Source organism: Flavivirga aquimarina (genome assembly GCF_030540835.1).
GTDB classification, from domain to species: domain Bacteria; phylum Bacteroidota; class Bacteroidia; order Flavobacteriales; family Flavobacteriaceae; genus Flavivirga; species Flavivirga aquimarina.
Map to the genome: position 1 here is coordinate 115,343 of NZ_JAUOEK010000184.1, position 57,671 is coordinate 173,013.

The 57,671-nt window shown below is 32.2% G+C and carries 56 protein-coding genes (2 of these 56 running past the window's edge); 24 read left to right on the top strand and 32 right to left on the bottom strand.

Annotated features, from left to right (window positions below):
• The 8 genes from Q4Q35_RS20565 to Q4Q35_RS20600 all read right to left on the bottom strand — a co-directional run.
• Positions 1–1,068 carry the 5' end (the start) of a TonB-dependent receptor gene (locus tag Q4Q35_RS20565; protein WP_303279937.1) on the bottom strand. Its footprint begins 1,188 nt before the window's first position, so 1,068 of the gene's 2,256 nt are visible here — the first part of the coding sequence; its start codon is at positions 1,066–1,068; the stop codon falls past the left edge of the window.
• Positions 1,069–1,337: 269 nt separating this feature from the next.
• A complete protein-coding gene (gene arfB, locus Q4Q35_RS20570) occupies positions 1,338–1,745 on the bottom strand; it encodes an alternative ribosome rescue aminoacyl-tRNA hydrolase ArfB (protein WP_303279938.1) in 408 nt (135 codons plus the stop codon).
• Positions 1,738–3,300: a DUF4301 family protein gene (locus Q4Q35_RS20575; protein WP_303279939.1), complete on the bottom strand. Its 1,563-nt coding sequence runs from the start codon at positions 3,298–3,300 to the stop codon at positions 1,738–1,740. The genes arfB and Q4Q35_RS20575 overlap by 8 nt, the downstream gene beginning before the upstream one ends.
• 3 nt (positions 3,301–3,303) lie before the next feature.
• Positions 3,304–3,867, bottom strand: a complete 564-nt coding sequence (locus Q4Q35_RS20580; protein WP_303279940.1) for an AAA family ATPase — start codon at positions 3,865–3,867, stop codon at positions 3,304–3,306.
• On the bottom strand, positions 3,828–4,460 hold the full coding sequence (gene pnuC / locus Q4Q35_RS20585) for a nicotinamide riboside transporter PnuC (protein ID WP_303279941.1): 633 nt from the start codon (positions 4,458–4,460) through the stop codon (positions 3,828–3,830). The genes Q4Q35_RS20580 and pnuC overlap by 40 nt, the downstream gene beginning before the upstream one ends.
• A complete protein-coding gene (locus tag Q4Q35_RS20590) occupies positions 4,444–4,704 on the bottom strand; it encodes a thiamine-binding protein (protein ID WP_303279942.1) in 261 nt (86 codons plus the stop codon). Before Q4Q35_RS20590 ends, pnuC begins: the two co-directional genes overlap by 17 nt.
• 69 nt (positions 4,705–4,773) lie before the next feature.
• Positions 4,774–5,535 (bottom strand): geranylgeranylglyceryl/heptaprenylglyceryl phosphate synthase, encoded by a 762-nt coding sequence (locus tag Q4Q35_RS20595; protein WP_303279943.1) that lies wholly within the window; start codon positions 5,533–5,535, stop codon positions 4,774–4,776.
• Complete coding sequence (locus tag Q4Q35_RS20600) at positions 5,536–6,162, bottom strand: 4'-phosphopantetheinyl transferase family protein (protein WP_303279944.1); 627 nt, start codon at positions 6,160–6,162, stop codon at positions 5,536–5,538.
• A gap of 131 nt (positions 6,163–6,293) precedes the next feature.
• Here Q4Q35_RS20600 and ahcY point away from each other — a divergent pair, with 131 nt between their 5' ends.
• A complete protein-coding gene (ahcY, locus tag Q4Q35_RS20605) occupies positions 6,294–7,610 on the top strand; it encodes an adenosylhomocysteinase (RefSeq protein ID WP_303279945.1) in 1,317 nt (438 codons plus the stop codon).
• A 186-nt stretch (positions 7,611–7,796) separates the two neighbouring features.
• On the top strand, positions 7,797–9,083 hold the full coding sequence (dcm, locus tag Q4Q35_RS20615) for a DNA (cytosine-5-)-methyltransferase (RefSeq protein ID WP_437439761.1): 1,287 nt from the start codon (positions 7,797–7,799) through the stop codon (positions 9,081–9,083).
• Here the strand turns inward: dcm and Q4Q35_RS20620 are convergent.
• Positions 9,014–9,742: a PmeII family type II restriction endonuclease gene (locus tag Q4Q35_RS20620; RefSeq protein ID WP_303279946.1), complete on the bottom strand. Its 729-nt coding sequence runs from the start codon at positions 9,740–9,742 to the stop codon at positions 9,014–9,016. The genes dcm and Q4Q35_RS20620 overlap by 70 nt on opposite strands.
• 19 nt (positions 9,743–9,761) lie before the next feature.
• Between Q4Q35_RS20620 and Q4Q35_RS20625 the strand changes: the two genes are divergently transcribed.
• The gene (locus Q4Q35_RS20625; RefSeq protein ID WP_303279947.1) at positions 9,762–10,235 is read left to right on the top strand and encodes a very short patch repair endonuclease; all 474 of its coding nucleotides are present in this window, start codon (positions 9,762–9,764) and stop codon (positions 10,233–10,235) included.
• Here the strand turns inward: Q4Q35_RS20625 and Q4Q35_RS20630 are convergent.
• Both Q4Q35_RS20630 and Q4Q35_RS20635 read right to left on the bottom strand, forming a co-directional pair.
• On the bottom strand, positions 10,232–11,029 hold the full coding sequence (locus tag Q4Q35_RS20630; protein ID WP_303279948.1) for a hypothetical protein: 798 nt from the start codon (positions 11,027–11,029) through the stop codon (positions 10,232–10,234). The two genes, Q4Q35_RS20625 and Q4Q35_RS20630, sit on opposite strands and share 4 nt — an antisense overlap.
• 10 nt (positions 11,030–11,039) lie before the next feature.
• The gene (locus tag Q4Q35_RS20635) at positions 11,040–11,807 is read right to left on the bottom strand and encodes a hypothetical protein (protein ID WP_303279949.1); all 768 of its coding nucleotides are present in this window, start codon (positions 11,805–11,807) and stop codon (positions 11,040–11,042) included.
• 66 nt (positions 11,808–11,873) lie between these two features.
• On the opposite strand from Q4Q35_RS20635, the gene Q4Q35_RS20640 reads away from it, so the two are divergent.
• Positions 11,874–12,347 (top strand): DUF1569 domain-containing protein, encoded by a 474-nt coding sequence (locus tag Q4Q35_RS20640; protein ID WP_303279950.1) that lies wholly within the window; start codon positions 11,874–11,876, stop codon positions 12,345–12,347.
• A 152-nt stretch (positions 12,348–12,499) separates the two neighbouring features.
• Here the strand turns inward: Q4Q35_RS20640 and Q4Q35_RS20645 are convergent, their stop codons facing one another.
• From Q4Q35_RS20645 to Q4Q35_RS20665, 5 genes are all read right to left on the bottom strand, one after another.
• Positions 12,500–13,516: a phytase gene (locus Q4Q35_RS20645; protein ID WP_303279951.1), complete on the bottom strand. Its 1,017-nt coding sequence runs from the start codon at positions 13,514–13,516 to the stop codon at positions 12,500–12,502.
• Between the two features lie 2 nt (positions 13,517–13,518).
• On the bottom strand, positions 13,519–16,344 hold the full coding sequence (locus tag Q4Q35_RS20650; protein ID WP_303279952.1) for a TonB-dependent receptor: 2,826 nt from the start codon (positions 16,342–16,344) through the stop codon (positions 13,519–13,521).
• A gap of 217 nt (positions 16,345–16,561) precedes the next feature.
• Entirely contained in the window at positions 16,562–16,822 is a 261-nt protein-coding gene (rpmA, locus tag Q4Q35_RS20655; protein ID WP_303279953.1) for a 50S ribosomal protein L27, read from the bottom strand.
• A 26-nt stretch (positions 16,823–16,848) separates the two neighbouring features.
• Positions 16,849–17,442: a 50S ribosomal protein L21 gene (gene rplU / locus Q4Q35_RS20660; protein ID WP_303279954.1), complete on the bottom strand. Its 594-nt coding sequence runs from the start codon at positions 17,440–17,442 to the stop codon at positions 16,849–16,851.
• Between the two features lie 338 nt (positions 17,443–17,780).
• Complete coding sequence (locus Q4Q35_RS20665; protein ID WP_303279955.1) at positions 17,781–18,233, bottom strand: DUF4199 domain-containing protein; 453 nt, start codon at positions 18,231–18,233, stop codon at positions 17,781–17,783.
• Between the two features lie 287 nt (positions 18,234–18,520).
• On the opposite strand from Q4Q35_RS20665, the gene Q4Q35_RS20670 reads away from it, so the two are divergent.
• Complete coding sequence (locus tag Q4Q35_RS20670) at positions 18,521–18,919, top strand: heavy-metal-associated domain-containing protein (protein WP_303279956.1); 399 nt, start codon at positions 18,521–18,523, stop codon at positions 18,917–18,919.
• Positions 18,920–19,766: 847 nt separating this feature from the next.
• Here Q4Q35_RS20670 and gldD read toward each other — a convergent pair.
• From gldD to mutY, 4 genes are all read right to left on the bottom strand, one after another.
• On the bottom strand, positions 19,767–20,375 hold the full coding sequence (gldD, locus tag Q4Q35_RS20675; RefSeq protein ID WP_303279957.1) for a gliding motility lipoprotein GldD: 609 nt from the start codon (positions 20,373–20,375) through the stop codon (positions 19,767–19,769).
• A gap of 43 nt (positions 20,376–20,418) precedes the next feature.
• Positions 20,419–21,723 (bottom strand): gliding motility-associated protein GldE, encoded by a 1,305-nt coding sequence (locus tag Q4Q35_RS20680; RefSeq protein WP_303279958.1) that lies wholly within the window; start codon positions 21,721–21,723, stop codon positions 20,419–20,421.
• A gap of 25 nt (positions 21,724–21,748) precedes the next feature.
• Entirely contained in the window at positions 21,749–22,198 is a 450-nt protein-coding gene (locus Q4Q35_RS20685; RefSeq protein WP_303279959.1) for a single-stranded DNA-binding protein, read from the bottom strand.
• A 171-nt stretch (positions 22,199–22,369) separates the two neighbouring features.
• The gene (gene mutY / locus Q4Q35_RS20690; RefSeq protein ID WP_303279960.1) at positions 22,370–23,410 is read right to left on the bottom strand and encodes an A/G-specific adenine glycosylase; all 1,041 of its coding nucleotides are present in this window, start codon (positions 23,408–23,410) and stop codon (positions 22,370–22,372) included.
• A 132-nt stretch (positions 23,411–23,542) separates the two neighbouring features.
• Between mutY and Q4Q35_RS20695 the strand changes: the two genes are divergently transcribed.
• A complete protein-coding gene (locus Q4Q35_RS20695) occupies positions 23,543–23,833 on the top strand; it encodes an HU family DNA-binding protein (protein WP_019386001.1) in 291 nt (96 codons plus the stop codon).
• Between the two features lie 415 nt (positions 23,834–24,248).
• Positions 24,249–25,793, top strand: coding sequence for an Rne/Rng family ribonuclease (locus Q4Q35_RS20700; RefSeq protein ID WP_303279962.1), 1,545 nt, complete (start codon positions 24,249–24,251; stop codon positions 25,791–25,793).
• Between the two features lie 64 nt (positions 25,794–25,857).
• On the opposite strand, the gene Q4Q35_RS20705 is transcribed toward Q4Q35_RS20700, so the two are convergent.
• The 4 genes from Q4Q35_RS20705 to Q4Q35_RS20720 all read right to left on the bottom strand — a co-directional run bounded on the left by Q4Q35_RS20705 (position 25,858) and on the right by Q4Q35_RS20720 (position 30,609).
• Complete coding sequence (locus Q4Q35_RS20705; protein WP_303279963.1) at positions 25,858–27,324, bottom strand: M57 family metalloprotease; 1,467 nt, start codon at positions 27,322–27,324, stop codon at positions 25,858–25,860.
• Between the two features lie 255 nt (positions 27,325–27,579).
• On the bottom strand, positions 27,580–28,611 hold the full coding sequence (locus Q4Q35_RS20710; RefSeq protein ID WP_303279964.1) for an NADP(H)-dependent aldo-keto reductase: 1,032 nt from the start codon (positions 28,609–28,611) through the stop codon (positions 27,580–27,582).
• Positions 28,612–28,823: 212 nt separating this feature from the next.
• Positions 28,824–29,783 (bottom strand): OmpA/MotB family protein, encoded by a 960-nt coding sequence (locus tag Q4Q35_RS20715; protein WP_303279965.1) that lies wholly within the window; start codon positions 29,781–29,783, stop codon positions 28,824–28,826.
• 43 nt (positions 29,784–29,826) lie between these two features.
• Entirely contained in the window at positions 29,827–30,609 is a 783-nt protein-coding gene (locus tag Q4Q35_RS20720) for an exodeoxyribonuclease III (protein WP_303279966.1), read from the bottom strand.
• Positions 30,610–30,960: 351 nt separating this feature from the next.
• On the opposite strand from Q4Q35_RS20720, the gene Q4Q35_RS20725 reads away from it, so the two are divergent.
• Positions 30,961–34,383 (top strand): DUF8818 domain-containing protein, encoded by a 3,423-nt coding sequence (locus tag Q4Q35_RS20725; RefSeq protein ID WP_303279967.1) that lies wholly within the window; start codon positions 30,961–30,963, stop codon positions 34,381–34,383.
• Positions 34,384–34,587: 204 nt separating this feature from the next.
• Here Q4Q35_RS20725 and Q4Q35_RS20730 read toward each other — a convergent pair whose 3' ends face one another.
• From Q4Q35_RS20730 to Q4Q35_RS20755, 6 genes are all read right to left on the bottom strand, one after another.
• Entirely contained in the window at positions 34,588–35,505 is a 918-nt protein-coding gene (locus Q4Q35_RS20730; protein ID WP_303279968.1) for a M28 family peptidase, read from the bottom strand.
• Positions 35,506–35,591: 86 nt separating this feature from the next.
• Positions 35,592–36,335 (bottom strand): succinate dehydrogenase/fumarate reductase iron-sulfur subunit, encoded by a 744-nt coding sequence (locus Q4Q35_RS20735; protein ID WP_303279969.1) that lies wholly within the window; start codon positions 36,333–36,335, stop codon positions 35,592–35,594.
• 74 nt (positions 36,336–36,409) lie between these two features.
• Complete coding sequence (locus Q4Q35_RS20740) at positions 36,410–36,787, bottom strand: four helix bundle protein (RefSeq protein ID WP_303279970.1); 378 nt, start codon at positions 36,785–36,787, stop codon at positions 36,410–36,412.
• A gap of 22 nt (positions 36,788–36,809) precedes the next feature.
• Positions 36,810–38,822, bottom strand: a complete 2,013-nt coding sequence (locus Q4Q35_RS20745) for a fumarate reductase/succinate dehydrogenase flavoprotein subunit (RefSeq protein ID WP_303279971.1) — start codon at positions 38,820–38,822, stop codon at positions 36,810–36,812.
• Between the two features lie 15 nt (positions 38,823–38,837).
• Positions 38,838–39,509 (bottom strand): succinate dehydrogenase cytochrome b subunit, encoded by a 672-nt coding sequence (locus Q4Q35_RS20750; RefSeq protein ID WP_303279972.1) that lies wholly within the window; start codon positions 39,507–39,509, stop codon positions 38,838–38,840.
• A 161-nt stretch (positions 39,510–39,670) separates the two neighbouring features.
• Positions 39,671–41,518, bottom strand: coding sequence for a T9SS type A sorting domain-containing protein (locus tag Q4Q35_RS20755; protein WP_303279973.1), 1,848 nt, complete (start codon positions 41,516–41,518; stop codon positions 39,671–39,673).
• Between the two features lie 198 nt (positions 41,519–41,716).
• Between Q4Q35_RS20755 and Q4Q35_RS20760 the strand changes: the two genes are divergently transcribed.
• Entirely contained in the window at positions 41,717–43,009 is a 1,293-nt protein-coding gene (locus tag Q4Q35_RS20760) for an aminopeptidase P family protein (RefSeq protein ID WP_303279974.1), read from the top strand.
• A 62-nt stretch (positions 43,010–43,071) separates the two neighbouring features.
• On the opposite strand, the gene Q4Q35_RS20765 is transcribed toward Q4Q35_RS20760, so the two are convergent.
• Complete coding sequence (locus Q4Q35_RS20765; RefSeq protein WP_303279975.1) at positions 43,072–44,394, bottom strand: aspartate kinase; 1,323 nt, start codon at positions 44,392–44,394, stop codon at positions 43,072–43,074.
• Between the two features lie 131 nt (positions 44,395–44,525).
• Here Q4Q35_RS20765 and Q4Q35_RS20770 point away from each other — a divergent pair, with 131 nt between their 5' ends.
• The 4 genes from Q4Q35_RS20770 to Q4Q35_RS20785 all read left to right on the top strand — a co-directional run bounded on the left by Q4Q35_RS20770 (position 44,526) and on the right by Q4Q35_RS20785 (position 46,645).
• Positions 44,526–45,182: a hypothetical protein gene (locus Q4Q35_RS20770; RefSeq protein ID WP_303279976.1), complete on the top strand. Its 657-nt coding sequence runs from the start codon at positions 44,526–44,528 to the stop codon at positions 45,180–45,182.
• Positions 45,183–45,195: 13 nt separating this feature from the next.
• Positions 45,196–45,975, top strand: a complete 780-nt coding sequence (locus tag Q4Q35_RS20775) for an alpha/beta fold hydrolase (RefSeq protein WP_303279977.1) — start codon at positions 45,196–45,198, stop codon at positions 45,973–45,975.
• Between the two features lie 58 nt (positions 45,976–46,033).
• Positions 46,034–46,303, top strand: coding sequence for a DUF1660 family phage protein (locus Q4Q35_RS20780; protein ID WP_303279978.1), 270 nt, complete (start codon positions 46,034–46,036; stop codon positions 46,301–46,303).
• 72 nt (positions 46,304–46,375) lie between these two features.
• Entirely contained in the window at positions 46,376–46,645 is a 270-nt protein-coding gene (locus tag Q4Q35_RS20785; RefSeq protein ID WP_303279979.1) for a DUF1660 family phage protein, read from the top strand.
• Here the strand turns inward: Q4Q35_RS20785 and thiL are convergent.
• Positions 46,635–47,681 carry a thiamine-phosphate kinase gene (gene thiL / locus Q4Q35_RS20790; RefSeq protein ID WP_303279980.1) on the bottom strand — a complete coding sequence of 349 codons (1,047 nt, stop codon included), beginning with the start codon at positions 47,679–47,681 and terminating at the stop codon, positions 46,635–46,637. The two genes, Q4Q35_RS20785 and thiL, sit on opposite strands and share 11 nt — an antisense overlap.
• Positions 47,682–47,937: 256 nt before the next feature.
• Between thiL and Q4Q35_RS20795 the strand changes: the two genes are divergently transcribed.
• From Q4Q35_RS20795 to sufD, 11 genes are all read left to right on the top strand, one after another.
• Positions 47,938–49,176, top strand: coding sequence for a choice-of-anchor B family protein (locus Q4Q35_RS20795; RefSeq protein WP_303279981.1), 1,239 nt, complete (start codon positions 47,938–47,940; stop codon positions 49,174–49,176).
• Positions 49,177–49,190: 14 nt separating this feature from the next.
• Positions 49,191–50,546, top strand: coding sequence for a hypothetical protein (locus Q4Q35_RS20800; protein ID WP_303279982.1), 1,356 nt, complete (start codon positions 49,191–49,193; stop codon positions 50,544–50,546).
• A 2-nt stretch (positions 50,547–50,548) separates the two neighbouring features.
• Positions 50,549–51,319: an MbnP family protein gene (locus tag Q4Q35_RS20805; RefSeq protein WP_303279983.1), complete on the top strand. Its 771-nt coding sequence runs from the start codon at positions 50,549–50,551 to the stop codon at positions 51,317–51,319.
• 27 nt (positions 51,320–51,346) lie between these two features.
• On the top strand, positions 51,347–52,393 hold the full coding sequence (locus Q4Q35_RS20810) for a cytochrome-c peroxidase (RefSeq protein WP_437439765.1): 1,047 nt from the start codon (positions 51,347–51,349) through the stop codon (positions 52,391–52,393).
• Between the two features lie 99 nt (positions 52,394–52,492).
• The gene (locus Q4Q35_RS20815; protein ID WP_303279985.1) at positions 52,493–52,696 is read left to right on the top strand and encodes a hypothetical protein; all 204 of its coding nucleotides are present in this window, start codon (positions 52,493–52,495) and stop codon (positions 52,694–52,696) included.
• Positions 52,697–52,974: 278 nt separating this feature from the next.
• Positions 52,975–53,304, top strand: coding sequence for a HesB/IscA family protein (locus Q4Q35_RS20820; protein WP_303279986.1), 330 nt, complete (start codon positions 52,975–52,977; stop codon positions 53,302–53,304).
• A 32-nt stretch (positions 53,305–53,336) separates the two neighbouring features.
• Positions 53,337–53,732, top strand: a complete 396-nt coding sequence (locus tag Q4Q35_RS20825) for a four helix bundle protein (protein ID WP_303279987.1) — start codon at positions 53,337–53,339, stop codon at positions 53,730–53,732.
• Between the two features lie 34 nt (positions 53,733–53,766).
• Positions 53,767–55,215: a Fe-S cluster assembly protein SufB gene (sufB, locus tag Q4Q35_RS20830; RefSeq protein WP_303279988.1), complete on the top strand. Its 1,449-nt coding sequence runs from the start codon at positions 53,767–53,769 to the stop codon at positions 55,213–55,215.
• A gap of 71 nt (positions 55,216–55,286) precedes the next feature.
• Entirely contained in the window at positions 55,287–55,709 is a 423-nt protein-coding gene (locus Q4Q35_RS20835; protein ID WP_303279989.1) for a hypothetical protein, read from the top strand.
• Positions 55,710–55,785: 76 nt separating this feature from the next.
• Positions 55,786–56,538, top strand: coding sequence for a Fe-S cluster assembly ATPase SufC (gene sufC, locus Q4Q35_RS20840; protein ID WP_303279990.1), 753 nt, complete (start codon positions 55,786–55,788; stop codon positions 56,536–56,538).
• Positions 56,539–56,616: 78 nt separating this feature from the next.
• Positions 56,617–57,671 carry the 5' portion of a Fe-S cluster assembly protein SufD gene (gene sufD / locus Q4Q35_RS20845; RefSeq protein WP_303279991.1) on the top strand. It continues 259 nt past the right edge of the window, so the window shows 1,055 of its 1,314 coding nt (coding positions 1–1,055); the start codon lies at positions 56,617–56,619; its stop codon lies beyond the right edge, outside the window.

Consider the following 57,671-nt stretch of genomic DNA (forward strand, 5'->3'; position numbering starts at 1 on the left):
AACATCCCCTTGGTCTGATGCGTTTATATTATCAGGGAAATAATCCCCCAATTCTTCATCGTCTTTATATTGTTCAAAATATCCTTTTCCTCTGGTAAAATTACCTGAAATATTAGCAGAAAAATAACGGTTAAACTGATGAGATAAATGCAACTGGTAATGTGTTTGCTGATAGTTATCTACTTCATTATCGTAAGTATAAAAATTATATGTTCTTCCGGAATTTAACAGGTTCTGGGCTTCAGCATCAGAGGGGAAGTTTCTATCGATAAACGCCTGTATTCCGGCTCTATCATTATCTACAACAGCTTCTGGTGTACCGTACCAAGATTGATAGGTTACTTCTTTTCCGCCAAAAACAATAGCCTTTAATGATGTTTTTTCGTTTAAAAATCCTGCTTCTAAATAATACGAATTTAAATCTGCTCTTGCTCTGTCTATATAACCATCACTTTGAATATTAGACAACCTTCCTTCTGCATAAAAATTATTTTTAAGTCCAGACCCAATATTAATATTATGCTTTCTCGTTCCAAAACTTCCAATAGCATTTGTAGTTGTAGCATATCCTTTAGCTGAAGGGTTTAAGGTTTTTAAATTCAGGCTTGCTCCAAAAGCACCCGAACCGTTTGTTGATGTTCCTACCCCTCGTTGTAATTGTATGTCTTCTACCGAGGATACAAAATCCGGCATATTAACCCAGAATGTCCCTTGACTTTCTGCATCGTTATAAGGTATACCATTAATGGTTACATTGACTCTAGTTGCATCGCTACCACGTACTCTAATGCCTGTATAGCCAACTCCTGCACCGGCATCACTCGTTGTAACTACTGATGGTAATTGGTCTAATAAAATGGGTAAGTCCTGACCTAAATTAATAGATTCTAAAGCTTCTTTCGTTACATTGGTAAAAGCAACTGGTGTTTTGTCTTTAGCTCTTGTAGCCGAAAGAAGTACTTCATCTAGTTTTTCTGTTTTAGTAGAGTCCTGTTGTTTTTGGTTTTCTTGTGCATTGGCACTGACGAATAACACAAATAGTGCTAAAAAAAGAAATAAATTTTTCATTACGATTATATAATAATCGAATAAAAAGAGGTTATTATTCTTTGTTGTTAATTATTGGTTTTTTGAACGTTTCACATGAAAAATGCTTTCACATTTTTATACTCACTAAAAATATCTTCTGGACATTTTTTGAACGCTCGCTTCCCTAAACAGCATTACCTGTTCCAGGTTCATTGGGTATGATCTCAGCCAAAAAATGGGCACCCCTTTTGAGAACGTGACAAAGATATGTTAGATTTTAGAATTACGATTAACGATTGATGATTTTTTTAATCTAAATCGGGCTTTTTTCTATTTGCTTTTTTATCAGAAAGAATACGTTTATTTTTTAATCGTTTTCTAATAACGGATTTAGGAATTTTAGTAGGGACACGTTTTTTTTGCTCAACTAACCCTAAACGGATTAATTTTATAAAACGCTTAATAACAAGTTCTTTGTTTTTATGTTGACTGCGACTTTCGTCACATTGTAAAATTAAAACACCTTCTTTGGTTAATCTATGTTGCAGTTTATTTTGTAAACGTTCTTTTTCTTCTTCACTTAATGCAAGCGATTCTGCTAAATTAAAAGTTAGCTCAATTTTTGAAGATACTTTATTAACATGTTGTCCGCCATTACCCGAGCTTCTAATTGCTTTAAAGTTTAATTCTTGTAATAGGGTTGCTTCATTAAACATTATTGTATGTGACTTGGTGTGCTGGTTTTAGCAAATCGTTAACTGTTTTTACAGGGTTAAATGTTTCTAAAGGAACTTCAACAAAAATAGAATTCCAATATGCCATACTACCATTCCATAATCCAGGAAGTTCCAGTGCTTTTATATCTATGCCATTTTGTGTTTTCATGGTTATAAAAGCTGCTTCTGGATCTACAAATTCTTTAAGGTTAAATTTTTCTCCTTTATAGTTTTTAACACCACAGACTAAATCTGTTGGATTAAAATGAGTTGCATTTTTTACAATATCTTGTTGCTCTTGATCTTCAATATTAATTTGAGCAAATTCAACTATTTGTAGCGATATATCTCCACTATCGTCTTTTACCCAAAATGGACCTCCTCCAGGTTCTCCTTCATTTTTAACCATACCACATACTCTAATCGGACGGTTTAGTTTTTTCCTTAAATATGTTCTTTTTTCTTCTAACGTAAAGTCTTCAAAATCCTCACTAATAGCTACATTTATCTTACCAGACAAAAACAACGTAATTTCAAGCAGCTCTTCTTCTAAAACGACTTCATCTTCCAGTTTATGTAAAAATGAATAAACCTGCTCTTGAGCTTTCACTAGAATACCTGCAAGCAATTTTTTATACTCGGAAACTTCAACGTTTTTATTAGAAACTACAATATTATCGACATTCTTGATAAAAATAATATCGTTATTTAAATCGTTTAAGTTTTCTAATAATGCACCATGTCCTGCCGGCCTAAATAAAATAGAATCATCTTCATTTCTAAAAATTTCACCATCTGTGGTTAGCGCAACTGTTTCTGTTGCTTCTTTTTGATATGAAAACGATACATTAAATGACGCGTTTGTTTCTTCTTCTAACGTGCCTTTAATCTTATCCAATTCGTCGGTAAAATAATTATGATGCTTTTCTGAAACCGTAAAATGAAGATTCGCTTTCTTATTTGATGATGCATACAAGGTCGACTCAAATAAATGTTCTTGAAAAGCGGTTATCACAGTATCTTCATATTTATGAAAAGGGAGTAAGCCTTTTGGTAAAAAACTATAATTAAGGCCATTTTCATCTAAAATAGTTTTTACAATTTCTAGATATTTTTCACTTTCAGATAAATCATCAAAATTTGAATGTTCCTGCTTAGCTTTGGATATGACTTGATGATAAAATGGAAAATTTCCCAAATTAGAAACAAATGTTTTAATCAATGTATCATTGTTTCTTTCTGCATAATTTTCGATACTTTCTTTTGAAGGGTTAAAGTTTTTTAAAAACTGAAATAAAAACTTAAACATTCTTGTTGCTGCTCCTGAAGCCGGTACAAACTTTAGGGTAGATAAATGATCTTGTTTTGATTCATATAATTCGATAAAATCTTTTTTTTCGCTTTTACTATAACATTCAATACCTCTCCCTATAGTTGCCGCAGCTACTAGATTAGAATAGGACATCCCGTTTTTTATACGTGCTACCTGAGATCCAACTTGATCTACAGTAATGCCTTTATTTTGTATTTGTTGAATATCTTTTTCTTTATACATCAATTATCTTTTTAATAATTTATCTATATGCCTTACCGCTGTTTTTAGGCGTTCTTTTTTGTTCCCTTTCAACAACACATAAGGTTTTTTACTTTTTATTAATTCATTTTGAAAAGCTTCAAACATGGCTTCTCTGTGCTCTGGTTTATCTCGTAAGTCATCAGCCTCCCAAGGCGTGTCAATATACGTTAAAAAATACATATTGTAAGTATTTTCTAACGCGTATTTTTCAAGAATGGGGTCACAACTCCCTAAATAGTAGGCTTCTGAATATACTTTCGTTTCTAATAAATCGGTATCACAGATTAAAACCGAGTCTGTTTTTTTAGCCAACTCATTTTCAAGTTTTATCTGTCCTTCTGCAATGGGTAATAAATCCTCCGGTTCGCAGGTTTTACGTTCGTTATTCCATTTGTTTTGAAGATATTCTCGCGCATATTCGGGCACCCAAACAGAATTGTAATGTCTTGACAACTGCTTTGAGAGTGTTGTTTTCCCAGTAGATTCCGGGCCAAACAAAACGACTTTTATACAGTTTGCTGGTTGCTGTTTATACTTTTCTTCCATGCTAAATAACCAAATATAGCTATAAATGTAAATCCTAAATATTGAAAGCTGGTAAATGTAAACCCTTTATAAAAATATAGCGGTATAGATATTAGATCTCCTATAATCCAAAAAATCCAATTTTCTAACTTTCTTCTTGCCATTAACCACATGCCTACAAAAAATATGGCTGTTGTAAGCGTGTCAATATAAGCAACCCAACTTGTCCACTTATCAAAAGTCTTATATACCAAAAACACAAACAATAAGGTTCCCAAAAATATGAGTATACTAATTTTTTTTTCTTCGATTGTTGTTCTGGAAATTGGAGTTACATGGGTTTCATCTATTTTTCTTGTCCAAATATACCAACCATAAACGCTCATTATAAAATAATATCCGTTTATCATCATATCTCCTAAAAGTTCCCACTTGAATAATAAATACACAAATATTATGGTGCTTATCATTCCTGTTGGAAAAACCAAGACTTTATTTTGTTTTGAATACCAAACAGAAAGAAATCCGAAAATAATTGCTATTACTTCTAATAAGACATCAATCGTTTCATATTCTGAATACTGTCCGAAAAAAAACTCAAAAATGGGGTTCATAATCGTATCTGTCCGATTTTACAATTTTCATATGTAACAAGCCTCTTTCAATAAGCTCAAAAGCTTCTTTTATTTCTACAGTTAGTAGTTTCATCACCTCATCATAATTACCATAAACCTGAGTACTTAATGGGTTTTCCAGAACCTTGAGATTAGATGCTCTTAATTTTTTAATAAAATGAATAATGGCAGGTTCGAAATCGTCCTGCAATGGTGTCATGGTTAATTCTACTGATATTTTCATTCCCTCTTATTCTCCCCGAGGGGAGAAATATTATGTTAAACTTAATCTATAATTTGTTATATCCTCATTTTATTTTTCCCCTTTGGGGAAATGTCCAACGGACAATGGGGATCGTAAATCGTCGAAAAACGATTCGTCTTCTTCAAAAGCTGTGCCTATAACTACCAAATCGACTCCGGCATTATATGCGCTTTCTATTTGTTTTTTATTTTTAATACCTCCTCCAACTATTAATGGAATATTTAGTGCTTCTTTAACTTTCGAAATAATCTCTTTTGAGACTGCAAGCTTTGCACCGCTTCCTGCTTCTAAATAAATCAATTTCATTCCAAGCAACTCCCCTGCTTTTGCAGTATCAACTATATATTGAATATTAGCTCTTGATAGCGGTTCTGTACCTGTTACTCTTTCAACGGCAGTTTCTTTACCGCTTTCAATTAAAATATAACCTGTTGAAATGACATCAAGATTCGTTTCTTCTAATTTCGAAATGGATGCTATATGTTTACCTATTAAATATTCGGGATTTCTTCCCGAAATTAAAGAGAGAAATAAAATGGCGTCTGCCTTTCCTGTTATTTGTGTGACATCCCCAGGAAATAGCACAACTGGGCATTTTGTATATTTCTTTATTTCTTCAACTAAAGTTTCTGTAGTATTTTCATCAACAGTACTCCCTCCAACAAAAATATGTGTTGTTACAGATGCATTTACTTTTTCAATAAAACTCGGTACTTTTTCAAACACCATTTTATCCGGGTCTATTAAAACAGCAAGCCCTTTTTCCTTTTTAGAAATTGATGCTAATATATCTTTATAAATAGTCTTCATTTAAGCAATGGCATAAGCACAGGTAAAACCTTCAAAGGTTAAAAAGTCAATGTTATAGCGGTACTTCTTTGTTTTATAATCAATCCAAGCCACAGTTTCATTATCAATATTAGAAAACGGAATTACCAAACAATGTTGTTGAAAACTTAATCCGGGAGTAGCAAATAACTTATACAATGATTCTTTTATGCACCAAATGGCAGTTAGTTTCTTTATATAGCCTTCATCATTTTCTTTTAAGTAACTCTTCTCATAATCAATAAACTTATGAGCTATAATAGTAATTTTATCTCTTTGTTTTTCAACATCTATTCCAACTATCAAGTCACTAACAATAACTGCTGAAAAATGAAACGAATGTGTAATGGAAATTTGCTTTCCGTCTTGTAAATGAGGTTTACCGTTTTCATCGTAAAATAAATCTGAATCTTGATATCCAAATTCAGCTAATAAACATCGAACACTTAAAAACCCACGTTGATGCATATTACTTTTCATTCTTAAAACACGTTCTAAACTTTCGGGTGTTAAGTCTATGGACTGTATTAAGTCATCATAAGATTCTTCAATCTTCCAGATTTTAACCGTAGTTTGCGAATTTGGGTTTATAGTTTTATAAAGAGGCATTTACTTTTCTAAAAGTTATTAGTTATCTTTGCAATTCCTAATTAGGGTTGTGTTTTTTGATAAGCGAATTTAACTATTTAAGTGCTAATCACAATCTTGTTTGGATTTAAAAATAAAAAGAAACTATTGATATGAGTACAAAAACAATTCCTTATGTGGCTAGCAAAGTAAAAGATATTTCACTTGCTGACTGGGGGCGAAAAGAAATAGAATTAGCCGAAGCAGAAATGCCTGGTTTAATGAGTCTTCGTGAAGAATATAAAGATTCTCAACCTCTGAAAGGTGCCAGAATTGCCGGATGTTTACATATGACAATTCAAACGGCGGTTTTAATTGAAACTTTACAGGCTTTAGGGGCAGAAGTTACTTGGAGTTCTTGTAACATATTCTCAACTCAAGATCAAGCTGCTGCTGCCATTGCTGCTGCCGGAACTGCTGTTTACGCATGGAAAGACATGACAGAAGAAGAGTTTGATTGGTGTATAGAACAAACACTTTTCTTTGGTGAAGATAGACAACCTCTTAATATGATACTTGACGATGGTGGTGATTTAACTAATATGGTTTTAGATAAATATCCAGAATTAGCTACTGGAATTAACGGTTTATCTGAAGAAACCACAACTGGTGTTCACAGACTTTATGAGCGTGTTAAAAATGGTACGTTACCAATGCCTGCTATTAATGTGAACGACTCGGTTACAAAATCGAAATTCGATAACAAATATGGTTGTAAAGAAAGTGCTGTAGATGCGATTCGTCGTGCTACTGATATTATGTTAGCTGGAAAACGTGTTACTGTTTGTGGTTATGGTGATGTTGGTAAAGGTACTGCGGCCTCTTTTAAAGGTGCTGGTAGTATTGTAACGATTACAGAAATAGATCCTATATGTGCTTTACAGGCAGCTATGGACGGTTTTGAAGTTAAAAAACTAGAAACTGTTATTGGTAATACTGATATTGTAATTACAACAACAGGAAATAAAGATATTGTTCAAGGACGCCATTTTGAAGCTTTAAAAGACAAAGCCATTGTTTGTAACATTGGACATTTTGATAATGAAATTGATATGGCCTGGTTAAACGATAATCACGGACATACAAAAAATACGATTAAACCTCAGGTAGATAAATATACCGTAAACGGAAAAGATATTATTATTCTTGCCGAGGGTCGTTTGGTAAACTTAGGTTGTGCTACAGGGCATCCAAGTTTTGTAATGAGTAACTCATTTACTAACCAAACCTTAGCACAAATAGAGCTTTGGAATAATGCTGATGCTTACAAAAATGAGGTATATATGCTACCAAAAGCCTTAGATGAAAAAGTAGCTAAATTACACTTAGCCAAAATTGGTGTGGAACTTACTGAACTTCGTGAGGAACAAGCAAGTTATATTGGTGTAACGGTTGAAGGTCCTTTTAAACCTGAGCATTACAGGTATTAATATCATTCCCACAACATGTACTGAACTTGTTTCAGCAAGGTGGAAATCTTATTAATTGAATTGAAACTAATAGAAAAATCCCAGACAATGTTTGGGATTTTTCTATTGTGAACAACTTAATTTAAGATTTATTTTTTTGTTTTAAATATTGTTTTATTTTTATAACCATATATAAGGTTGTATAATATGGTTATAAAAGATTATTTTTTAGTGTCCGAGGCTGCTGAAATATTAGGGAAAAACTCAGAAACCCTTAGAAGATGGGATAATGAAGGCAAGTTAAAGGCTGTTAGGAAACCTATTAGTAATTATCGTGTATATAAAAAGGAACAACTTGAAGTTTTTCCTGAGTTTAAATCATATTTTAATAAACTTGATAAAGGAAATTTTGTTGAACCATTAAAAGAATACCAAGTACTGGAGCTTTTTGCTGGTGCAGGTGGATTAGCAATTGGATTAGAACAAGCAGGTATTAAATGCAAAGCTCTTAATGAAATTGATAAATGGGCCTGTAAAACATTGCGCAATAATCGCCCTAACTGGAATGTGATTGAAGATGATATCAAAAATATTGATTTTACAGGCTTTAAAAATAAAATTGATATCGTAACTGGAGGATTCCCTTGTCAAGCATTTAGCTATGCAGGTAAAAAATTAGGCTTACAAGATGCCCGAGGAACACTATTCTATGAATTTGCTAGAACAGTCCAAGAAACCCAACCAAAAATATGCATTGGAGAAAATGTACGTGGCCTTTTAAGTCATGATAATGGCAAAACCTTAGAAGGTATGATTTCTATATTGGATGAGATTGGCTATAATGTTGTGTCTCCTGTTAAGGTATTAAAAGCCATACACTATAATGTTCCCCAGAAACGTGAACGACTTATTTTAGTTGCTGTTAGAAAAGATATTGATATAGAATATAGCTATCCTTTAGCATTCTCTGAAATATACACACTTAAAGATGCGCTCAAAAAAGGTTCATTATTCAATGGGAATGTACCAAAATCAGAGGGAGCTAAATATCCAGAGCACAAAAAAAGAGTATTGGATTTAGTGCCTCCAAAAGGGTATTGGAGAGATTTGCCCATAGATATTCAAAAAGAATATATGCAGAAAAGTTTTTATTTAGGCGGAGGAAAAACCGGTATGGCAAGACGCATTGGTTGGGACGAACCATGTTTAACCTTAACATGTAGCCCAGCACAAAAACAGACTGAAAGATGTCATCCAGATGAAACCAGACCCTTTACCGTAAGAGAATACGCAAGAATTCAGACTTTCCCAGACAATTGGCATTTTGAAGGCTCTGTCTCTCAACAATACAAACAAATAGGCAATGCAGTTCCTGTTAATTTAGCAAAAGAAATTGGCTATTCGATCGTGAAATTTTTAAATAATTATGAAGAAAAAGTGTTAGGTGGAAAAACTTCTTCTATTTCCTTAGAGAGTAATGCTATGATTTCTTGAAGTTTTTGAGTTCCATCAATTTCAAGGGCTACCTCACCTATAACATTGCTTATTTCAAAATAAAAATTCTCTTTTCCTGTTAATCGACTCCAAAATTCTTTACCTATTACCACAGGAAAATGATTATCTATTTTTTTGTAATGTGAACTTAATTCACTTTTTTCTCCATAAAGCACTCCAACCATCATATCATCAACTCTCAAATCAAGATTATTCGTTCGTGCTAAATTTTGAACAGCTTGAAAATGATCTATGATAGTCTTCACATCGTCTTTATTAATCGTATTAGGGCCAGATTTTAACTGGCAATATTTTTTCCTTCCATCATGAGCATCAATAAATTCGATATCGATACCCTGTACTACTGAACCCATCATGCCTTCAAATAACTCAGAAATCATTTTTTGAGCTTTATTACCAAATGTAGTTGTTATTGAAGTGCTTAACAGTCTAGGATAAATCAAGGCCTTTGCAAAACTTTCCGGAGTAGAAGTTCCTTCTAAAAAATTGGCTAAATAAGCCAATAGAAATGGATTTATTTTATAAGACTTTAATGAACTAGCTCTTTTTGTTGCTCCTTCTAGGTGAGAATTCACTATTTCATTTCTAAAAAAATCCTTTGCATTATTTAGAATTTTAATTCTTTGTAAATCATCCATATTTTACTAATTTCAATTTATGTCTTACAATCACGAAGATAATAAAATAAAAGTCCCTAGGTTCAATGAAGAATCTGGGTTTTATACCACAAAAAAACGCTCTAAAATGATGAGCAAAATTCGCGGCAAAAACACCAAGCCGGAAATACACTTCCGAAGAGCGCTTTGGAAAAAGGGTGTGCGGTATAGGGTGGATAGTAAACAACTACCTGGGCGACCGGATGTTAGTATAAAAAAATACAGGCTTGCTATTTTTATTGATGGCGAATATTGGCATGGTTATAATTGGGATGAGCGAAAGGAAAAACTAAAAACTAATCGTGATTTTTGGATTCCAAAAATTGAAAGGAATATACAACGTGATAGAGAAGTCAACCAACATTTAAGAGATATGGGTTATACTATATTTCGGTTTTGGGCCTATGAAATAAAAAACAATCTAAAAACCTGTATTAATGATGTTATGATGTATTTAGATCTTAATAAAAACTAATTACTTGGCACGGTTAACTTTTCATTAAAAATCCAACGTTTAACCAGCTTTTTATTAGTTGTTATTTCTGCAAACACATAAAAATTAGAACTGAAACAAGGTGATGTTTCCGCTAGCTCTATAACAACTTTGTCATCACAATAGCTTGAATGTAAAAAATAAAGCGCTTCATCTTTAATTAGTACATAGCCGACATGATTATCTAATCCAACAAAATAAATACCATTTTTATAAACTGAGTTCAATTTTGCTTTCAACGTACTAAAAGACAAATTAGAATATATTTTGAGTTCTGCTTTAGTTTGCAACATTTTTGCCTCAACCAACCCTGCCTGCTGTGCCATTTTATATCGGTTTAGGTTAAACCCAAGATGTTTTAAAGTTGTTGACACAAAATAACCGCAAGCAATCTCACCTTGGTTTGGCATATTGGTATGCCCATTAAAATCCCATGGTGTTCCATACCAATGCGGAACAATATCATTAATTAACTTAGAATACAAATAGCTTGAAGCACTATCTGTAGCTTTTATTACATTACGTTCGTACAAACTCTTAAAATAAGCTCTGTCATTAATGATGCTGTTTTTAATTCTGGAATAATTCCCTGAAGGTTTAAGGTTAATACCGAGTTTAGTACTATCAATAAAATTATTCTTGGTTTTAAATACCGTTTCAGTTTTAATAATATTTTCAGTGAAAAATTCTGTGTTCCCAGATTTTTTACAACCAAATATTAGAAGGAATAAGACAAACCCTTTTATTAAAATCTGATTGTTTACTGATTTTGACATATTGATAAAATTAATACCCTGTAACCAATAAATTCCTAGCACCTCTAATCCCACATTTTTGATAATAATGATATGCTTGTGATGCTCGTTCTCTAATTTGCATATCACTTTCATTTAAAACCCAACCATCTATGGCCCACTTTAAAGAATACGCTTCTGGAGACATCAATCCGGTAGACCAAACTAAAGGATTTGCTTTTGTTTGCTTTAAATATGGCTTAAAATAATCTTTGCTTATACAGGCTAGTATAATAGCATCTCGTTTATTTTCATTTAAAGGCTTGAGGTTTCCTTTCACATCAAACTCCATTAATCCGTCATGTCCAATGTAAGCCAACAAATTAGAGCCTCCTCCAAATTTCAATTCTTGAGTTTCACTTATAACCATAACCTCTTTTCTGCCAGCAGTAGCTTCTAAAAAATCTATCGTTGTATTTTTTATGTACTTACCATCGTAAGCATCTGCAAGTAAATATGTGTTAGTTGTTTTATGTTTAAAAAGTAATCGCTCTAAAACAAAACCATCAATGTTAGTTTTTGTTGATATAAGAGTCCAATCTTTACTCCTTTTAAAGTAACTTTTAACGCCATACATAGCACCCCAATATAAATTGCTTTTAGCATCTTGGCCATTACCTAATGTTTTAGGCACAGGAACTATTCCTTGGTTTAAATTGTCGCACAAGGCTACATAAACATGGATTGTTTTTAATTCAGAATTGTTCTGAGCAACACTAAGACCTGACCAAATAAAAAGAAGTAAAACGATTTTTCTCATTTTAACAAAACGAAAAAAATTAAAAAACCTTGCAAGGTTAATTGGGATTTATTATTATTTTTAATAATGCTTGATAAAAAAATAGCTATTTTAAATAACCTTTTATTTCAAATAAAACAGTGTATTCCTCATAAAGACAAAAGCAATCCTATAGTTTCTAAAGCTAATGTGGGTTGGCAATTAGACCATACTCTAAAAATAATAAATAGGGTTTGCGAATCTTTAGAACAATCTAACCCGAAGTATTATAAAAAGGATTTTAATGCTATAAGAAGTATTTTATTTTTATTCTGTTATATTCCAAGAGACCGAGTTAAAGCTCCAAAAGTTGTGATACCTCCAGATTTAATTTCAACAATCGATTTGCAGGCTCAACTCAATGATGCTAAGAAACACTTAAACAATATTGAGCTTCTCGACAAAAATGCACATTTTAAACATTTTATATTTGGTATGTTGCCTAAGATTAAAACACTTCGTTTCTTAGAAATACATACCAAACATCACTTAAAAATAGTCAATGATATTTTGAGTAAATAAAGAGACTTGGGTAAATATATTAGATGCCTGTTCGAGCACAGTCGAGAACTTTTAATATTCTAACTTTATAAGACATCTTGGCTGTGCTCGATATGACATTTTTAATTTTTAACTATTTAGAGTAGTAGCTCTTCTTATTTTTTAGAATTATTTTATTCTAACAGTTTAAGTTTTTTTAAATCATGAAAAAAGAAATTCTTCTCATCGTTCATAGAAACAAATAATCCATTAGGAAATTTATCACCTAATGCCATAGTTGTCACATCACAACCATCTGTTTCTATAGTTCCTAAATTAATTTCCTTTATAAATGCATTCGTCTTTAAATCGAAAACATTAAATGTATGTGCTTGTTGATTAGACACTATTAAAAATCCTTTGTCTTGATATTTAGCAATGGCTATACCTTCAATATCTTCTTTAAAATATTCCTTACCAAAACAATAAATTTCTTTATCGCCTTTTAAAGGTTCTGCATGATATTTACGAATGCAATGCATCTCATCGGAATAGTACACAATACCTGTCTCGTCATCAACGGCAATAGCTTCTATTTCTTTTTTGCCACTAAACTCTCCAAACTTCCTAACTAATTTAGAATGTACTCCTAAACTATCTGAAGTTAAATGGTATTGGTACAAATACTTATCCAGAGGCCCCGTTTTTCTGCCTACTATAGCATATAACTTATGTGTTTCTGGCGATTTGTAAAGCGCAATCCCCATTGGTAAATTCGCTTCAGGCTCTTTAACATCTGTAAAAACTGGAAACCCACCATTATCTAATGGTTTCATATCTGGAACAGAAAACAGGCGTATTTGTTGACGTTCTCTTTCTGTAAATGCAATAACATCAACTTTAGTAGAATCATTAAGTTGAAAACCATATTCTAAGTCGATATTATTGGGGCGTTTTAAATTCCTTATGGTTTTGTCTTCAATAATTTTGCCTTCTAAATCAAAAGCGTAAATAGCACCTTCTGTATCTTTATCGGTACCAAAAACTATACTCTTAGAAGTATCTTTTTGATTAATCCATATAGCAGGATCGTCTGTATCGTGCAAGGTAGTTTCCGTAACAACATCGGCTACAATTTTAGGTAACTTTGTAGTGCATGCCATGAAAGCAACAAAACAAATAAAAATAATATTTACTTTAAACTTTTCCATTTTTATCTTGTTTTAAATAAGTCATACTTTAAACCAAATGTAACACGTCTTCCATAATACTCTACTTGCATGGTTCTATTTTTAACACCCTGAAAATAACGCAATGGCTGGTCTGTTATATTATTTAAATCGAAATAGATACTAAATCCTTTATTAAAAGCATAAGACGCATTAAAATCCAGCAAAAATTGCTCATCGTAATATCTGTCTTCAAACGCACTGCCTCCAATTTCATCTATATAGGCATCGGAATAGTTTGCCGATAAACGCAAGCTTAATTTTTTATCGGAGTACCCTAAAGAACCATTAAACATGTTAGGTGTAGTACCCGGTAAATCTAAATCTGATCTTTCTTCGCCATCCTCATTTCTAATACCATCTGCATTGGATGTTAAATAAGTATAATTGAGCATTAAACTAAAGTTTTTAGCAAAACCTGGTAAAAAATCTAACTGGCGTTGAAAAGATATTTCTGCTCCTGTGATACTAGCACTATCACCATTTTGTGGTTGAAAAGCATCAAAACCAGTTCCTGGGTCTTCAAATTGAAAAGTATAAATAAAGTCTTTAATATTTTTATGGAATACGCCTCCTGAAATAATACCTATACTTTTAAAATAATGCTCTGCCATTATATCAAAGTTCATAGCAGTAGTCGCATTTAATTCTGGGTTTCCTAAAAATATTTCTTTATCATCTGCTACAACATCTATACTTGGTACAATATCTTCATAATTCGGTCTTGCCAAGGTATTAGTCCAGGCCAAACGCAATACTGTACTTGTTCCAATATTATATTTAAAGTGAACACCGGGTAATACATTAACATAATTCTTTTCTTCTGTAATGGTACCTATAATATCTTCTTCATCTTCAATTTCGTTTCCTGTAGCTTCTGTTTTAGTGCTTTCAACTCTTACTCCGAACAAAACACTTAATTTATCTGTTAATTTTTGATTAGCCATGGCATAAGCTGCATAAACAGTTTCCTTTACTTCATAATTAGCCCTAAGGTACTCACTTGGTTCATCTGAAATATCAAATAATGACTCATTTAATAGATCTAATTGGCCTAAATACTCTGGTGAGACATAAGACCCTGCTGTATATTGACTCCCCGCTAAATAGTCTTCATCCGTTTGATCTACAAGTGGTAATTGCGTTAAATCATCAAAATCACTAGTTAATGGGTCTAGCTCAAAAAAGTTATTATCTCTTATCTTGTCTTTAGTTTTTAGTCGACCTCCAAATTTTATAAATCCATCACCTGTATTAAAAAAGTCTACTGGTAGTTTAAAATTAGCAAAGGCGTTAAAATCTTTTTCTTCTGTATATTGATTTTCTTCTGTAATTTCTCCTAATTCAAAATTACTTAACCCGGCATCACCTAAATCTTCAGGAGTAAACAATGGAAATTCGGTATCTGAATTATCATTATTTATAATATATTCTGATTCGTATTCAATATAACGCTCATTTAATCGCTCTTCGGATGCTTTTGCAAATGATGCTAACCAATCGAACTTCACTTTCCCAAAAAGATGGTCGCCTCCTAAACTATAATTCTGCATGCGCTGGTCTTCTAAACGCGTATTCTTATTTCTATTGCTGTCAATCCCTCCTTTAGATTGTCGCTTAGCTTCAACTGGAAATCTGGTAGGAACGCCATTTGTAATTGTAAAATCTCCAACCTCAATATCTTCCGCATCCAAAATTCCGTGTTCTAATCTAAAACGGTTTTCACGGTCATCTCTCCAATTATACATCGTTTTTAAGAAAATGGTATTATTAGCGTTAAAAGCATAATCTAAATTAGCCGAAAAACTTCTGCGTATACGCTGTACTAAATAAGTACGTTGCTCAAAAACATTGGTATAAGGTTTTACCTCAACTTCCTCCACATCGGCACCATTAAAAAACTCAAATTCATCAGTCCATTCGGCCTCAACATTATCCGATCCAAAGTCGTTATCATTTATTGATGAAGACAACATCCATCCAAACTTGCCATTTTTTGTTCTATTACCAATTAAAAAAGAACCGTTAATAATTCTTTTAGCGGTAATGGTGTTAACTCCAGAACCTAATGTGGCTGCCACTCTAAATCCATTTGGGGATGTTCTTGTTACTAAATTTACAGAACCTCCTAAGGCATCGGCATCCATGTCTGGCGTCACCGCTTTATTTACTTCGATTAACTGAATCATATCCGATGGAATTAAATCCATTTGTATGTTTCTGTTATCTCCTTCGGCAGACGGAATACGACTACCATTTAGCGTTACCGAGTTTAACTGTGGCGCTAAACCTCTAATAATTATATTACGCGCCTCACCTTGGTCAACTTGCATTGTAATGCCAGGAATACGCTTTACAGCATCACCTATATTAGCATCAGGAAATTTACCAATTTGGTCTGTTGAAACAACATTTGTAATATTCTGTTTATTTTTTTGAGAGTTAAGAGCTTTTGCCTGTCCGCTATTGTATCCTGTTATTAGGACTCCATCCAACTCCTGAGTTATTGGTGATAATATAATGTCAATTTTAACTGTTGTGCCTCCTTCAACTGTTACTTCTTTTTCTACATCGGCATATCCTAAATATGTCACTTTTATTATTTGATTTCCTGAGGGAACATCAACCATTAAAAAGCTACCATCAAAATCTGATATAATTCCTTTATTTAGTGATTCAATTAATACATTTCCAAAAGGAATGGATAAACCATTTTCATCAATAATTTTCCCTTGTATGTTTCCACTTTGAGAGAATCCTATAAAGGAAATTGTTAGTGTAATAAATAATAATACGTAATTTTTTCTCATGACTTTTTGTTAGTTATATATTAAACTAAATAACAAAATTGATGAGCGAAGTGTTTTAAGTGTTTTTTACATAATTGTTATCTATACATTGAAAAGAGTTATTACTTTACAATAATCTAACAATAAAAATAACTTTTAGAAATATATAATTAAAGGCCAATAAAAAACCCTTTCTGTTTCCAGAAAGGGTTTAAATATTTTAAAGAAAAATTACTTCTTAAGCCTCAAAAGGCTCAATTGAAACATACGATTTGTTATCTTTTTTCTTTGTAAACTTTACAATACCATCAACGCTAGCATGTAATGTATGATCTTTTGAAGAATAAACATTCTCACCTGGGTGATGTGTGTTACCTCTTTGTCTAACGATAATATTACCAGCTATTGCAGCTTGACCACCAAATATCTTTACACCTAAGCGTTTCGATTCTGACTCTCTACCGTTTTTCGAACTTCCGACTCCTTTTTTATGTGCCATTTTATTTCGATTTTAGTTTTTTAAAATTAACTTAAAGCAGCAATTAAATCGGCTTTCTTCATAGAAGAAATTCCTTCAACGCCTTTGGCTTTTGCCATCTCTTTTAATTCAGCAACAGTAAGCTTGCTTAAATCTTGAGTAGCTTCAGCTTTTTTAGCAGCTGGTTTTGCTTTTGGTTCAGCAGCTTTCGCTTTTGGTGCGGCTGCTTTAGCTTTTGGCGCAGCAGTGTCTGCTTTTTTAGATTCTGCTTTTGCTGGGGCAGCTTTCTTAGCTCCCTCCTTTTCTACTTTGGTCGCTTTTTTAGCTCCCGAAGCAACAATACTTTCAATTACAATTTCTGTTAAAGATTGACGGTGACCATTTTTAACACGGTACCCTTTACGTCTTTTCTTCTTAAAAACTATAACTTTATCACCTTTAAGGTGCTTTAAAACTTTTGCTCCTACTTGAGCTCCGTTTATAGCCGGGGCGCCTACAGTTACTTTGTCTCCATCTGCTACTAGAAGTACGTTATCGAAAGAAACTTTCTTACCTTCTTCTGTTTGCAAACGGTTAACAAAAACTTTTTGGTCTTTTTCAACTTTAAATTGATGCCCTGCTATCTCTACAATTGCGTACATAGCGAATTTTTATTAATTATTTTGTTCAAAATGAGTGCAAATATACTGCTAATAAATTAATCTACAAACGTTTTTTTGATTTTGGATGATCATTTCTTCTCTATTTTTTCATTGAGAAAAACTTCTTAATAATTTAGTTTATAGTATAAAAATTAAAATTTCTTTAAAAACTGGGAGGGGATTCTTCCTATTGGTCGTTTACACATAAAAATAAATGCTATTATTATGAAAAATCTCAAAGAAATATTACTTAAAGTAGAAATAAAAAAAGTTAAGGAATTTATTAAAGAATTACCAGCAGCAGCTGCTTTTGTGTTAAATCATTAATGTTATAAATGTTATTGGTTTTGAGGAATATTTCCTGTCTTTTTAAAAAATTGCATAACAGTAAGTACAGAAACCACAGTGGTTGCTAACCCCATAACGGCAACCACAAAGGTTACCATACCAATATCTACATTAAAACTACCGTTAATTGTTTGAAGTAATTCTGGTAAAAAGGCAGGGTTAATTTCTGTAGCATAAAACAAGAAAAAAACAGTAAATATTAATGTCGCAATAAAACCTGTAATAGTCCCTGTTTTAAATCCTTCGCTATAAGTAAAAGTCTCTGGTTTTTCAAGCTTTCTTAAACGTACAACTTCGCAAATCCCAAAAGCAATAATAACAGCGTTAAAAAAACTAAATACTGGATTAATATGTTTATAGAATAATGCTAAAATTAAAAAATATGCAATTAACATAATGCCAGTAACTAGTCCAAACCGAATAGGAAGCGATATTTTTTTCATCTTTTAGCAAATTTACATTTATTTAAATTTCGTAAAAAATTTCGTATTAAAATAATTTTACATCTGTTTTAACTATAAATTGATTTTTTTTGTAAGAAAAATAACTGATTTTGAATTGGTTTTTATAAGATAATAATAGTCATTACTAAATTCTGGGATTCTGAATGTTTTATCGAAAAAAATCTGTAAACAATAAAACAACAATTTATGAAGTCACAAAATTCTACTTTTTAGTACAATAAACAGCTTAATTTAGTAGTTTTGTAAACAACATTATACTTATAAACATGAACACATTAAAAAATATTATAGCAATTGTAATGGTAGTATTAATCACTATTAGTTGCAAAAATGAAACAAAACCAGAAATTAAAACTATAGAGGTAGTAAAAGAGACTTCTAAAGAATTAGACCCAAATGCCACTTATGCTAAAGCAGAATTTAATATTGATGGTATGACATGCGCTATTGGATGTGCTAAATCTATTGAAAAGAAAATAGCTAATATGGAGGGTGTAAAGTCTGCTACTGTAGATTTTGACAAAAAGTTAGCTATGGTTGAATATAATGAAGCTAAAGTTACTCCTACTTCTTTAGAAGAAACAGTAGTCAAAGTTGCAGATATTTACAAAGTTAGTAATATGAAAACGGTTGATGCGTTTTCAGAAAAAAGTGCTGTACAATAAATTATCGTATTAAAATTTACTTTTTCTCGATTTTTCTATTAAATACCAACACATAAAATAATGTGTTAGGTTAAAAAATATTACCGCAAAAAACTCTAGCAAATCGTTTTTTTCAACAAATAAATGATATCCTTGTAAATAAGAGCTAATTACAATAGAAATCGTTGAGAATAATAAAAATCGATTGGTTTTTGTCTTTTTACTTATATATAATAAAGTAGCACTAAACACAAATAGCGCCACAGAAAAAATATACAGTATAGTTTCTTGAAAAAGAAGCATTTTTTTCATCCCCTCGGAATATAGTATGGTTGGTACAACCGCAAATATTACTATTAGAAGAGAAAACTTTAGAATTCTTTTTACACTAACTGCTTGATAATGCTTAAATAAAATTAAAAAGTAAATAAAAAATGCTATCGTATGATAAACCAGCCCCAAGGAGTTGTACGCTTCGTACGGATTATTAAAATGACAAATCCCTAAAAAGTTAAATACTACTGAAAGTAAAAATAGCTTGTTCCTTTTCTTTGTATTTAATATATGTATAATAAAAATTAAAGACAGGGGGATAAACAACGTTACTTGTCTATTTAAATACTTAGGAAAAATAGCCCCAAGGGCGTCTAAAAAAAGAATGCCTGTAAAAAAAATAGACCCTAGCCCATTATGCCTAATTAGCTCTTGTATCTCTCTCTTTATTACCGTTTTAAACCTTTTCAATATATAAAGCTTATTTATTGTAAAATTCAAAAAAATCAAGAATTTACGACAATCTATATGGGAAATATAGTGCTTTTTTATATATGGATAAATACTAAGGTTGGGATTTTAGACGAAATACATTCTATTTCCAAATAATCGTTTCCATTATATGTTTAATATCTTTTTGCAAATAATTCGCAGCTGGCAAAATAGAATCGTAATTGGGCTTTGCATAAAAATATAAGGACCCTGTTAAAAAGTGATTTATACTATCGGTGACATAAAATTGTGCTGGTGATGCCACATTTCCTTTAACTTCAGAAAACATTCCATATACTTTTTGTGTTTCATTTTTATAAATACTTGCAGGAGGGATCTCATCAGCTTTAGCCATATGCTTTTCTGTAAATTTTTCTGCATCTCTTAAAAAATCAACTAAATTTTTTCTGTCACCATTAATAGCCTTATATGTTAAAAAAACTGTTCCTTTTAAAGTTGGGTACTCTATGTTTACACCATAACTTTCTGTTGTTGCATCAATCTTTTTAGAAGTAACTTTAGTTGCTAATATATTTGATTCAAATGAAAAAGGAACCTCTATCTTAGCTTCAAGATACTTTGCCCTAGGGTAATCCAACCTTAAATAGGCTTTCGGTTTTGGCACATAATCTTCACCACAAGATGCTAATACTAAAACTCCAATTACTAAGATCGTTCTTAATAAAGACTTGAAAGTTGATTTTACATTCATATAGTATTGGTTTGCTATAGTAGTTATTATAGTGTGATAAAAATTAGGCTATTGTAAATTTTACAAGTTTTATTCTCTTCTTGTCTAAAGCTTCTATTGTAAAAACGTAATTTTTAAAATTTATTTTACTATTTAATTTTGGAAAACTTCCAGATATTTCCAGTACAAAACCTGCAATGGTTTCGGCTTCTCCTTTTTTATCTTCAAAAACAGTTTCATCTTCAACTTTAATAATTTTATAAAAATCTTTTAAAGCTGTTTTACCTTCAAACACAAAGTTATTATCGTCTAGTTTAGAGTATATCAAATCTTCATCATCAAACTCATCACTTATATCACCCACAATCTCCTCAATAATATCTTCTAAAGAAATCAAACCGGAAGTACCTCCATATTCATCTACTACTACAGCCAAATGTACTTTTTTCTCCTGAAATTCTGCCATTAAATCATCTAGCTTCTTATTTTCGGGCACAAAAAAAGGTTCTCGTATCAAACCTGTCCAATCAAACTGTTTTCTATCTATATAAGGCAATAAATCCTTTACATAAAGAATCCCTTTAATGGTATCTATATTATCCTCATAAACAGGAATTCTGGAATAACCATTAGAAATTATTTCGGGCATAATCTCGTTATACTTTTGTTCTATATTTAGAGCAAAAATATCTATTCGGGGACGCATAACTTGTTTTGTATCTGTATTTCCAAATGATACGATACCTTGCAATATTTTATGCTCTTCTTTGGTAGTATCTTCTTCACTGGTTAATTCTAAAGCTTGAGAAAGCTGATCGACACTTAAATTAGATTTTTGCTTTCCCAATTTATTATGAATAGCCAATGTTACACGTCGCATTGGCAAACTTATCGGTGACAAAAAAACATCTAAAACACGTAGCGGATATGCCATAAAAGAAGCAAACTTCAAGTTATTTCTACTAGCATATATTTTAGGTAAAATTTCACCAAATAATAAGATTAAGAATGTAATTACTAGAAGCTCAACAATAAATTTGATTAATGAACTAGTGATTTCTCCAAATATAAAATCGCCTAAAAAGGCAAACAAAATAACAATGGCTATATTTATAAAATTATTGGCAACTAATATGGTAGCTAATAGCTTTTTAGGATGTTCTAATAATTTTGATATAATTTCAATGCGTTTAGATTTGTTTTCTAAACCATCATCAATATCTTTTCTGCTTAGAGAAAATAGAGCTACTTCTGCCCCAGAGATAAGTGCAGAACAAACTAAAAGCAAAAATAGTAATACAAAACCTGTAACAACCGAAAAATCAATTGCAATTAATAAAGGTTTAAAACTCGAAGGATCAGGATCCAAATACTTCTTTTTAGTTTAACTTAAATTAAAATGGAAGATCATCGTTTTCTTCCTCAATAGGTTCGCTATTTGACGGCTGATCAGGAACAGCTTTTTTGACTTCAGTTTTATTCATCGCAGCATTATTTTCACTCTCTTTTTTTGTTGAAAGAAACGTAAAATCATTACACTGAATTTCGGTAGAGTATCTTTCATTACCACTATCATCTTGCCATTTTCTCGTTTTCAACCTACCTTCTATATAAACTTTATCTCCCTTACTCAAATACTTTTCACATATTTCAGCTCCTTTATTTCTAACAACAATATTATGCCATTCTGTATTAGTAACACGTTCATTAGTCTGTTTATTCGTATACGTTTCATTTGTTGCTAAAGGAAACCTACCAATACAGCCACCTCCTTCAAAATAATGCATTTTTATTTCATCTCCTAAATGGCCAATTAGCATAACTTTATTTAATGTCCCAGACATAACTGTTGTTTGTTTTAGAACGCAAAATTACAATATTGCGTTGCATTTTTTTAAAATTAATAAAAAAATATGATTGTTCGATCTAAACTAATTAAAAATAAAGAACTACTAGAAATTATTATTCTAAACTCTACAGCATATCTCATTTTTAGATTCACGTTTCAATAATTTTTAAAAATTAAAAGTTTCAATAAAATTTCCTATTAGAATTGGTACTGCATAATTATGTATGTCTTGGGTAGAAATCCCATTAACTAAAAGCTTATTTACATTTACAACCCAAAACTTAGTATATAAATGTTGATGGGATAGTTTGTGTACAACGACATCTTTATTATAAAGAGATAATTGAAACGACATACCTTTTATTAAATCATGTTCTTTTACAAGTTTTTTTAAAGTATTTACATCAACATTCGTATTGGTTTCAATTAAAGGGAACTGATATAAGTTTTGCCAAATACCTTTGCCTTCTCGTTTTTCTAAAATAGTTTTTCCATCACCAGAAATAAATACCAAAAAGTTAAAATACTTTTTTTTCGCTTTTGCTGACTTAATTTTAACTGGTAATTCGTTGATTTTATTTTTATTGAAAGCGATACAACTTTTATTAAAAGGACACGTATTACAATCAGGTTTTTGAGGCGTGCAGTGTGTTGCGCCAAATTCCATGATAGCTTGATTAAACTCTGCTGGTTTTTTTTTATCAATTAATTCCTGAGCCAGTGCTTTAAACTCTTTTGCTCCTTTTGATGAGTTAATGGGAGTATTAATTCCAAAATATCTTGACAACACTCTATATACATTTCCATCAACAACTGCAGCAACTTCATTAAAGCAAATAGACGCTATAGCACTTGCCGTATAATCACCCACTCCTTTTAGTTTTAACAAGTCTTTATAGTTATTAGGAAACTCTCCTTTTAATTCCTTTACTATATGTTTAGCAGTAGCATGTAAATTTCTGGCTCTTGAATAATATCCTAATCCTTGCCATAATTTAAGCACATCACTTTCATCTGCCTTAGAAAGGTCAAAAACTGTGGGAAACTTTTCTGTAAATGACTCATAATAAGGAAGACCTTGTTTAACTTGTGTTTGTTGTAAAATAATTTCTGACAACCATATATAATAAGGAGCCTTGGTTTGTCTCCAAGGAAGATCTCTCTTATTATTTGAATACCAATGAATTAAATATTTTGAAAATCCCATTATCGAATATATACTACTCGCAAAAATAAACGTTTATAATCTTAAATTTTAATGAATTAGGTTTGAAATATTGAATATTAAATTCCTATATTTGCATCCCTCTAAATTTATATAACCTAAAAAAAATAAAAAATGACGAAGGCTGATTTAGTAGCAAAAATTTCTGAAAAATTAGGAATTGAAAAAGGTGATGTTCAAGCAACTGTTGAAACATTTATGGAAGAAGTAAAAACTTCTTTAGAAAGTGGTGATAATGTTTACTTAAGAGGTTTTGGAAGCTTCATTATAAAAACAAGAGCTGAAAAAACTGGTAGAAATATTTCTAAAAATACAACTATAAAAATACCAGCTCATAATATTCCTGCATTTAAGCCTGCAAAGGTTTTTGTTGAAGGTGTTAAAACAAATGTAGACGTTAAATAAAGCATTAAAATAAATTATTAATATAAAAAAAAGCACTATTTATGCCAAGTGGTAAAAAACGTAAAAGACATAAGGTTGCAACGCATAAACGTAAGAAACGTAGACGCGCTAACCGTCATAAAAAGAAAAAATAAACTAAAAGAAGTAGTTAGATAAACTACTTCTTTTAGTTTTAAAATAACAAGTTCTTTGAAATGAGTTCATTAAAATTTCAGACACTTTTTAGTGTTTAATGAACTCCACGGATAATCCCGATAGTTATCGGGACCTGTGAAATTTCCTTGATTATGAATTTGATTTTACATCAAAAGAGTAATTGAGGTTTTATCTCTGACAATAGAGAATCAATAGCTATTGCCAGAAAAAATAATGTATAATCCATCTGTACTTAATTGTATGGATAAAAATTAACAAAATGGATAAAGAATTGATTATTCGATCTAGTTCCGAGAATGTTGATTTTGCCTTATTAAAAGATGGAAAACTTATTGAATTACAGAAAGATGAAGACAGTAATGACTTTTCTGTTGGTGATGTGTTTATAGCCAAAATAAGAAAAGCCGTTCCGGGTCTAAATGCTGCATTTGTTAATGTAGGTTACGAAAAAGATGCATTTTTGCATTATCACGATTTAGGACCAAAATTGCCCTCGCTTTTAAAATTCACAAAACGTGTAAGCACAGGTAAACTAAAAGATTTTTATTTAAAAGATTTCCCATTTGAAAAAGATATTGAGAAAGACGGCAAAATTGTCGACGCCTTAAAATCTAATCAATCGCTATTAGTACAAATAGTTAAAGAACCAATATCTACAAAAGGTCCAAGAATAAGCTCCGAGCTTTCTATTGCCGGTAGATATATTGTTTTAGTTCCTTTTTCAAGTCGTATTTCTATTTCTCAAAAAATAGAAGACAAAGAAGAAAAGGATCGATTAAAACGATTAGTTAAGAGTATTACTCCACTAGGTTTTGGTATTATTGTACGTACCGTAGCACAAGGCAAAAAAGTAGCTGAACTAGATAAAGATTTACAAAATTTGCTTAGTCGTTGGACGGCAATGTGTAAAAAGCTACATAAAGCACATCATCCAAGTAAAGTATTAGGAGAAATGAATAAATCCTCGTCAATTTTACGAGATATATTTAATGACACTTTTACGAGTATTCATGTTGATGATGAAGAGCTTTATTATCAAATTAAAGATTATGTGCAAGAAATTGCACCAAAAAAAGAATCAATAGTTAAATTGTATCAGTCTAAAGTTCCAATTTTCGAAAAATTTGGAATCGAAAGACAAATAAAAACTTCCTTTGGCAAAACCGTTTCTATGGCAAAAGGTGCTTATTTGGTAATTGAACATACCGAAGCATTGCATGTTATAGATGTAAACAGTGGTAACAGATCTAACAAAGCCAATAACCAAGAGGATACAGCTTTAGAAGTTAATTTAATAGCTGCTACAGAAATGGCTCGTCAATTACGTTTACGTGATATGGGTGGCATTATCGTAGTAGATTTTATTGACATGACTAATGTTGAAAACAGGCAAAAGCTATTTAATCACCTTCGAGACGAAATGAAGGACGATAGAGCTAAACATAAGATATTGCCTCCTAGTAAATTTGGATTGATACAAATAACAAGACAACGTGTTCGCCCAGAAATGAACATTAAAACCCGTGAGGAAAACCCTAACGGCGTAAATGGTTCTGAGGTTGAAGCACCAATAGGTTTGGTGCAAAAAATCACACACGATCTTGAAAGACTATACAAAAAAGACTATACAAAGTTGACTTTAAACACACATCCTTTTATAGCAGCCTTTTTAACAAAAGGTTTTCCATCTGTACGTTCAAAATGGTTTTTTGAACACAAAAAATGGGTCAAAGTTTTACCAAGAGATGCTTACACATATCTAGAATATCATTTTTTTGATAAAAATGGTAATCAAATTAAATAATTAAAAAACCCCTTGCTATTTTTAGTAAGGGGTTTTTGTTTTCATGTATTTGTACGTTTGTTGATTACGGAAGTACACAACCTACTCCTATTCCACATTCACAATCTGTTGGTCTGTATAATGTTATTACAGGTACTCGACCTTGAGAACCACAACTATTTACAGGTCTTACGGTAACAGATAACGTTTGCCCTTCAAGTATACCTAACTCTTGTGCAGTTAGTTTTGCTGAACCGTTAATAGCTGTTTTTATTATAGGAGTACCCCCAGAAACACTAAACTGAAACTCTGATACTTGATCTAATGCATTACTAGTATTAAACTCCCAATATGTATTACCATCTTCGCAACCAGCAGGTAAACTAAATACATCATACGGTACTCCAGAATTTGTCATTAATTGAGGAAAAGAAGGTTTTCCTATATAAAAATCCTTTTGTATTGTTGTAGTAGTAGTTGTAGCTTTTACATAAGCAGAACCACTAACAAGACTATTTATAGGGCTCACGGTTATACTTGTTCCTGTTAATGAAATAGTTTGTAGATTAGAAGATATTTGCCATGTAGCTGAGCTATCCCCATTTATTAAAGTATATGTTTGTGAAGTAGTACCACAAGTTAAAGATGCGCCTGATATTTTAGGTAGGGGTAAAGGGTATAAAAACTCCAATGCTATAATATCATTATTATTAAATTCCCCCAGTACTAAATTATCGAAACAACTTATCATAACAGAAGTTGGGTCGAAACCAGTTGGAGTTCCAGGTATGTGGTTAGCTCCATTAGCATTAGGAATACCGACTGGATTTATGTCCTCAGGATCGATAGTACCACAACTTTCTCTACTAAACCAATCTGTATGTCTTAACCCTAAAGTATGCCCTATTTCATGAGTCCAAATATGTCTTAAAAGATTAGCATTTAAACCGTTTGTTCCAGTAAATATTCTTGCGATTTGCCCAGGATTACCATTAAACGGAAAATCGCCTCTTCCTCCTGCTCCCCCAGTAATTTGGATTGCATTTATATCTAAAGAATTATCTTCTGCTCCAAAAGTCAGCACAAAGTCTAACCCAATATTTAAGTCATTATAATTCTGTATGGCTTCACTAAGAGCTGTTTGTTGTTCGTTAGTAAGAGCTTCACCTCCTTGATTAACACCTCTAACTGTTATGGTTTGATTATTGTCAACAGTATTGTTTGAATGGTATTGTTTTGATTTAGAACTCTCCTGGTTGCTAGTTTTCTTTGAAGATATCATTTTATCAACTTGATCAGAACTAATCATTATATCTTCTTCAATTATGTAATACTTTTCGTTTGTGCCATCGCTATTTTTTTGACTAATTAACCTAAGTTCAAAAGGGTTAAAATTGAGTTCTCTGATTTTAAGAATATCCTCTTCAGTAATCTCGTATTCTACAAAATCGTTAGTCAATTCCTCATTAGCAAACGGAGTGTCTTTCTCACAATTAGTGAGAATTAATGAAATTCCAAAAAGTAGAATTGCAAGTTTTAAATAATTTTTCATTTTTTTAATAATTTAAAGATTAATAAAATTTCATTTATTATAAAAAATGAGAGAAAGCTTCTTATTCACTAAATTTAGTTTTTATGTTTTAGTTTCTTACTTAATAATTATTAAAAATCTTCCGTTTTATCGAAAAACTAAAATTGTTGTTATGGAAAAACCGTAATGCGTAATTATAAAAACAAAACCCGAAGTATCTACTTCGGGTTTTGTTTTTATATAAGGCACTTAAATAAACTCTTCAGCAAGACAAAACTAAGGAGCAGGATTAGGAATGGTATTATGCACCTCATTAATTTGCTCTAAAACAGCATCACTAAGAGTTACATGAATGCTTTCTATATTTTCTTTAAGTTGTTCTAGATTAGTAGCACCAATAATAGTACTTGTAATAAAGGGTTGTTGTGTTACGAATGCTAAAGACATTTGTGCTAAACTTAAACCATTGTCTTCAGCTATTTTTAAATACTGTTTTGCTGCTTCATTAGCTTGTTCTCCACTATATCTTGCAAATCTTGGAAATAATTTAAGTCGCGCATTTTCAGATGCTTTACCCTTTATATATTTACCAGAAAGTACTCCAAAAGCCATTGGCGAATAGGCTAATAAACCAACATTTTCTCTTAGTGATACTTCTGCCATGTCTGTTTCAAAAGTTCTAGTAAGTAAAGAATAGGCATTTTGAATGGTTGATATTCTAGGTAAATTATGATTTTTAGACTCTTCTAAATAGCGCATAGTTCCCCAAGAGTTTTCATTGGAAATTCCTATATCTCTAATTTTCCCTGCTTTAATTTGAGTATCCAGACTGTGCAATATTTCATTAAAATTATCTTCCCAATTAGAATCATACTTATAATTTCTAACACCAAATCTATTGGTATCACGCTCTGGCCAATGTAATTGATATAAGTCTATATAATCGGTTTGCAATCTTTTTAGCTCTAAATCTATGGCTTCTTTTATCGCATCTGGGCTAAACCCTGTGGTTCTTATATGCGCTGTATAATCTCCTCCGCCAGCAATTTTAGAAGCGATAACTACTTTATCTCTATTTCCCGTTTTTTGCAACCAAGTACCAATTATTTTACTAGTACGTCCACTCATTTCTGCTGTAGCTGGTACCGGGTACAACTCTGCAGTATCTATAAAATTAATGCCCTGATCTAAAGCATAATCTAGTTGTTCGTGTCCTTCAGCTTCTGTATTCTGGTTACCCCAAGTCATAGAACCTAAACAGAGTTTACTAACTTTTGTAGTGGTATTTGGTAGTGTTGTGTATTTCATAAATATTCTTAGTCATTCCCGCGTGGTCACTTTAGTCGAAGTAAAGGCAGGAATCTCTTTAATTTAAACTTCTGATTTTGCAACAGGCTTATCCCTTCTCAATAATAGCACAAAGATAAAAAACCTTTCAAGCTTAATAAAACTTGAAAGGTTTTTAAAATTATAACCTCATTAAGTTGTCAATTCCTGCTTTCACAGGAATAACAGAGAAATTAATTATCGTTTAGCAATTTAGAAAGCTCATCTAATTTTGGTGTTAAAATCACCTCAATACGTCTATTTTTTGCTTTCCCTTCTGTAGTAGAATTGGTAGCAATAGGTGCAAATTCACCACGACCGGCTGCCGTTAAATTTTCAGGGTTAATATTTGCATTTTCTCTTAAAATATTTACAATAGCGGTGGCACGTTTGGTCGATAAATCCCAGTTACCACTTAATTGAGAGTTTCCTTTATAAGGCACATTATCTGTATGTCCTTCTATTAAAACTGCAATATCTGGATTATCACCAAGTACATTTCCTAATTGCTGTACTGCTCTTCGTCCTTCTGTACCAACAGACCAACTACCAGAACTAAATAATAGTTTATTCTCCATCGATACGTAAACCTTACCATCACGCTGTTCTACTGTTAATCCTTTACCTTCAAAATCTGTTAAAGCTTTTGAAATGGCATTTTTTAATTGTGTCATTGCAGCATCCTTTGAAGCAATAACATTCTCCAATTCTGCAACTCTGTTAGACCTGTCTTCCAATTCTTTTTTAAGCTTGGCTAAACGTGCGCTTTCTGCTGCTAATGCCTGTTCTTTTGCTTCTAATTGTGCCAATAATTCTCTATTCTTTTTAGAGTTTCTTGCTATCGCTGAAGAGCTGTTTTTTTCTAATGCATCATAAGAATTTTTTAAATTATCGTAATTAGATTTTGCTGCATTAAAATCTGCCTGTAATCTATCTCGTTGCTGAATAGCTTCTTCATATGCTTTCTGAATTTGTTTCAATTCATTTTCTGCGGCATTTTTAGCACTTGAAAGTGTATCGTTCTCACTAGAAAGTTTTCTATTTTCTTCCTTTAAATCAGCATATTTATCTTCTAATTCTTTATAGATCTTTGGAGACACACAAGACACTAAAAATGTTAATGTTAATATGGCTAATAAAGTTTTCTTAATCATTTTGTTCGGGTTTATCTGTTATTACTTATTTATAAAATGTCTTTTAATTATCTATTTCTACTAAAATTGGGCAGTGATCACTATGTACTGCCTCCGACAATATAACGGCTCTTTTTATTTTTTCTTGTAGTGGTTTTGCTACCATTGCGTAATCTAATCGCCAACCTTTGTTATTGGCACGTGCATTAGCACGATAACTCCACCAACTAAATTGTTGATTTTCTGTATTTAAATACCTAAACGAATCTATAAAGCCACTATCTATAAAACTTCCAATCCATTCACGCTCTACGGGTAAAAATCCAGAAACACCTTTCATTTTAGGATTATGAATGTCTATCTCTTCATGACAAATATTATAATCGCCACAAATAACTAAATTTGGTATATCTTTTTTAAGAGTATTTATATAATCCTGGAACATATCCATATACTCTAATTTATGGTTTAAACGAGCATCGTTTGTTCCAGATGGTAAATACAAACTCATAACGGATACGCCATTCCCGCCTGCGGAACGGGCAGGAAAATCGGCTCGCAGGTTTCTCCCTTCAAAATCCATCGACTCAATACCTGTGCCATATTCTATATGGTTGGGTTCTGTTTTACTTAAAATAGCAACACCACTGTATCCTTTCTTTTGAGCACTAAACCAATAATTGTACTTATAGCCTGCTTCAGCAAAAACATTTAAATCCAACTGTTCTTTTTGTGCCTTTATTTCTTGTAAACAAACCACATCTGGATTGGCACTTTTTAACCAATCGATAAAACCTTTATTTATCGCTGCTCGAATGCCGTTTACGTTATATGATATAATTTTCATCTGTGTGTATATACGTTATTGTTTTAACTATTGGATCTGTCTGTAAGTAGACAGATATATAATCCGCATATTTAAAAACCCCAAAGTCTTTAATTATGTTCATTACATCTAGCTAAAATAAATAATACGTTACTTTTACACTATCAAATAAAAATAAATTTTATTTAGATTTCCTATTTCACTTTCATACTTTGACTATTTTCAGGACAAGTATGCTTGGCATAAAATTCAGGAAAGACAAATATATAAGGGTATTTTAAGTATAGTTGAAGAAATTATATTCGTTTTCTCGACAGGTTTAACAAACTCTATTAACAAAATATTTTAAACTATTTGTAGTTTAAGTATCTAATGAAGTGTATTGCATCAATTCTTATATTTCTAATTGGTTTTTGTGGATTTACTCAAGAACCAACTTCTAACTATAAAACTATAAAAGTTGCTGTAAAAAACACTATCCGTATTGATAGTGTTAGTATAAATCCCAACTCGTTTTCAATTAAACGAAAAGACAATACGGTTATTGATTCTACTTTTTATTCTGTTGACTTTTCTAAAGCGATTCTTACTTTTAAAAAACCTGTTGAAACTGATTCAATTATTATTAATTATTTGAGGTTTCCCAATTTCTTAACCAAAACCTATCAGCAATTAGACGAAACTATTATTGTTGAAAACAATGATAACCTTAACAAGCTATATAAATTATCGCAACCAAACGATTCCAAAAATTTTATTCCGTTTGATGGTTTAACAACTTCGGGGAGCATCTCAAGAGGTGTTACTATTGGGAATAATCAAAATTCGGTTTTAAATAGTGAATTAGACCTTCAAATAACGGGAAAGCTTAATGATAAGGTATCACTTAGGGCATCTATACAAGATGCTAATATTCCATTACAGGAAAGTGGTTATTCGCAACGTTTAGATGAATTTGATCAGGTTTTTATTGAATTGTTTAGCGACCGTTGGAATATTCGGGCGGGTGATATTGATTTACAAAATACCGATTCTTATTTTGCAAGTTTTTCTAAGCGTGTTCAAGGTTTATCTGTTAATGCAACATTAGGAAGTGATACATCTCAAACCAATTTATTTGCTTCGGGTGCTATTGTACGTGGGCAGTTTACAAGAAGTCAGTTTACAGCTCAAGAAGGCAATCAGGGGCCATATAAATTACAAGGGCAGAATGGCGAATTATTTGTACTTATTGTATCTGGCAGCGAAACAGTTTACGTAAATGGTATTGCCGTGAAACGAGGCGAGGATCAAGATTATATTATAGATTATAACGCAGGTGAAATTATATTCAATGCGACCTATCCGATAACTTCTGAAATGAGGATTACTGTCGATTATCAATTTAGTGAACGTAATTATTCGCGTTTTATAGCTTATGGTGGTGGACGGTATGAAAGCGATAAATTAAAAATTGGTGTTTCGGTATATTCTGAAAACGATTCAAAAAATCAACCGCTTCAACAAAACTTATCAGAAGCACAGATTCAAATACTGTCTAACGCCGGCGATGACATTAGTTTAATGGTAGCGCCATCAGAAATTCAGGAAGCTTTAAATGATAATAGAATTTTATATAGAAAAGAGCTCATTGGCGGTATTGAAGCTTTTGTGTTTTCAAATAATCCAGATGACGAGCTATACCGTGTTACCTTTACACAGGTTGGAGCCAATCAAGGCGATTACATTTTAAGCAATACGACAGCTATTAATAATATTTATGAATTTGTAGGTATTTCTCAAGGCGATTACGCCCCTATAGTTCAATTGGTGTCTCCTACCAAACTTCAGGTTGCTGTTATAAATGGGAATTATAAACCATCAGAGAAAACCAACATTACTTTTGAAGCCTCTGGTAGTAAAAATGATTTAAACTTGTTTTCGAATTTAGATGATGATGATAATGATGGTTTTGCAGGAAAGTTAAATATTGAACAAAAACTCATCAAACATGATAGCCTTTGGAGTTTAAGTGCTTTTGCTAATACAGATTACATCCAAGAGAATTTTAAAACGATAGAACGCTTATACAATGCCGAATTTAATCGTGATTGGAATTTAGAATTACCTTCCGAAAATGAAACCGTAACAAATTTAGGTGATCAAATTTTATTTAACTCAGGTTTTCAAATGTCTCATCCAGAAAAAGGCAGCATCAACTATCAATTTGAACACTTAGGCTACTCTAATAGTTTTAATGGCAACAGACATGTTACTAATATAAACTTGCTATTTAATAAATTTAAAATAACGTCTTATTCTAGTTTTTTAAATGCTCATTCTAATATTAATACCTCAACTTTTTTAAGGTCTTACAACCGTATTACTTATGGTATGCAAAAAAGTTGGGTAGGCGCCAGATTGGCCATTGAAGATAATGAGCAAAAAGATATTCTAACTCAAACATTAACTTCTTTAAGTCAAAAATTTAAGTCTTACGAAGTTTTTGTTGGTGTTGGAGACAGCACCAAAGTTTTTGCGGAAATAGGTTATAAAAACAGAGTGAACGATAGTATAAGAAATAACGAATTACAAAAAGTAAATACGTCTAACACATTCTATTTAGATTCTCGATTGATTCAAAATAAAAATACCAACCTTTCTTTGTATGCTAATTACAGAAATTTAAAAAATGAAGATAATGATATTGAAGATGAACGTTCTATAAATTCCAGACTGCAGTTTAACCAAAAGCTTTTTAAACAAATTGTGCAATGGAATACTATTTTTGAAACCAATTCAGGAACCTTACCTCAACAGGATTTTACTTATGTTGAAGTTGAAGCTGGACAGGGCACCTACACCTGGATTGATTATAATGGGAATGGTATACAGGAACTTGAAGAATTTGAAATTGCGCAATTCCAGGATCAAGGAAAATACATAAGAGTACTTTTACCTAATCAGGTTTTTATAAAAACACACCAAAATAGGTTAAGCCAAACGCTTACATTTAACCCATCGCAATGGGCAGTAAGTAAACATAAATCGAAAAAATTCTGGTCACATTTTTACAATCAAATCAGTTATTTAATTGATAGAAAGATAAAACGAGAAGGTAATAGTTTTAATCTCAATCCTTTTAAAAATGATGAAGCCGATCAATTAGGGTTACAATTAAATTTTAGAAATGTGTTATTTTTTAACAGGGGTAGGCAACGCTATACAACGTCTTATACTTATCTTGATAATACGACTCGAAGCATTCTATCTATTGGATTTATTGAAAATAGTTTAAAAAGTCATCAACTTAATTTTAATCATAAAATTGCTGAAAGCTGGTTAATAAATATGCTTTCGTCTTTTAACAATAACGAAAGTATTAGTCAAAACTTTGCCAGTAAAAATTATAATTTTGATGAAGCTCGTTTTAATCCAAAGTTATCCTATTTATTTAATGACAATTCCAGTTTTGATATATTTTATCAATATTCCAGTAAAGACAATACTATTGGTGATTTAGAATCTTTAAAACAACAAAAATATGGTACTTCATTTACTTTTGCCAACAGTCAAAAAAGTGCCATAAATGGGGAGTTTAACTATTTTTCAAATATTTTTAATGGAAATTCAAATACACCAGTTGCCTATCAAATGCTAGAAGGGTTACAACCTGGTAAAAACTTTACATGGACTTTATTAGCTCAAAAAAAACTAACTACTTTTCTCGATCTTAATTTGAGTTATTTTGGAAGGAAAACAGAAACCAGTAAAACCATTCATACAGGCTCTATCCAATTAAAAGCCTACTTTTAGGACTGCTGCTCTTTAAACACCCTAATATAAGACACGAATTGCACTAATTTACACGAATCTATTACTCTATATAGTATTAGTATTGAATATAAATACGAATCCTGAACCTGCATAGGTTATAAACAGGCTAATTAGTGAAGATTAGTGCAATTCGTGTCCTCCTCTATTATTTTATTAGGTATATCAATTTCTGCATGAACACTTTTAGAAATGTAAATCATCTATTTTATCAAAAACCGAAATAATCACTTTTATAGCTTCTACATAAAATTCCGGATGAATGTTTTCATAATCATCTGTCGGTTCGTGATAATCTTTATGGTTTTCGACTCCAAAGTATAAAAACGGAATCCCTTTTTTATAAAAATTCGTATGGTCTGATGCATAGGTCCAGTTTTCTAAGTTATCATATCCATCATGTCCTGCAATGAGTTTAATCTTTTCAGAGTATTTATAATATTCAACTATATGTTTTAATTTTTTGCTACACTGTGCCCCAACAACATATAATTCATTTTTATTGCTCCTACTAATCATATCCATATTGATATTCATCTTAATTTTTTCCAATGGAACAATTGAATTATTTACAAAATACCTCGACCCCTGTAACCCCAGCTCTTCTCCATCAAATGCTGCTAAAATAACCGAGTGTTTTGGGGGATTGTTTTTAAAGTACTCGCCAAAACCAAACAAAGCACTTAATCCAGAAGCATTATCATCAGCACCATTGTATACTACTCCATTTTTAACTCCCTCATGATCATAGTGAGCACTAATAACTATATATTCACGAGGGTTTTCGGTGCCTTTTATAAGCCCTAAAACATTCGTTGTCTTATATTCTCTTCTCTTTTCTTCAAACAAGAAACGCTGTTCATAGCTTTTTCCTAATGGTAGAATACCTAGTGAATAAAATTGATTAATTATGTATTTTTTGGTTTTCAATGCACCTTTTGTCCCAGTTCTTCTACCCTCAAAAGCATCGGAAGATAATGATTTTAAATGCCTTAGTATAGACGTTTCGCAAAACAAGCTGGTGGTTTTTACATATGTTTGTGAATTTACATTTATACTTAAAAAGTAAAATAAAAAAAATGGAATTAGGTATTTTATTTTCATTTGTTAGAGATTATTTCTTAAATCTAAACAAAAAAACCCAAGCTAGTGCTTGGGTTTTTAAATATTTATGATGTATGGCTAAAATTTCATGATATACTAGCCTTCATTAATTCCCTATTCATACGTGCAATATTCTCTAAAGAAATCCCTTTAGGGCATTCAATTTCGCAAGCGCCTGTATTTGTACAGTTACCAAAGCCTTCTAAATCCATTTGAGCCACCATATTACGTACACGATCTGCTGCTTCTACTTGTCCTTGAGGCAACAAAGCATATTGTGATACTTTAGCTCCTACAAATAACATCGCAGATGAATTTTTACAAGTAGCGACACAGGCACCACACCCAATACATGTAGCTGCATCCATAGCCTCGTCTGCTGCATGTTTAGAAATTGGAATAGCGTTTGCATCCTGAGTATTTCCGGATGTATTCACAGAAATATACCCTCCCGCTTGCTGAATACGCTCAAAAGCCATTCTATCTACTATTAAATCTTTTATCACAGGAAATGCTGCCGCTCTAAATGGTTCAATAGTAATAGTGTCACCATCTTTAAACATACGCATGTGTAATTGGCATGTTGTTACGCCTCTATCTGGCCCATGAGCTTCTCCATTGATATACATCGAACACATGCCACAAATACCTTCGCGACAATCGTGATCGAAAGCTACAGGTTCTTCACCGGTGTTGACTAATTGTTCATTCAAAACATCCATCATTTCTAAAAAAGACATATGTTCTGATATATCAGTAACTTTATAATCGACCATTTGACCCTTTGCATTTGAGTCTTTTTGTCTCCAAATTTTAAGTGTTAAATTCATTTTCTTATAGTTATTTAGTTATTTAGTTATTGGACTGTGATTTTATGACACAAATCTTATTTAACTTAATAACTTTATTTTTCTTTCTGACTCATTAAATATTTAATATATCCATTTAAAATCAAAAGAGTTTTATTATGTATTGTTCTTAATTCATTTAAATTTTCTTCTGAAATATAGCCTTCATCAAAAGCTATAATTCCATGATCGAGAGTTTCAAACAAAGAGCCTCTAGCTATTCTACAAAACTGAATATTCTCTTGATAATGAAATCTTCCATATCCTTCAGAGATATTATTTCCAACAGAACGTGATGAACGTTTAATTTGATCAATAAGAGCAAATTTCTCAGAATTAGGGATCTTATTAATTATTTGGGTTTTTACAAATAATCTTAAATTTCTTGCTTCTTTCCAACAAGCCAATTCTTCAAAAGATTTAAAGTTACTCACCTAATAACTAAATAATTAATAACTATTTATAAGATCTCTGCTTCAATTCAATATCTTTAAATTCTAATTCTTCCTTATGTAAAACGGCATCTGCAGGCTCTCCTTTATATTCCCAAGCAGAAACAAAGGCAAAATCTTTATCATTACGTTTTGCTTCTCCCTTTTGCTCGCCGTCTAATTCTACAGACTCTTCTCTAAAATGACCTCCGCAAGATTCTTCTCTTACTAAAGCATCTTTAGCAAATAGCTCACCTAATTCTAAAAAGTCGGCTACACGACCTGCTTTTTCGAGTTCTGGATTCATTTCATTTGCATTTCCAGGAACTTTTACTTCTTTCCAGAATTCTTCACGAATGGCTTTTATTTCCGCCATAGCTTCTTTTAAACCTTTTTCATTACGCGCCATTCCTACTTTATCCCACATTACTTTCCCAAGTCGTTTGTGGAAATAATCTACAGATTTTGTTCCTTTATTATTGATAAAGAAATCGACGCGATCCTTTACTTCTTTTTCAGCTTCATCAAATTCCTTAGTATCTGTTGGTATTTTTCCTGTACGAATATCATCTGATAAATAATCACCAATAGTATATGGTAATACAAAATAACCATCAGCTAACCCTTGCATTAAAGCAGAAGCACCCAGTCTGTTTGCTCCATGGTCTGAGAAATTCGCTTCACCTATACAATAACAACCCGGAATGGTAGTCATTAAATTATAATCAACCCAAACACCTCCCATTGTATAGTGAGTTGCTGGATAAATCATCATAGGTGTTTTGTATGGATTCTCATCAACAATTTTCTCATACATTTGGAATAGGTTTCCATATTTGGCTTCCACAATCGCTTGACCTAGTTCGTATACTTTTTCTTCGGAAGGGTTTGTTATATTATGAATCTTAGCTTGTTCTTTTCCATAACGCGTAATAGCAGATTTAAAATCTAAATAGACCGCTTCACCAGTAGCATTAACACCATAACCCTCATCACAACGTTCTTTTGCTGCTCTAGATGCCACATCACGAGGCACTAAGTTTCCAAAGGCTGGGTAACGTCTTTCTAAGTAATAATCTCTTTCTTCTTCAGACAAATCGGTTGGTTTCTTACGCCCCTCTCTAATTGCCATAACATCGTCCATATTTTTAGGAACCCAAATACGTCCATCGTTACGCAAAGATTCAGACATCAATGTTAATTTGGATTGATAATCTCCAGATCGCGGAATACATGTTGGGTGAATTTGTGTGTAACAAGGGTTTGCAAAATATGCGCCTTTTTTATGAATTTTCCAAGCAGCCGTAGCATTACTTCCCATAGCGTTGGTTGACAAGAAATATACATTTCCGTATCCTCCGGATGCAACAACTACTGCATGTGCCGAATGTCTTTCAATCTCACCGGTTATTAAATTACGAGCAATGATTCCTCTGGCCTTACCATCTACTTTTACAACATCAAGCATTTCGTGACGGTTAAACATCTCTATTTTACCACGAGCAATTTGTCTATTCATTGCAGAATACGCTCCTAATAACAATTGCTGACCTGTTTGCCCTTTAGCATAAAATGTTCTTGACACCAACACACCACCAAACGAACGGTTATCTAATAGCCCACCATAGTCACGTGCAAAAGGAACGCCTTGTGCGACACATTGGTCAATTATATTTGCAGACACTTCTGCTAAACGATACACATTTGCTTCTCTAGAACGGTAATCACCACCTTTTACAGTATCGTAAAATAATCTATATGTTGAATCGCCATCACCTTGATAGTTTTTTGCAGCATTAATACCTCCTTGCGCTGCAATTGAGTGTGCACGACGTGGAGAGTCCTGATAAGCAAATGCTTTTACATTATATCCTAACTCTGCTAAGGTTGCTGCGGCAGAGCCACCTGCTAAACCTGTACCTACTACAATAATATCTATATGACGTTTGTTTGCAGGGTTTACTAAATCGATATGATTTTTATAATCTGTCCATTTATCTTTAATTGGACCTTTTGGTACTTTTGAATCTAAAGCCATATTAATTCTTTAAGATTAATGGTTAAAATGATGAACAAGTGCAATAATTATAAACCCTAATGGAATAATAATAGAATATAATTTTCCAAAAGTTTGCATCTTCTTTTTGCGACCTGCGGTCACACCCATAGATTGAAATGCAGAAGTGAAACCATGTGCTAAGTGCAGCCCCAATAAAACAAATGCTACAACATATGCTCCCACTCTCAAAGGATTATGGAACTTCTCTACTAATTCATGAAAGTATCTAAAACCACCATCGTGCATCCCAGACATATCTCCCTGAATATATTTAGTATTTATTTCCGGAAACCAGAAATCTATAAAATGAAGTACAATAAAGGCTAATATAACCAGCCCACTATAAATCATATTTCTGCTCATCCAAGTAGAGTTTGCAGCACCATTGTTTTTAGCGTATGCAACGCCTTTCGCTTTCTTATTCTTAAGTTCTAATACAAATCCCATTACAAAATGGAATACAACACCGAATATTAAAACTGGCTGTAATGCAAATTGAACTAAAGGATTTGTTCCCATAAAATGGGATAGCTCGTTAAAAATATCTTCACTGAACAAAGATGTGATATTTACTGCTAAATGTATTATTAAGAAAAACATGAGGAAGAGAGCAGAAAGTGCCATAGCCACCTTTCTTCCTATCGAAGATTTAAAAAATCCACTCATTATTTATTTAATTTAGATATAGAGTGTAAAGATAATTTACATTAAATTCATAGGCAAAAAGTTATTGCCTTAAATTCTAATTTAGAATAATTATAAGTTAAGTAGTAATACTTAGTTTTTGAAAATTGTTTTTAAGTATTTTCTCAAAAAACAAGTCATGTTTACTTTATAACTATTTTTTTAGTAATCATCGCATTTTCAGAATGAATGTTTACAAAATAAATGCCATTAGAGATCCCCGCTAAACTAATAACCTTTGTCCTTGAGGTGTTAGAAGTATCGTATTCAGAAATAAGCCTTCCGCTAACATCATAAATGGCAGCTTTTTCTAAGTTTATAAACGATGCATTTTTAATGAAGAATTGTTCTTTTGCTGGATTAGGAAATATAGTAATTGCACTTTCTAATTCATCTTCATCTACACTTAATCCACAGTTATATGTTGACATAGACGACTTTCCAGAAAAACATGAAAAGCCAGCAGGGCCAGGAACACTAGATTCACTTCTACTTTGCACATTATTTGCTGCAATAATATTATTTGCAGATAAAACCCTAAGCTGTTCAGACGGACCAATATTAAAATGCATTACATCATTATCTGTATCAATAACATGACCTAATTGGTGTGCATGACCTAATTCGTGAAGCGCTACACTCTCAAAATCAAACGCCGCACCTGGAAAACCACTGCCATAATACCAAGTCTCTCCGTCATCAAACACTATATCTATTTCTGTGGGGTAAGATTGAAAATTAGCCAAAGAGGTTCCACATCCCGAAAAAGAATACGAGGTTTGCCCAAGTGTTCCAGCAGGTAATTCAGACCCATTGTCAAACCTAATAACATTTGTTTCATCTAAATCTGCTACATCTACAGGAGTAACATCTCCTATAGTAAAGTTTACACCTGTCTCACAACGCCACGTTTCTAAAGCAGATAAAAAGGCAGCTTTAGCGCCTGATTCTTCAATGTCAGCATCAAAACTTGTTTCCATTTGCCAAATATAACCTCCACTTCCATCGTTATCAACATGTCTAGTAGGGTATGCATAGTTGTTTGTTTCTCCAGCTATGGTTAACTCAAATATCCCATTAAGTTCAGAAGATGTAACTGTTAGGTCTGTGGAAGAATCAATAATATTTGAATTTGCATCAGTTACTCGAATATTTCCAGTTCCTGCTTCAGAAGGAACTTCAACCGTAATAGAGGTAGAAGTCCAATTAGTTACTTGTGTGTCTAAAGCATCTATATAATCAGGAGACCCCATATCTTCACCTCCAGAATCGGCATTTCTAAAACTAACTTTACCTTGAGTACTACCAAAATCACCAGAAGCTCCTCCAGGGATAGTAATGGTTATAGTAGATTTTGTTCCAGCTGAAACAGTTGTTGGAGAAAAAGATATAGCAGTTGGTATTAAAACACTCTTCTTTTGACTCAATTTTTTACTTACACTTTTTACATCAAAAGAAGTTATCTCTTTATAGTCTGATTTTGTATGTTTAATTATTTCTTGATAAAATGTATTGGTAATCCCTTTTTTATTATTGAAAAAATTTACGGCAATATCATCATATAGATTATATTTATAAAAACCTTGTAAAGAACTATATACACTAAAATATTTACTAGCAGTTTTGTTTTCTTTTGAAACAGAAATATTATTATCAAATAAGGTAAACATTCCTAGATCATCAACATTTAATTTTAAACTATGTGTTACTATTTGATAGTTTAATCCAATTGTACCTCCTTTTGTTATTACTTCAACACTAGATACTGGCTCTCCTTTAAAAACTTTATATATTTCAATTGTATTAGATGTGTAGATATTATTATCTATACCTCTGAATGCCTTTTTCGAGATAACCTTCCCTTCTACTACTAAACTGGAATTTTCAATTTGCTGTTTCAAAGGTATTTCTCTTAGCATTGTTTGAGACAACAAAAGCTCAGAATTAAACAGCATTAAAACTATAATGATTATAAATACATTTCTTTTCATACAAGTAATTTTGTGGGAGCCTTAAACTATATACACTATAACACAATCTTTAGACTATAATTTATTAATGAGAAATACACTTATGTAAAAACCATGTTAAGCCAGCAATTCTATCAAATATAACAAATTATAATTATAACATAAGATTTCGTTAGTTTTGTTACATCTAACAACAAAGACTTAAAATATTTTCTTACAATGAAATACCTTCCTATAAATAACAAACTCTTTATAAAAAACAGAAAAAACTTTACTTCTAACATGAAACCTAATAGTTTGGCTGTTTTTAACTCAAATGACATCTATCCTATAAGTGCTGATAGCACCATGCCTTTTGAACAACACAGAGACATCTTCTATCTAAGTGGTGTGGATCAGGAAGAAAGTATTTTGATGTTATTTCCAGATTGTCCAAAAGAAAAACATCGTGAAATATTATTTTTAAAAGAAACCAATGAGCATATTGCTATTTGGGAAGGCGAAAAACTAACTAAAGAAAAAGCTTTCGAAACTAGTGGTATTAAAACTGTTTATTGGCTACAAGACATGGAGAAAATCATGTTTGAAATTATGACACAGTGTGATACTATTTATATAAATACCAACGAGCATTATAGAGCCAATGTAGAAACCGAAACCCGGGAAGACCGTTTTACAAAATGGTTAAAAGAAAAATACCCGGCGCATGCTGTTGCAAAAAGCAATCCTATTTTACAAAAGCTTCGCTCTGTAAAAGACCCCATTGAAATAGATCTAATTCAACAGGCCTGTAATATTACCGAAAAAGGATTTAGACGTATTTTAAATTTTGTTAAACCCGGTATTTGGGAATATGAAATTGAAGCTGAGTTTATGCATGAATTTTTGAGAAATCGCTCTAAGAAATTTGCTTACACCCCAATTGTTGCCTCAGGAAATAATGCGAATGTATTGCATTATATAGAAAACAATCAGCAATGTAAAGCGGGCGACTTAATATTGATGGATGTAGGTGCAGAATATGCCAATTATTCTAGTGACATGACACGTAGTGTCCCTGTTTCGGGAAAATTTACTCCAAGACAAAAAAACGTTTACAATGCTGTAAATAGAGTGAAAAATGAAGCTACAAAAATGTTAACTCCCGGAACGGTTTGGGCAGATTATCATGAAGAAGTTGGCAAAATAATGACCCATGAATTATTAGGTTTAGGACTTATAGATAAAGCCGATGTACAAAACGAAAACCCCGAATGGCCAGCTTACAAAAAATATTTTATGCATGGCACGAGCCACCATATGGGATTAGACACTCATGACTATGGCATTTTAACAGAACCTATGCAAACCAATATGGTATTTACGGTAGAACCCGGTATTTATATTCCAGAAGAAGGTTTTGGCATACGTTTAGAGGACGATGTAGTTATTCAAGAACATGGAGAGCCATTTAATTTAATGAGACATATCCCTATTGAAGCAGATGAGATAGAAGACATTATGAATTCATAAAATAAAGAAGAAAGGGTCGTTTAAAAACGACCCTTTTGCTAGCAATACTAAAATATTGTAATTTATAGAGTGACTAATTCAAATAAATAATCATTTAGTTTTTGTAGCGAATTAATTTTATCTTTTGTATCAACTAACAGCGAAATATTATTTTTGCTTCCGCCATAAGAGATCATTCTAATTTTTACATCTTGTAATATTTGAAATAACTTATAAGTATCTTGATGATTAACAACAGAGTGACCTACTAAACAAATGATACTTTGATTTTGATCAACTTCTATGGTCGCTATTTCATCCAATTCTTCAATAATATTGTCTAAATTCCTATCATCATCAATCGTTAAAGAAACAGCAACCTCCGATGTCGTAATCATATCAATAGGTGTAGCATAAGTTTCAAAAATTTCAAATACTTTTTTTAAGAAACCATGTGTCTGCAACATTCTAGCAGATTTAATTTTTATAGCTGTAATATTATCTTTGGCAGCTATGGCTTTAATACCATTTTCTGAAGTAATATTTGAGATTAATGTTCCATGAGCATCAGGATTCATCGTATTTTTTAAACGTACTGGAATATTATCTGCCCTAACCGGTGTAACTGTTTGTGGATGTAATATTTTAGCACCGAAATAAGCTAATTCTGCGGCTTCATCAAATGATAAGTTAGAAATCGGCTTAGTATTTTCGACATATCTAGGGTCGTTGTTATGCATTCCGTCAATATCTGTCCAAATTTGAACTTCCTCAGCTTTCATAGCTGCTCCAATAATAGTTGCAGTATAATCACTACCTCCACGTTGTAAATTTGAAACTTCATTGTTAGCATCTAAGCAAATAAACCCTTGGGTTATATATATTTCTGAATTCTCTGCAGCATTTAAAGCTACCTGAAAGTTTTGTTTTATATAATTTATATGCGGCTCTTTATCTTCGTCAATACGCATAAAACTTAAAGCGGGTAATAAGGTAGAACTTATACCTTCCTGCTGTAAAAAACAGTTAAACATATAGGTAGAAAGCAACTCTCCCTGCGCAAGAATATTATTTTCTAAACTTATAGAAAACGCTTTATAAGTGCATGTAACTAAAAAATTAAAAATGCTGGAAACATAATCTTTAACTTCTTTATTTAAATCTTTATTAATTAGAAGTTTATCTATAGTAACAGAGTAAGTTTCATGCAGTTTATTAATTTTATCAATAGCTTCGTTTGGCTCCCTGTCTGCAATATCGTTCGCAATAGCCACTAACTGGTTTGTAGTACCAGACATAGCAGAAAGCACAACAACCTTCTTTTCTCCGTCGTTAATAATATCTTTAACGTTGTGTATATTTTCTATAGAACCAACCGATGTTCCACCAAACTTCAATACTTTCATTTACTCTAATTTATATGTAAATCTAAAACTCCTTAGCCTAATACCTATTATTTATTTAAAAAAAAGATTATTTTTGCACATATTGTTAAATAATTAACACGAGATCACTCGTAACAAATAGATATAAGCACATGAAAACCGTATCTAACTGTGTTGAAGATATTTTGATAACGCAACCTTATTTAGAAGAGGCTTTATCTAGAAACATCATAAACTTTAGCGCCTTAGCTCTTGAGTTAACAGAACCTATTAGCAAAATGCTTAAGAAGGATGTAAAACCGGGGGCTATTATGATGGCTTTAAGGCGATACAATCCACCTGTCACGTTAACCAATTCAATAAAAATGAAACGGGTTATTCAAAATTTAGGAGATATAACTGTGCGCTCAAATCTAACAGATTTTACCGTTAAAAATTCTGAAACGATTATTGATAATCATTCCAAAATTCTAGATCGAATAAATCAAGAATCGAAATTATTTTACACATTTACCAGAGGCATTCATGAAAGTAATATCATAATTTCCAGCAGCCTAAAAGATTTTATTGTTAACCAATTAAAAAACGAATCTTTTTTAGCAGTCCAAGATGGGTTATCTGCAATTAGTATAAACCTACCTCAAGACAACTCTAAAATTGCAGGTTTATATTATCATTTTTTTAAGCGTCTAGCTTGGGAAGGTATTGTTCTTTACGAAGTAATTTCTACCACAAACGAATTTACAATTTTAGTAGAAGATGTATATGTAGACAAAGCCTTTGCTGCTATTAAAAGAGTAAAATCCTAGTGTTTCGTATTTAATGAATTTACAATACAAAGGCATTAATGTTTTTTATACCGATAAAGGCAAAGGCAATGCTATTGTCTTACTCCACGGGTTTTTAGAAAACGCTTCTATGTGGGATACTTTTATTCCAACATTATCAAAAAAAAACAGAGTTATTTGTATCGATTTATTAGGCCATGGAAAAACCGAATGTCTGGGTTATATACACACAATGGAACTTATGGCAGAAGTGGTTCATGCAGTTTTAAAGCATTTAAAAATTCGTCGTTCCACTTTTATCGGACACTCCATGGGTGGTTATGTAGCACTCGCTTTCGCAGAAAAAAACCCTAACGCATTGAAAGGTCTGTGCCTTATGAATTCCACCGCAAGAGCAGACACAGCTGAAAAGAAAAAAAATAGAGACCGAGCCATAGTAGCCGTTAAGAAAAACCATAAAATATTTATTAATATGGCTATCTCTAATTTATTTAGACCAAAGAATAGAATTCTTTTTTCAGAAAAAATAAATCAGCTAAAAAAAGAAGCTATAAAAATGCCTTTACAAGGTATAGTAGCTTCTCTTGAAGGCATGAAAGTTAGAGAAGATAGAGAGGCCCTTCTTCATTTTACACCTTTTAAAAAAATGCTCATTATTAGTAGAAAAGATCCAGTTCTAAATTACGATGCTTTAATTTCTCAAACAAAAAATACAAACGTAAACGTGGTTGAGTTTCCTGATGGACATATGAGTCACATTGAAAATGAAAGCGATTTTTCACACGAAATAATGTATTTCATCGAAAATATATAGCACTTTGTCGTTTTATTGTTTTTTTTGTTTTAGATTTATTGCTCTTAAATTTTGTAACATGAATAAACCTACTACCAACACACCCCCTTTTATCCCTAAAATTTATTGCAATCTTTTTGGACATCATTATCGAGTAACCAAAAAAGTTACATACCATGTAAAGGAATACACATGTTCTCATTGCAAAAAACAGTTAACAACAAATAGCAACGGTAATTTAATTGAACTTACTCCTAAATTTAAGGAGATAAATGCCATATTAGAACGCATACATATCTCAAGAATGGAACGTTCAAAGAAGAAAACAATCGCTTCGTCGATTTACTAACATGTAGTTAAATATATTTGATTGTTTTTTAATAATTTAATAGGCTCTAACTAATTAATCTAATAGCACTAAATGAAAAACATTCACTGTAAGTTATTTGGACATGATTTCCGGGTAACTAGAAATGTCACATACCATGTAAAAGAGTACACTTGTAAAAACTGCAAAAAAGAACTCACAATCAACGGAAATGGTCATTTAACAGAACTTACACCTAATTTTAAAGAAATAAATGATGTCTTAGAACATATTCATATGAAACGACATATGAAATCCTCTATCAAACAACAATCAAGTACATCGACTATAGATACATCAAATCTATTAGTATTTAAACATTAAAATTTTTCCAACCTTGTGCTTTAATCGGTATTTTAGTATCTGCTCTAGTTACTAAATGTATGCCTACTTGCGCTACTTTCATATAACCAATAACGGTTAAATTAGGGTTTGCCTTTATTTTAGAATAATCGTCTTGAGACATTGTAAATAGCAGTTCGTAATCTTCTCCCCCATTTAAAGCGACTGTAGTACTATCAATATTAAACTCTTCGCATGTTGAAATTACCTGAGGATCTAACGGAATTTTTTCTTCATATACATCACACCCAACCTTACTCTGTTTACATAAATGTATAATTTCTGAAGATAAACCATCGCTTATATCAATCATTGAAGATGGTTTTACCTCCAAATCTTTCAATAATTTAATAATATCTTTTCGTGCTTCTGGTTTTAATTGACGCTCTATAATATAAGAATAGGGACTTAAATCCGGCTGACTATTAGGGTTTACTTTATATACTTCCTTTTCGCGTTCAAGGACTTGCAACCCCATATAAGCTGCTCCCAAATCTCCGGTAACAACTAATAAATCATTTGGTTTGGCTCCATCCCTATACACCTCATTATTACTTTTAACTTCTCCAATAGCCGTTACAGAAATCAACAATCCTGTTGTAGAAGACGTCGTATCGCCACCAACAACATCAATATTGTAAATCTTTGCAGCAGTTTCTATACCAACATATAAATCTTCGAGAGCTTCCAACGGAAATCTATTTGACACCGCTATAGAAACCGTAATTTGGGTTGCTTCAGCGTTCATCGCATATACATCAGATAAATTAACAATAACCGATTTATACCCCAAATGCTTTAATGGCATATAACTTAAATCGAAATGCACCCCTTCCACAAGTAAATCGGTTGTAATAACTATGTTCTTGTTCTTAAAACCCAAAACAGCAGCATCGTCACCAATACCTTTAACAGTCGACTTATGTTTTATTTCAAAATTCTTAGTTAAGTGATCTATAAGTCCAAATTCCCCCAAATCACTTAATTGAGTCCTCTGTTGATTTTTATCTTCTATCATAGCGCAAAAATAAGAAGCTTAAATATATAAATGAATAAACTTTTAATATTAAATAACATGAAGCTAACCTCAAAATGATATAGACCATCGTTTCGTTTAAGCATAAAAATTGATAAAAGCAGGTGCCTTTTGATTTTTATTAAGCTAATTTTGTTATTTTACATGAACATATATAAACAATATGTTTATTGTAAAATTCGTTTCAATCGAATAGAATTCTACACTTTGAAAAAGAATAAATTAAAAAATTGCTAACATGAACGACTTAAAAAAGAGTATTCGTTTTACTAAACCATTTGTATTAGGCTGTTTATTATTTTTATTTGCTCAATCTTGCGATAGAGATAATAATGAACCTATATTTAGAACAAATATTTTAGCACCTTGTGAAAATGGTTTAGCCGATATTTACCCCTGTAACAACTACGATTTAATGGTACAAATACCACTAAGTACTTTTGGAGCTACCGCAGGAAATGATTCCTGGGGTTGGGTAGATTCTACTACAAAAAAAGAATACGCATTAATAGCTACTGATGTTAATGTGTCTTTTATTGATATTTCAGATACCAGTAACCCTATATATTTAGGAAATGTTCCAACTGCAACTACGAGTAGTCCCTGGCGCGATGTAAAAGTTTATGAAAACCATGCTTTTATTGTAGCAGATAATGCCGGAAATCATGGCATGCAAGTATTCGATTTAACACGTTTAAGAGATGTTACTAATCCACCAGAAACATTTACTCCAGATGCTCATTTTACTGAGTTTGGAAGTGCACATAACATAGTAATAAATGGTGATAGTGGCTACGCTTATATTGTTGGAGCCAGAACACAATTCTCTGGAGGCCCCATATTTATAAACATTCAAAATCCAACATCACCAGTATCAGAACAGGGGTTTAGTGAAGGAGGTTATTCTCATGATGCCCAAGTTGTAACTTATAATGGACCAGATACAGATTATACAGATCGCGAAATATTAATTGGTAGTAATGAAAATGAAGTAGTTATTGCAGATATAACAGATAAAGCAAATCCGGTTTCCATTTCAACCATTAGCTACAGTAATGTAGGTTATACCCATCAAGGTTGGTTTACAGAAGATCTGAATTATTTTATTTTGGGAGACGAAACAGACGAAACAGATATTGGACTCAATACACGTACAATTGTTTTTGATTTTTCAGATTTAGATAATCCTGCATTTCACTTCAGCTATTTTGGGCCATCCTCTGCTATTGATCACAATGGTTATGTTAAAGGAAATATTTTCTATCAAGCTAGTTATACAGCTGGAGTAAGAATATTAGATATATCTGAAATTGAAAATAGCATCTTCACCGAAACTGGTTTTTTTGATACATATCCTGAAAACGATGGAACAGCATTCGATGGTGCTTGGAATGTATACCCTTACTTACCAAGTGGAAATATTATTATCAGCGATATTAATAGAGGATTATTTGTTATAAGAAAAAGTGGTACATAATTATATTATCTATTATGCCCTATACATTTAAAAGATACACGTTTGTATTACCTCTTATTTTTATTGCATCATTTCTTTTTAATTGCTCTAAAAATGATGACACACCTAAAACAACAGATAATTTAAATAAAGAAATAGCGTTTGTAAAAACTATTGGCGGTACAAAAAATGAAAGTGCTCAATCCATTATTAAAACTTCAGATGGTGGCTATCTTATCTTAGGATATGTACAGAGTGCAGATGGAGATGTATTAAATAAACAAAATGAATCTTTTGATTACTGGTTATTAAAATACGACCAAAATAACGCACTACAATGGCAAAAAACATATGGAGGTAGTGATGATGATCGCGGTAGTGATGTCATTCAGACATCAGACGGTGGCTTTGCCATTTTAGGTTATAGTCAAAGTAATGATGGTGATGTTACCGAAAATAATGGTTTTAACGATTTTTGGATTTCTAAGCTAGACAGTTCCGGTACCATTTCCTGGGAGAAGTCTTTTGGTTTTTCTGGAGCAGATAAAGGTATATCTATAATTCAAACCAACGATAATGGCTATCTTTTAACTGGTGTTCTAGATGTATCGGCTTCAAACGGTGAAGGAAATAGCAAATCTTTGTCGTCAAAAAGACATGCTGGAGGTGATTATTGGGTTATTAAACTCAATGCTTTAGGAGAAAACGAATGGACTAGGTTTTTTGGAGGCACTTTCACAGATACCCCTTACGATGCTCTTCAAACAGAAGATAACGGTTATATCATTGTAGGGTCATCAGATAGCGAAGATGTAGATATAAAAGGAAACAAAGGATCATATGATTTTTGGGTCATTAAAATATCTGATACCGGAAATTTAGTTTGGGAAAAATCTTTTGGAGGTTCAGAAACCGATGAGGCCAGAGCCATTGTCAAATCATCAGATGGTAATTACATTATTGTTGGAGATACCAGAAGTAGCAATATGGACGTTTCAAATAATAAAGGCGCAGCCGATTGTTGGGTTATTAAAATATCTCCTGTTGGTGAACTTATTTGGGAGAAAACTTTCGGTGGATCTAGTTTTGATTCATCACATGCTATTATAAAAACCCAAGACAATGGTTTTATAATTTCCGGAAACTCGAGAAGTGCTGACAGTGATATCTCCATTAACCAAGGACAAAATGACGCTTGGGTGTTTAAAATAGATGCTAATGCTAATATAGAATGGCAAAAAACCGTTGGAGGTTCAGACATCGATTTAGCCTATGATGTTATAGAACTAAGTGACGAAACAGTTATTGTTGTTGGAGAATCCAATAGTTCGAACATCGACATTCCTGAAAATAAAGGATTCTCTGATTTATTAATCTTTAAAATAAAATAAAAATGCAAAGAATAGTCCCCATATTCATTTTTAGTTTAATCACATTATTATCTTGTGGTACAGATAACGACGACATCGTTTCTCAAGCAAATGTAACATTTAATTTTAGTCATAATTGGGATGCGTCACCAATTACAAATACTAACTTTAATACCATTCAATATACCAATGCCAACGGAGAACAGTTAAGTATTACAAAATTAAGATACCTTATTTCTAACATAACATGTCAAAAAGAAAATGGCGAAATAATCACACTTGATGGTTATAATCTAGTCGATGTTACTAATAACACAAACCTTTCTTTCACACCTCTTTCTACAATACCAACTGGAACTTATAGTAGCGTAAGTTTTACTTTTGGGTTTAATAATGATGATAATATTGATGGAATCTATCAAGATTTAAACTCGACATCCTGGAATGTTCCGACTATATTAGGAGGCGGTTATCATTTTATGCAATTAGAAGGCAAGTTTGTTGATAATACAACAACCGAAACGGGTTATGCATATCACGCCATTAAAGCGGTAGATAATTCCGGTGCAACACTGGTGTTTAATGATACTTTTTTTGAAGTTGATTTAGGTAAAATCACAATTACCAACAATGCTACTTTTAATATTGAAATGAACATTGCCGAATGGTTTGTAAACCCAAATACCTGGGATTTAAATGTTTTGAATAATATGCTAATGCCTAATTTTAATGCACAAATTATGATGTTTGAAAATGGAAAAAATGCATTTAGTCTAAAATCTGTTAATCAATAATTTTTTTTGAAACAATGGATCACACATATTAGCTGTCTTTTAATTTTTATTTGCGCTTCCTGTTCAAATGAAACCATAGAGCAATATGTGCCTACTCCTAGCCCATTACAAATTCCGCAGTTATTCCAAGATAAAATATTAGACCCCGTAATTCCAATAAACAACCCACAAACGGTTGAAGGCATTACGCTTGGTAAAAAATTGTTTTTCGATCCTATTTTATCAGCCAATAATACACAAGCCTGTGCCGATTGTCATGCTCCTGAAAATGCTTTTACAGATGTCGACAGGTTTAGTGACGGAGTAGATGGTATTCTAGGGAACCGTAACGCTATGCCATTATTTAATCTGGCATGGAATTATGATGAAAAATTCTTTTGGGACGGTAGTGCTTTCAGTTTAGAACATCAGGCTTTTGCACCTGTCACAGATCCTATAGAAATGAAAAGTACTTGGATCGAGGTAGCACAAAAATTACAAGAACATTCAGAATATCCTAACCTATTTAATTTGGCTTTTGGGACATCAACGATAGACTCCTCTTTAGTAACAAAAGCCATCGCTCAATTCGAACGGACTTTAATCTCATCCAATTCTAAGTTTGATAACTATTTAATCGGTGAAGGTACTTTAACAACCGAAGAACTCAATGGTTTTAATGTGTTTATGGATGAAACAAAAGGCGATTGTTTTCATTGCCATGGTAGTGAGAACAACCCATTATGGACAGATAATTTATTTCATAATAACGGTTTAGATGCTGTTGTGACAGATTTAGGTCTGGGGGAAGTTACTGGAGATCCTGCCGATAATGGAAAATTTAAATCACCTTCGTTACGAAATCTGGCTTTCACCGCTCCTTATATGCATGATGGCAGATTTGCAACGCTTGACGAAGTCATTAATCATTATAGTGAAGGGCTACAAAACTCTCCAACCATAGATCCTTTAATGAAAAAAGTGGCACAAGGAGGCGTACAACTTTCGGCTCAGGATAAAGCAGATTTAAAAGCATTTTTACTAACTCTTTCGGATCATGAGTTTATTAATAATTCAGATTTTAAAAACTTTTAATTTTTAAAAACGTACGCTTTTTCCTATAAAAAAATAGATTTTTTCCTTCATTATTTATACTATTTTACCTATATTCAGGTTGTCTAAACTATTTAATTTATGAAAACAGCAATAACTTCAAACTTTTTTTGTTTAGTTTATGGACACAATTATTTCCGCATAAAAGAAGCAAAAACAGATACTCCAAGCTTAGTTTGTAAGTGTTGCAAAAAATATTTCATGTTAAATCCTTACGACGATATTATTGAAGTAGAGCAACAGCGAAGCATATTTCTTCTTCCAAAAATTAAAAAAATAATGTAACTTATTTAAACAAATCTTTATTAAGGTTCAAAACAAACAGATTTACTTAACTTGATGATATTGATCGCGCACTAGCAGAGTAGTTTCTTCAAATATAAAAAGTAAAGTATAATAACCTCTTACACTTATACCCCTATAAGAAAAACCTATAAACCTATTTACTAATATAATGTTAGGTTATATGGTAATCCATGACTTATATTGTATATTTGTACCCTATTTAGAAACCGTCTTAATAAAATGATTTTGAGTACATTTCTAAATTTAATTAAAACACTATGATAAAAGTCTCTGAAACAGCTAAAAAGAAAGTTATTGAATTAATGACCGACGATGGCTATAACCCAACTACAGACTACGTGCGTGTAGGTGTTAAAAGTGGTGGTTGTTCCGGGCTGTCTTACGATTTAAAATTTGACAAAGAAAGTAAAGAGGATGATAAGGTTTTTGAAGATAATAATGTTAAGATTATCGTCGATAAAAAAAGCTTTTTATACTTAATCGGAACAACACTTGAATACTCAGGTGGATTAAACGGAACTGGTTTTGTATTTAACAATCCTAACGCTAACCGTACTTGTGGTTGTGGCGAATCATTTTCGCTTTAAAGTTCAAAATTTAAAATTCTTAATTCAAAGTTATGCCAACCGTAAAACAATTTGAAGATTTAGAAATTTGGAAACTTGCCAGAATTTTATGCAATGACATTAACAAGGTTGCTGTTAATACAAATTTAAAATCAGATTATAAACTGTATAGTCAGATAGACGGTTCATCCGGTTCAATAATGGATAATATTGCAGAAGGGTTCGAAAGAAATGGAAATAAAGAATTTATTCAGTTTCTATCAATTTCGAAAGCCTCCTGTGGAGAAACTAGATCTCAACTATATAGAGTTTTAGATAGAAACTATATAAATGAAGAAAAGTTCAATAAACTATACGATCAAACTATTGTTTTAGGAAAAATGATTGGAGGTTTTATGAACTATTTAAAGAAAAGTGATTTCAAAGGAAGTAAATACAAAGTAGATTAACTTAACTTTGAATTTTAAATATTAAACTCGAAATATGAGTAAGTATACAGAAGATGATCTTCGTGAAGAGCTAAAAACCAAAGAATACGAATATGGTTTTTATACCGATATACAATCGGATACATTTCCTAATGGTTTAAATGAAGATATTGTACGTGCTATTTCCAAAAAGAAAGAAGAACCGGAATGGATGACCGATTGGAGATTAGAAGCTTTTCGTGTTTGGAAAGATATGACCGAGCCAGAATGGGCAAACGTACACTATAAAAAGCCAGATTTTCAAGGTATTTCATATTATTCTGCACCAAACAGCAAACCTAAATATGATAGTATAGATGAAGTAGACCCAGAATTACTGGCTACTTTTGACAAACTAGGAATCTCATTAGATGAGCAAAAGAAACTAGCTGGTGTTGCTATGGATGTGGTTGTAGACTCCGTTTCGGTAGCTACAACATTCAAGAAAACCTTGGCAGAACAAGGTATTATTTTCATGAGTATTTCAGAGGCCATTAAAGAGCACCCTGAACTTGTAAAAAAATATATTGGTACCGTAGTTCCTCAAAAAGACAACTTTTATGCTGCTTTAAATAGTGCTGTGTTTAGCGATGGTAGTTTTTGTTATATTCCAAAAGGTGTTAAATGCCCCATGGAATTATCAACTTACTTTAGAATCAACCAAGCAGGCACAGGTCAATTTGAAAGAACATTAGTCATAGCAGATGAAGGTAGCTACGTTAGTTACCTAGAAGGTTGTACAGCACCAAGCAGAGACGAAAATCAGTTGCATGCCGCCGTAGTTGAGTTAATTGCGCTGAACGATGCCGAAATAAAATACTCAACCGTACAAAACTGGTATCCCGGAAATGCAGAAGGCAAAGGAGGCGTTTACAACTTTGTAACCAAGCGTGGTTTATGCGAAAAAAATGCAAAAATCTCGTGGACGCAAGTTGAAACAGGTTCTGCCGTTACATGGAAATACCCATCATGTGTATTAAAAGGTGACAATTCTGTTGGAGAGTTTTACTCTATCGCAGTAACAAACAACTACCAACAGGCTGATACCGGTACTAAAATGATTCATTTAGGAAAGAATACTAAATCGACTATCATTTCTAAAGGAATCTCAGCAGGAAAATCACAAAACAGTTACCGTGGGTTGGTTCAAATAAATTCCAGAGCAGAAAACGCTCGTAACTTTTCGCAATGTGACAGTTTACTTATGGGAAATGAATGTGGTGCACACACCTTTCCTTATATAGAAGCTAAAAATAAATCGGCTAAAATAGAACACGAAGCCACAACAAGTAAAATTGGTGAAGATCAAATTTTCTATTGCAACCAGCGTGGTATCGATACCGAAAAAGCCATTGCTTTAATTGTAAACGGATTTAGTAAAGAAGTTTTAAATAAACTCCCTATGGAGTTTGCAGTTGAAGCTCAAAAATTATTAGAAATAAGTTTAGAAGGATCAGTAGGATAGACAAATTTTTACTAGATGTAACACTGAGTTCAGTCGAAGTGTTTCATTAATTAAAAACTTTTACTTTAAAAATGAAAAAAGCATTTCTTACAGCAATAATTTTAACAGCATTAATAAGCTGTAAAAAGGGAACAAAATCTGAATCTTTAGAAGATACTGTTATTACAGCAGATAGCCCGGAAAAAACTGCGAAGCAAAATGATGGTCTAACACTTTTAAAAGGTGATTTTGTTTTTTACGATGGCGCTGCAGTATTACAAACCCATACAAATATTTATGGTGTTTTAATTACCGATAAAATGCAAGAGCTAAACAAAAAAGCAGAAGCTTTTAAATTGAAGCCAACAGACATGGTTCCTGTAGCAATTAGAGGAAAGATCACTAATGAAAAACACGAGAAAATACTTTGGGACAATAAAGTTGAAGTTATTGAAATTTTAAATGTAACAGCACCAAAGAAAGAAGATAATAACGTTGTAAAACTAGGAAACTAATTGATATAGAAAAGAGAATCAAGATAAAAGAGAATAGACTTAAAAATCTTGAATTTAAAACTTTGAATTAAAACGTATGTTAAAAATTGACAATTTACACGCAAGTGTTGAAGATAAAAATATTTTACAAGGCATAAACCTTGAAGTAAAAGCTGGTGAAGTACATGCTATCATGGGACCTAATGGTTCTGGAAAAAGTACACTGGCTTCTGTTATTGCAGGAAAAGAAGAATATGAGGTAACAAAAGGCAATATTGAATTTAACGGTGAGAATATTGATGAATTAGCTGCCGAAGAGCGTGCTCATAAAGGCGTATTTTTATCGTTTCAATATCCAGTTGAAATCCCTGGTGTTTCTGTTACCAACTTTATGAAAACAGCCATTAACGAAACTAGAAAAGCTCAAGGGTTAAATGACATGCCTGCTAAAGACATGCTTAAATTAATTCGTGAAAAATCGGAGCTTTTAGAGATTGACAGGAAATTTTTATCACGCTCTTTAAACGAAGGTTTTTCCGGAGGAGAGAAAAAACGTAACGAGATTTTCCAAATGGCTATGTTAGAGCCAAAACTGGCTATCCTTGATGAAACCGATTCTGGTCTTGATATAGACGCTTTGCGTATTGTTGCAAATGGCGTAAACAAACTTAAAAGCAAAGACAACGCTGTGGTCGTTATTACACATTACCAACGCTTATTAGATTATATAGTTCCAGATTACGTACACGTATTATACAATGGAAAAATTGTAAAATCCGGCACAAAAGAACTCGCTCATGAGCTTGAAGAAAAAGGCTACGATTGGATTAAAGAAGAAGTGAACGCTTAAAATTAGTTGGTAGTAAACAGTGCAGTTGGCAGTAATGCTTGACTGAGTAATGAACACTACCAGTTGAACACCAAGACAATGGATTTAAAAGAAAAATTATTATCATCTTTTTTAGTATTTGAAAATCAAGTAGACATAGATACTTATGTACACGATGTTAGAAATGATGCTATTAAAATATTTGAAGAAAAAGGCTTTCCAACTAAAAAAGAAGAAGCCTGGAAATACACCTCTTTAAACAAAATACTAAAAGAAGATTATAGTGTATTCCCTCAACAAGAAAACGCCTTAGAATATAAGGACATTAAAAAATATTTTATCTACGATATAGATACTTATAAAATTGTATTTATAGATGGTAAATATTCATCTCACTTATCGCAAACCACACACGATGGCATAGATGTTTGCCTTATGTCTGCGGCACTTACAAAACCTAAATACCGTATTTTAATTGAAAACTATTTTAACAAAGCAGCAACTAAAGATAGTTTATCATCACTAAATACAGCCTTTTCAAGTGAGGGCGCTTATATTCATATTCCTAAAAATAAATTGGTAGAAAAACCAATTCAAATTGTACATTTTTCAACAGGCAATGAATCTGCAACCATGTTACAACCACGAAATCTAATTGTGGTTGGTGAAAATTCACATGTACAAATCATAGAACGTCATCAAAGTTTAACCAACAATCCAGTACTTACAAATAGCGTTACCGAAATTTTCGCAAATAAACGTGCTATTGTAGACTATTATAAAGTTCAGAATGATAATTCAAACGCTTCGTTAATAGACAATACATTTATAAAACAAAAACAAGAGAGTGTGGCATCTGTACATACTTTTGCTTTTGGCGGTAAATTAATACGTAATAATTTAAACTTCTATCAACAAGGAGAACGTATTGATTCTATCTTAAAAGGCGTTACTATTATTGGCGAAAAACAACATGTAGATCACAACACATTAGTACACCATATAGAACCTAATTGTGAAAGTCACCAAGATTACAAAGGCATCTTTGGAGAAAATGCAACAGGTGTTTTTAACGGGAAAATTATTGTTGAAAAAGAAGCTCAAAAAACCAATGCATTTCAAGCTAACAACAATATTTTAGTAAGCGACAAAGC

Excerpts from the sequence above, each read along its gene's own strand:
- Q4Q35_RS20635 (WP_303279949.1), bottom strand. The coding sequence starts at position 11,807 with ATGAGAAAAATCGTTTTACTTCTTTTTATTTGGTCAGGTCTTAGTGTT.
- Q4Q35_RS20580 (WP_303279940.1), bottom strand. The coding sequence starts at position 3,867 with ATGGAAGAAAAGTATAAACAGCAACCAGCAAACTGTATAAAAGTCGTT.
- Q4Q35_RS20590 (WP_303279942.1), bottom strand. The coding sequence starts at position 4,704 with ATGAAAATATCAGTAGAATTAACCATGACACCATTGCAGGACGATTTC.
- rpmA (WP_303279953.1), bottom strand. The coding sequence starts at position 16,822 with ATGGCACATAAAAAAGGAGTCGGAAGTTCGAAAAACGGTAGAGAGTCA.
- Q4Q35_RS20775 (WP_303279977.1), top strand. The coding sequence starts at position 45,196 with ATGAATTTACAATACAAAGGCATTAATGTTTTTTATACCGATAAAGGC.
- Q4Q35_RS20760 (WP_303279974.1), top strand. The coding sequence starts at position 41,717 with ATGAAATACCTTCCTATAAATAACAAACTCTTTATAAAAAACAGAAAA.
- Q4Q35_RS20805 (WP_303279983.1), top strand. The coding sequence starts at position 50,549 with ATGCAAAGAATAGTCCCCATATTCATTTTTAGTTTAATCACATTATTA.
- Q4Q35_RS20755 (WP_303279973.1), bottom strand. The coding sequence starts at position 41,518 with ATGAAAAGAAATGTATTTATAATCATTATAGTTTTAATGCTGTTTAAT.
- Q4Q35_RS20640 (WP_303279950.1), top strand. The coding sequence starts at position 11,874 with ATGCTTGATAAAAAAATAGCTATTTTAAATAACCTTTTATTTCAAATA.
- Q4Q35_RS20625 (WP_303279947.1), top strand. The coding sequence starts at position 9,762 with ATGTCTTACAATCACGAAGATAATAAAATAAAAGTCCCTAGGTTCAAT.
- ahcY (WP_303279945.1), top strand. The coding sequence starts at position 6,294 with ATGAGTACAAAAACAATTCCTTATGTGGCTAGCAAAGTAAAAGATATT.
- Q4Q35_RS20795 (WP_303279981.1), top strand. The coding sequence starts at position 47,938 with ATGAACGACTTAAAAAAGAGTATTCGTTTTACTAAACCATTTGTATTA.
- Q4Q35_RS20650 (WP_303279952.1), bottom strand. The coding sequence starts at position 16,344 with ATGAGAAAAAATTACGTATTATTATTTATTACACTAACAATTTCCTTT.
- Q4Q35_RS20665 (WP_303279955.1), bottom strand. The coding sequence starts at position 18,233 with ATGAAAAAAATATCGCTTCCTATTCGGTTTGGACTAGTTACTGGCATT.
- Q4Q35_RS20700 (WP_303279962.1), top strand. The coding sequence starts at position 24,249 with ATGGATAAAGAATTGATTATTCGATCTAGTTCCGAGAATGTTGATTTT.
- sufB (WP_303279988.1), top strand. The coding sequence starts at position 53,767 with ATGAGTAAGTATACAGAAGATGATCTTCGTGAAGAGCTAAAAACCAAA.
- rplU (WP_303279954.1), bottom strand. The coding sequence starts at position 17,442 with ATGTACGCAATTGTAGAGATAGCAGGGCATCAATTTAAAGTTGAAAAA.
- Q4Q35_RS20730 (WP_303279968.1), bottom strand. The coding sequence starts at position 35,505 with ATGAAAATAAAATACCTAATTCCATTTTTTTTATTTTACTTTTTAAGT.
- arfB (WP_303279938.1), bottom strand. The coding sequence starts at position 1,745 with ATGTTTAATGAAGCAACCCTATTACAAGAATTAAACTTTAAAGCAATT.
- Q4Q35_RS20745 (WP_303279971.1), bottom strand. The coding sequence starts at position 38,822 with ATGGCTTTAGATTCAAAAGTACCAAAAGGTCCAATTAAAGATAAATGG.
- Q4Q35_RS20695 (WP_019386001.1), top strand. The coding sequence starts at position 23,543 with ATGACGAAGGCTGATTTAGTAGCAAAAATTTCTGAAAAATTAGGAATT.
- Q4Q35_RS20815 (WP_303279985.1), top strand. The coding sequence starts at position 52,493 with ATGAAAACAGCAATAACTTCAAACTTTTTTTGTTTAGTTTATGGACAC.
- thiL (WP_303279980.1), bottom strand. The coding sequence starts at position 47,681 with ATGATAGAAGATAAAAATCAACAGAGGACTCAATTAAGTGATTTGGGG.
- mutY (WP_303279960.1), bottom strand. The coding sequence starts at position 23,410 with ATGGGATTTTCAAAATATTTAATTCATTGGTATTCAAATAATAAGAGA.
- Q4Q35_RS20770 (WP_303279976.1), top strand. The coding sequence starts at position 44,526 with ATGAAAACCGTATCTAACTGTGTTGAAGATATTTTGATAACGCAACCT.
- Q4Q35_RS20575 (WP_303279939.1), bottom strand. The coding sequence starts at position 3,300 with ATGTATAAAGAAAAAGATATTCAACAAATACAAAATAAAGGCATTACT.
- Q4Q35_RS20825 (WP_303279987.1), top strand. The coding sequence starts at position 53,337 with ATGCCAACCGTAAAACAATTTGAAGATTTAGAAATTTGGAAACTTGCC.
- Q4Q35_RS20820 (WP_303279986.1), top strand. The coding sequence starts at position 52,975 with ATGATAAAAGTCTCTGAAACAGCTAAAAAGAAAGTTATTGAATTAATG.
- Q4Q35_RS20765 (WP_303279975.1), bottom strand. The coding sequence starts at position 44,394 with ATGAAAGTATTGAAGTTTGGTGGAACATCGGTTGGTTCTATAGAAAAT.
- Q4Q35_RS20685 (WP_303279959.1), bottom strand. The coding sequence starts at position 22,198 with ATGTCTGGGACATTAAATAAAGTTATGCTAATTGGCCATTTAGGAGAT.
- gldD (WP_303279957.1), bottom strand. The coding sequence starts at position 20,375 with ATGAATGTAAAATCAACTTTCAAGTCTTTATTAAGAACGATCTTAGTA.
- Q4Q35_RS20620 (WP_303279946.1), bottom strand. The coding sequence starts at position 9,742 with ATGGATGATTTACAAAGAATTAAAATTCTAAATAATGCAAAGGATTTT.
- Q4Q35_RS20780 (WP_303279978.1), top strand. The coding sequence starts at position 46,034 with ATGAATAAACCTACTACCAACACACCCCCTTTTATCCCTAAAATTTAT.
- Q4Q35_RS20750 (WP_303279972.1), bottom strand. The coding sequence starts at position 39,509 with ATGAGTGGATTTTTTAAATCTTCGATAGGAAGAAAGGTGGCTATGGCA.
- Q4Q35_RS20720 (WP_303279966.1), bottom strand. The coding sequence starts at position 30,609 with ATGAAAATTATATCATATAACGTAAACGGCATTCGAGCAGCGATAAAT.
- Q4Q35_RS20835 (WP_303279989.1), top strand. The coding sequence starts at position 55,287 with ATGAAAAAAGCATTTCTTACAGCAATAATTTTAACAGCATTAATAAGC.
- Q4Q35_RS20785 (WP_303279979.1), top strand. The coding sequence starts at position 46,376 with ATGAAAAACATTCACTGTAAGTTATTTGGACATGATTTCCGGGTAACT.
- Q4Q35_RS20800 (WP_303279982.1), top strand. The coding sequence starts at position 49,191 with ATGCCCTATACATTTAAAAGATACACGTTTGTATTACCTCTTATTTTT.
- Q4Q35_RS20710 (WP_303279964.1), bottom strand. The coding sequence starts at position 28,611 with ATGAAATACACAACACTACCAAATACCACTACAAAAGTTAGTAAACTC.
- Q4Q35_RS20595 (WP_303279943.1), bottom strand. The coding sequence starts at position 5,535 with ATGAAGACTATTTATAAAGATATATTAGCATCAATTTCTAAAAAGGAA.
- Q4Q35_RS20735 (WP_303279969.1), bottom strand. The coding sequence starts at position 36,335 with ATGAATTTAACACTTAAAATTTGGAGACAAAAAGACTCAAATGCAAAG.
- Q4Q35_RS20670 (WP_303279956.1), top strand. The coding sequence starts at position 18,521 with ATGAACACATTAAAAAATATTATAGCAATTGTAATGGTAGTATTAATC.
- Q4Q35_RS20705 (WP_303279963.1), bottom strand. The coding sequence starts at position 27,324 with ATGAAAAATTATTTAAAACTTGCAATTCTACTTTTTGGAATTTCATTA.
- Q4Q35_RS20630 (WP_303279948.1), bottom strand. The coding sequence starts at position 11,029 with ATGTCAAAATCAGTAAACAATCAGATTTTAATAAAAGGGTTTGTCTTA.
- Q4Q35_RS20725 (WP_303279967.1), top strand. The coding sequence starts at position 30,961 with ATGAAGTGTATTGCATCAATTCTTATATTTCTAATTGGTTTTTGTGGA.
- Q4Q35_RS20715 (WP_303279965.1), bottom strand. The coding sequence starts at position 29,783 with ATGATTAAGAAAACTTTATTAGCCATATTAACATTAACATTTTTAGTG.
- Q4Q35_RS20645 (WP_303279951.1), bottom strand. The coding sequence starts at position 13,516 with ATGGAAAAGTTTAAAGTAAATATTATTTTTATTTGTTTTGTTGCTTTC.
- Q4Q35_RS20600 (WP_303279944.1), bottom strand. The coding sequence starts at position 6,162 with ATGCCTCTTTATAAAACTATAAACCCAAATTCGCAAACTACGGTTAAA.
- sufC (WP_303279990.1), top strand. The coding sequence starts at position 55,786 with ATGTTAAAAATTGACAATTTACACGCAAGTGTTGAAGATAAAAATATT.
- dcm (WP_437439761.1), top strand. The coding sequence starts at position 7,797 with ATGGTTATAAAAGATTATTTTTTAGTGTCCGAGGCTGCTGAAATATTA.
- pnuC (WP_303279941.1), bottom strand. The coding sequence starts at position 4,460 with ATGAACCCCATTTTTGAGTTTTTTTTCGGACAGTATTCAGAATATGAA.